The sequence below is a fragment of the Polynucleobacter sp. Fuers-14 genome (assembly GCF_018882045.1).
Classification (GTDB): domain Bacteria; phylum Pseudomonadota; class Gammaproteobacteria; order Burkholderiales; family Burkholderiaceae; genus Polynucleobacter.
Genome location: NZ_JACVPG010000003.1, coordinates 169,226 through 226,896 on the forward strand (window position 1 = coordinate 169,226; position 57,671 = coordinate 226,896).

General features: G+C 45.7%; 50 protein-coding genes and 5 tRNA genes (1 of these 55 cut by a window edge). 41 read left to right on the forward strand and 14 right to left on the reverse strand.

Annotated features, from left to right (window positions below; all coding sequences use genetic code 11):
- Position 1: 1 nt before the first annotated feature.
- Genes ICN40_RS01590 through ICN40_RS01600 form a run of 3 tightly spaced genes read right to left on the reverse strand, consistent with a single transcriptional unit; the run spans position 2 to position 2,565 of the window.
- Positions 2-460: a RidA family protein gene (locus ICN40_RS01590; protein WP_216241613.1), complete on the reverse strand. Its 459-nt coding sequence runs from the start codon at positions 458-460 to the stop codon at positions 2-4.
- Positions 461-495: 35 nt separating this feature from the next.
- Positions 496-1,671: a VWA domain-containing protein gene (locus ICN40_RS01595; protein ID WP_215360208.1), complete on the reverse strand. Its 1,176-nt coding sequence runs from the start codon at positions 1,669-1,671 to the stop codon at positions 496-498.
- A gap of 24 nt (positions 1,672-1,695) precedes the next feature.
- Complete coding sequence (locus tag ICN40_RS01600; protein WP_374222773.1) at positions 1,696-2,565, reverse strand: AAA family ATPase; 870 nt, start codon at positions 2,563-2,565, stop codon at positions 1,696-1,698.
- 163 nt (positions 2,566-2,728) lie between these two features.
- Between ICN40_RS01600 and ICN40_RS01605 the strand changes: the two genes are divergently transcribed.
- On the forward strand, positions 2,729-3,091 hold the full coding sequence (locus ICN40_RS01605; RefSeq protein WP_216241616.1) for a cytochrome c: 363 nt from the start codon (positions 2,729-2,731) through the stop codon (positions 3,089-3,091).
- A 31-nt stretch (positions 3,092-3,122) separates the two neighbouring features.
- Positions 3,123-3,476, forward strand: a complete 354-nt coding sequence (locus ICN40_RS01610) for a cytochrome c (protein WP_216241619.1) — start codon at positions 3,123-3,125, stop codon at positions 3,474-3,476.
- A 70-nt stretch (positions 3,477-3,546) separates the two neighbouring features.
- On the opposite strand, the gene ICN40_RS01615 is transcribed toward ICN40_RS01610, so the two are convergent.
- A complete protein-coding gene (locus ICN40_RS01615) occupies positions 3,547-4,185 on the reverse strand; it encodes a GntR family transcriptional regulator (protein ID WP_216241623.1) in 639 nt (212 codons plus the stop codon).
- Between the two features lie 96 nt (positions 4,186-4,281).
- Here ICN40_RS01615 and scpA point away from each other — a divergent pair, with 96 nt between their 5' ends.
- Genes scpA through ICN40_RS01655 form a run of 8 tightly spaced genes read left to right on the forward strand, consistent with a single transcriptional unit; the run spans position 4,282 to position 13,361 of the window.
- On the forward strand, positions 4,282-6,456 hold the full coding sequence (gene scpA, locus ICN40_RS01620) for a methylmalonyl-CoA mutase (RefSeq protein ID WP_216241625.1): 2,175 nt from the start codon (positions 4,282-4,284) through the stop codon (positions 6,454-6,456).
- A gap of 14 nt (positions 6,457-6,470) precedes the next feature.
- Positions 6,471-7,496, forward strand: coding sequence for a methylmalonyl Co-A mutase-associated GTPase MeaB (meaB, locus tag ICN40_RS01625; RefSeq protein ID WP_216241628.1), 1,026 nt, complete (start codon positions 6,471-6,473; stop codon positions 7,494-7,496).
- Between the two features lie 10 nt (positions 7,497-7,506).
- Positions 7,507-9,039, forward strand: a complete 1,533-nt coding sequence (locus ICN40_RS01630) for an acyl-CoA carboxylase subunit beta (protein WP_216241630.1) — start codon at positions 7,507-7,509, stop codon at positions 9,037-9,039.
- A gap of 27 nt (positions 9,040-9,066) precedes the next feature.
- On the forward strand, positions 9,067-11,091 hold the full coding sequence (gene accC, locus ICN40_RS01635; protein ID WP_216242029.1) for an acetyl-CoA carboxylase biotin carboxylase subunit: 2,025 nt from the start codon (positions 9,067-9,069) through the stop codon (positions 11,089-11,091).
- A 14-nt stretch (positions 11,092-11,105) separates the two neighbouring features.
- Complete coding sequence (locus ICN40_RS01640; protein ID WP_215322123.1) at positions 11,106-11,573, forward strand: VOC family protein; 468 nt, start codon at positions 11,106-11,108, stop codon at positions 11,571-11,573.
- A gap of 32 nt (positions 11,574-11,605) precedes the next feature.
- Entirely contained in the window at positions 11,606-12,310 is a 705-nt protein-coding gene (gene tsaB / locus ICN40_RS01645) for a tRNA (adenosine(37)-N6)-threonylcarbamoyltransferase complex dimerization subunit type 1 TsaB (protein ID WP_215322125.1), read from the forward strand.
- Positions 12,310-12,840, forward strand: a complete 531-nt coding sequence (gene rimI / locus ICN40_RS01650) for a ribosomal protein S18-alanine N-acetyltransferase (RefSeq protein WP_215322127.1) — start codon at positions 12,310-12,312, stop codon at positions 12,838-12,840. The genes tsaB and rimI overlap by 1 nt, the downstream gene beginning before the upstream one ends.
- Positions 12,837-13,361, forward strand: a complete 525-nt coding sequence (locus ICN40_RS01655; RefSeq protein ID WP_216241632.1) for a hypothetical protein — start codon at positions 12,837-12,839, stop codon at positions 13,359-13,361. The genes rimI and ICN40_RS01655 overlap by 4 nt, the downstream gene beginning before the upstream one ends.
- Positions 13,362-13,378: 17 nt before the next feature.
- Here ICN40_RS01655 and lplT read toward each other — a convergent pair whose 3' ends face one another.
- Entirely contained in the window at positions 13,379-14,698 is a 1,320-nt protein-coding gene (gene lplT / locus ICN40_RS01660; RefSeq protein WP_216241635.1) for a lysophospholipid transporter LplT, read from the reverse strand.
- Positions 14,699-14,771: 73 nt separating this feature from the next.
- On the opposite strand from lplT, the gene alr reads away from it, so the two are divergent.
- Positions 14,772-15,863, forward strand: coding sequence for an alanine racemase (alr, locus tag ICN40_RS01665; protein ID WP_216242031.1), 1,092 nt, complete (start codon positions 14,772-14,774; stop codon positions 15,861-15,863).
- A 71-nt stretch (positions 15,864-15,934) separates the two neighbouring features.
- Here the strand turns inward: alr and ICN40_RS01670 are convergent, their stop codons facing one another.
- Complete coding sequence (locus ICN40_RS01670; protein ID WP_216241637.1) at positions 15,935-16,822, reverse strand: outer membrane protein assembly factor BamD; 888 nt, start codon at positions 16,820-16,822, stop codon at positions 15,935-15,937.
- 20 nt (positions 16,823-16,842) lie between these two features.
- On the opposite strand from ICN40_RS01670, the gene ICN40_RS01675 reads away from it, so the two are divergent.
- The 7 genes from ICN40_RS01675 to ICN40_RS01705 all read left to right on the forward strand — a co-directional run bounded on the left by ICN40_RS01675 (position 16,843) and on the right by ICN40_RS01705 (position 24,481).
- Complete coding sequence (locus ICN40_RS01675) at positions 16,843-17,883, forward strand: RluA family pseudouridine synthase (RefSeq protein ID WP_216241639.1); 1,041 nt, start codon at positions 16,843-16,845, stop codon at positions 17,881-17,883.
- Positions 17,884-17,918: 35 nt separating this feature from the next.
- Entirely contained in the window at positions 17,919-18,641 is a 723-nt protein-coding gene (gene pgeF, locus ICN40_RS01680) for a peptidoglycan editing factor PgeF (protein WP_308281758.1), read from the forward strand.
- Between the two features lie 116 nt (positions 18,642-18,757).
- Positions 18,758-20,392, forward strand: a complete 1,635-nt coding sequence (phaC, locus tag ICN40_RS01685; RefSeq protein WP_216241644.1) for a class I poly(R)-hydroxyalkanoic acid synthase — start codon at positions 18,758-18,760, stop codon at positions 20,390-20,392.
- Positions 20,393-20,424: 32 nt separating this feature from the next.
- Positions 20,425-21,165 (forward strand): 3-ketoacyl-ACP reductase, encoded by a 741-nt coding sequence (locus ICN40_RS01690; protein WP_072582397.1) that lies wholly within the window; start codon positions 20,425-20,427, stop codon positions 21,163-21,165.
- A gap of 128 nt (positions 21,166-21,293) precedes the next feature.
- Positions 21,294-21,854, forward strand: a complete 561-nt coding sequence (phaR, locus tag ICN40_RS01695) for a polyhydroxyalkanoate synthesis repressor PhaR (RefSeq protein ID WP_215322134.1) — start codon at positions 21,294-21,296, stop codon at positions 21,852-21,854.
- Between the two features lie 2 nt (positions 21,855-21,856).
- Positions 21,857-23,215 carry a 30S ribosomal protein S12 methylthiotransferase RimO gene (gene rimO, locus ICN40_RS01700; protein WP_216241647.1) on the forward strand — a complete coding sequence of 453 codons (1,359 nt, stop codon included), beginning with the start codon at positions 21,857-21,859 and terminating at the stop codon, positions 23,213-23,215.
- 81 nt (positions 23,216-23,296) lie between these two features.
- Positions 23,297-24,481 carry an acetyl-CoA C-acyltransferase family protein gene (locus ICN40_RS01705; protein WP_216241650.1) on the forward strand — a complete coding sequence of 395 codons (1,185 nt, stop codon included), beginning with the start codon at positions 23,297-23,299 and terminating at the stop codon, positions 24,479-24,481.
- 42 nt (positions 24,482-24,523) lie between these two features.
- Here the strand turns inward: ICN40_RS01705 and serB are convergent, their stop codons facing one another.
- Together serB and mfd are read right to left on the reverse strand one after the other, a co-directional pair.
- On the reverse strand, positions 24,524-25,414 hold the full coding sequence (gene serB, locus ICN40_RS01710; RefSeq protein WP_216241652.1) for a phosphoserine phosphatase SerB: 891 nt from the start codon (positions 25,412-25,414) through the stop codon (positions 24,524-24,526).
- 20 nt (positions 25,415-25,434) lie between these two features.
- A complete protein-coding gene (mfd, locus tag ICN40_RS01715) occupies positions 25,435-28,977 on the reverse strand; it encodes a transcription-repair coupling factor (RefSeq protein WP_216241655.1) in 3,543 nt (1,180 codons plus the stop codon).
- 23 nt (positions 28,978-29,000) lie between these two features.
- Here mfd and ispD point away from each other — a divergent pair, with 23 nt between their 5' ends.
- The 9 genes from ispD to ICN40_RS01760 all read left to right on the forward strand — a co-directional run bounded on the left by ispD (position 29,001) and on the right by ICN40_RS01760 (position 38,263).
- Positions 29,001-29,753 (forward strand): 2-C-methyl-D-erythritol 4-phosphate cytidylyltransferase, encoded by a 753-nt coding sequence (gene ispD / locus ICN40_RS01720; protein WP_216241657.1) that lies wholly within the window; start codon positions 29,001-29,003, stop codon positions 29,751-29,753.
- A gap of 10 nt (positions 29,754-29,763) precedes the next feature.
- Entirely contained in the window at positions 29,764-30,267 is a 504-nt protein-coding gene (ispF, locus tag ICN40_RS01725; RefSeq protein ID WP_072582403.1) for a 2-C-methyl-D-erythritol 2,4-cyclodiphosphate synthase, read from the forward strand.
- Positions 30,268-30,344: 77 nt separating this feature from the next.
- A tRNA-Leu gene (locus tag ICN40_RS01730) sits at positions 30,345-30,431 on the forward strand.
- Positions 30,432-30,487: 56 nt separating this feature from the next.
- Positions 30,488-31,825 (forward strand): trigger factor, encoded by a 1,338-nt coding sequence (gene tig, locus ICN40_RS01735; RefSeq protein ID WP_216241660.1) that lies wholly within the window; start codon positions 30,488-30,490, stop codon positions 31,823-31,825.
- Between the two features lie 42 nt (positions 31,826-31,867).
- On the forward strand, positions 31,868-32,497 hold the full coding sequence (clpP, locus tag ICN40_RS01740; RefSeq protein ID WP_216241662.1) for an ATP-dependent Clp endopeptidase proteolytic subunit ClpP: 630 nt from the start codon (positions 31,868-31,870) through the stop codon (positions 32,495-32,497).
- Positions 32,498-32,525: 28 nt separating this feature from the next.
- Positions 32,526-33,887 carry an ATP-dependent Clp protease ATP-binding subunit ClpX gene (gene clpX / locus ICN40_RS01745; protein WP_216241664.1) on the forward strand — a complete coding sequence of 454 codons (1,362 nt, stop codon included), beginning with the start codon at positions 32,526-32,528 and terminating at the stop codon, positions 33,885-33,887.
- Positions 33,888-34,076: 189 nt separating this feature from the next.
- The gene (gene lon / locus ICN40_RS01750; RefSeq protein WP_216241668.1) at positions 34,077-36,509 is read left to right on the forward strand and encodes an endopeptidase La; all 2,433 of its coding nucleotides are present in this window, start codon (positions 34,077-34,079) and stop codon (positions 36,507-36,509) included.
- Between the two features lie 106 nt (positions 36,510-36,615).
- Positions 36,616-36,691, forward strand: a tRNA-Val gene (locus ICN40_RS01755).
- A 108-nt stretch (positions 36,692-36,799) separates the two neighbouring features.
- Positions 36,800-38,263: a peptidylprolyl isomerase gene (locus ICN40_RS01760; protein WP_216241671.1), complete on the forward strand. Its 1,464-nt coding sequence runs from the start codon at positions 36,800-36,802 to the stop codon at positions 38,261-38,263.
- Between the two features lie 18 nt (positions 38,264-38,281).
- Here the strand turns inward: ICN40_RS01760 and ICN40_RS01765 are convergent, their stop codons facing one another.
- Positions 38,282-38,953, reverse strand: a complete 672-nt coding sequence (locus tag ICN40_RS01765) for an arylesterase (protein WP_216241675.1) — start codon at positions 38,951-38,953, stop codon at positions 38,282-38,284.
- A 2-nt stretch (positions 38,954-38,955) separates the two neighbouring features.
- On the opposite strand from ICN40_RS01765, the gene ICN40_RS01770 reads away from it, so the two are divergent.
- From ICN40_RS01770 to ICN40_RS01780, 3 genes are read left to right on the forward strand one after another with little or no spacing between them, the layout of a single operon-like run.
- Positions 38,956-39,630 carry an ABC transporter ATP-binding protein gene (locus tag ICN40_RS01770; protein ID WP_083564203.1) on the forward strand — a complete coding sequence of 225 codons (675 nt, stop codon included), beginning with the start codon at positions 38,956-38,958 and terminating at the stop codon, positions 39,628-39,630.
- Positions 39,631-39,651: 21 nt separating this feature from the next.
- On the forward strand, positions 39,652-43,689 hold the full coding sequence (gene purL, locus ICN40_RS01775; RefSeq protein ID WP_216241677.1) for a phosphoribosylformylglycinamidine synthase: 4,038 nt from the start codon (positions 39,652-39,654) through the stop codon (positions 43,687-43,689).
- Complete coding sequence (locus ICN40_RS01780) at positions 43,634-44,464, forward strand: spermidine synthase (RefSeq protein WP_255561088.1); 831 nt, start codon at positions 43,634-43,636, stop codon at positions 44,462-44,464. Before purL ends, ICN40_RS01780 begins: the two co-directional genes overlap by 56 nt.
- Positions 44,465-44,546: 82 nt before the next feature.
- Here the strand turns inward: ICN40_RS01780 and ICN40_RS01785 are convergent, their stop codons facing one another.
- Both ICN40_RS01785 and ICN40_RS01790 read right to left on the reverse strand, forming a co-directional pair.
- A complete protein-coding gene (locus tag ICN40_RS01785) occupies positions 44,547-47,132 on the reverse strand; it encodes a bifunctional aconitate hydratase 2/2-methylisocitrate dehydratase (protein WP_216241680.1) in 2,586 nt (861 codons plus the stop codon).
- Positions 47,133-47,307: 175 nt separating this feature from the next.
- On the reverse strand, positions 47,308-47,496 hold the full coding sequence (locus tag ICN40_RS01790; RefSeq protein WP_215322167.1) for a superinfection immunity protein: 189 nt from the start codon (positions 47,494-47,496) through the stop codon (positions 47,308-47,310).
- 111 nt (positions 47,497-47,607) lie between these two features.
- Between ICN40_RS01790 and ICN40_RS01795 the strand changes: the two genes are divergently transcribed.
- Genes ICN40_RS01795 through ftsB form a run of 4 tightly spaced genes read left to right on the forward strand, consistent with a single transcriptional unit; the run spans position 47,608 to position 51,796 of the window.
- The gene (locus ICN40_RS01795; protein WP_216241683.1) at positions 47,608-49,269 is read left to right on the forward strand and encodes a CTP synthase; all 1,662 of its coding nucleotides are present in this window, start codon (positions 47,608-47,610) and stop codon (positions 49,267-49,269) included.
- Between the two features lie 9 nt (positions 49,270-49,278).
- Positions 49,279-50,142, forward strand: a complete 864-nt coding sequence (gene kdsA / locus ICN40_RS01800) for a 3-deoxy-8-phosphooctulonate synthase (RefSeq protein ID WP_216241686.1) — start codon at positions 49,279-49,281, stop codon at positions 50,140-50,142.
- A 41-nt stretch (positions 50,143-50,183) separates the two neighbouring features.
- Entirely contained in the window at positions 50,184-51,470 is a 1,287-nt protein-coding gene (eno, locus tag ICN40_RS01805; protein WP_072582415.1) for a phosphopyruvate hydratase, read from the forward strand.
- 20 nt (positions 51,471-51,490) lie between these two features.
- Positions 51,491-51,796: a cell division protein FtsB gene (ftsB, locus tag ICN40_RS01810; RefSeq protein ID WP_216241690.1), complete on the forward strand. Its 306-nt coding sequence runs from the start codon at positions 51,491-51,493 to the stop codon at positions 51,794-51,796.
- A 4-nt stretch (positions 51,797-51,800) separates the two neighbouring features.
- On the opposite strand, the gene ICN40_RS01815 is transcribed toward ftsB, so the two are convergent.
- Positions 51,801-52,766, reverse strand: coding sequence for an Hsp33 family molecular chaperone HslO (locus tag ICN40_RS01815; RefSeq protein ID WP_216241692.1), 966 nt, complete (start codon positions 52,764-52,766; stop codon positions 51,801-51,803).
- Between the two features lie 56 nt (positions 52,767-52,822).
- On the opposite strand from ICN40_RS01815, the gene gltX reads away from it, so the two are divergent.
- The 4 genes from gltX (at position 52,823) to ICN40_RS01835 (ending at position 54,620) form a co-directional block, all read left to right on the forward strand.
- Positions 52,823-54,229: a glutamate--tRNA ligase gene (gltX, locus tag ICN40_RS01820; protein ID WP_216241696.1), complete on the forward strand. Its 1,407-nt coding sequence runs from the start codon at positions 52,823-52,825 to the stop codon at positions 54,227-54,229.
- Positions 54,230-54,307: 78 nt separating this feature from the next.
- Positions 54,308-54,383: transfer RNA gene (locus ICN40_RS01825), tRNA-Ala, on the forward strand.
- 31 nt (positions 54,384-54,414) lie between these two features.
- Positions 54,415-54,490, forward strand: a tRNA-Glu gene (locus ICN40_RS01830).
- Positions 54,491-54,543: 53 nt separating this feature from the next.
- Positions 54,544-54,620 (forward strand) — tRNA-Asp (locus ICN40_RS01835).
- A gap of 36 nt (positions 54,621-54,656) precedes the next feature.
- On the opposite strand, the gene ICN40_RS01840 is transcribed toward ICN40_RS01835, so the two are convergent.
- Both ICN40_RS01840 and ICN40_RS01845 read right to left on the reverse strand, forming a co-directional pair.
- Positions 54,657-55,247 carry a sterol desaturase family protein gene (locus ICN40_RS01840; RefSeq protein WP_216241698.1) on the reverse strand — a complete coding sequence of 197 codons (591 nt, stop codon included), beginning with the start codon at positions 55,245-55,247 and terminating at the stop codon, positions 54,657-54,659.
- A gap of 176 nt (positions 55,248-55,423) precedes the next feature.
- Entirely contained in the window at positions 55,424-56,308 is an 885-nt protein-coding gene (locus ICN40_RS01845; RefSeq protein ID WP_216241701.1) for a carboxylesterase, read from the reverse strand.
- A gap of 34 nt (positions 56,309-56,342) precedes the next feature.
- Here ICN40_RS01845 and ICN40_RS11885 point away from each other — a divergent pair, with 34 nt between their 5' ends.
- The 3 genes in view from ICN40_RS11885 to ICN40_RS01860 are tightly spaced (at most 1 nt apart) and all read left to right on the forward strand, a layout consistent with a single transcriptional unit that may run on beyond the window.
- Positions 56,343-56,795 (forward strand): DUF4118 domain-containing protein, encoded by a 453-nt coding sequence (locus tag ICN40_RS11885; protein WP_216241704.1) that lies wholly within the window; start codon positions 56,343-56,345, stop codon positions 56,793-56,795.
- Positions 56,792-57,016, forward strand: a complete 225-nt coding sequence (locus tag ICN40_RS01855; protein ID WP_216241706.1) for an acyl carrier protein — start codon at positions 56,792-56,794, stop codon at positions 57,014-57,016. Before ICN40_RS11885 ends, ICN40_RS01855 begins: the two co-directional genes overlap by 4 nt.
- A 1-nt stretch (position 57,017) precedes the next feature.
- On the forward strand, positions 57,018-57,671 hold the 5' portion of the coding sequence (locus ICN40_RS01860) for a beta-ketoacyl synthase (protein ID WP_216860701.1). The gene runs 597 nt beyond the window's last position; 654 of the gene's 1,251 nt are visible here — the first part of the coding sequence; its start codon is at positions 57,018-57,020; its stop codon lies off the right edge, out of view.

A 57,671-nucleotide genomic window follows, 5' to 3' on the forward strand; every position in this document is an offset into this window, starting at 1 on the left:
ATTAAATCTCCGCAATGAGTTCAATTTCTACACAAGCACCAAGCGGGATTTGAGCAACACCAAAGGCGCTACGCGCATGTTTGCCGCTATCACCGAAGACTTCAAACAACAATTCTGAGCAGCCATTCACTACCAAATGTTGTTCTGTGTAGCTGTCAGTGGAGTTCACTAAGCCCATGACTTTAACGATGCGCTTTACTTTATCCAAAGAGCCTAAGTGGTTTTGTAAGGTAGAAATCAGGTCAATCGCAATAGCGCGGGCAGCGACTTTACCAGTTTCTGTATCCATGTCTTTACCGAGCTTACCAACCCAAGGTTTGCCATCTTGCTTAGCAATGTGACCAGAAAGAAATACGGTATTACCAGTGGTGGCAGCCATGACATAGGCAGCAGCAGGAGGTCCTGGTGGCGGTAAATCGATGCCGAGGGTCTTAAGACGTTCGCTAATGGTTGTGCTCATATTGGGTTTCTGTAATTAAATTGAAAAAAAGAATCTTACTTGGAAAGTTGACGCATGGCGCTTTCAAGACCATTCAGAGTGACTGGGTACATACGATCTTTCATGAGGTTTTGCATGATGTCGATCGATTGACGGTATTGCCAGATGGATTCGGGCTCAGGATTAAGCCACGCAAAATGTGGGAAGTGGTCAATGAGCCTATTAATCCAAACAGCACCCGCTTCTTTATTGTTGTATTCAACGGAGCCGTTAGGGCTCAATATTTCATAAGGAGACATCGTCGCATCTCCAACAAAGATGAGCTTGTAGTCGGGCCCATATTTATTAATGATGTCTTGCGTTGCAGTCACTTGATCACGTCTGCGGCGATTGCTTTGCCATAAGTTTTCATAAACACAGTTATGGAAATAGTAATGTTCTAAGTGCTTAAATTCAGCTTTGGCAGCAGAAAATAACTCAGCAATGCGTTGGATATGATCATCCATCGAACCGCCGACATCCATGAGTAGCAGAACCTTAACCTGGTTGTGTCGCTCGGGTCGCATTTGAATATCGAGCATGCCGGCATTGGCAGCTGTTGAATGAATGGTTTTATCTAAATCTAACTCTAAAGTAGATCCCTCTCGCGCAAAGCGGCGTAAGCGCCGTAAAGCGACTTTAATATTGCGTGTGCCTAATGCTAGATCGCTGTCGTAATCCTTAAATTCTCTAGCTTCCCAGACTTTGATGGCCGTTCTGTTGCCGGCACTCTCACCACCAATACGGATGCCTTCGGGGTGATAGCCGCTGTGACCAAATGGTGAAGAGCCACCTGCGCCAATCCATTTATTACCACCGCCATGCCATTCTTTTTGCTCTTTTAAAAGCTCCTCAAGCCGCTTCTTTAAGGCATCCGGACCACCTAGTTTTTGCAACGCAGCTTTTTCTTCATCCGTTAGTACGCGTTGAAGTTTTTTCTCTAACCATTCCAGTGGAATATCTGGCGATAGCGCAATGATTTGTTCAATCCCGTTGAAGTAGCTACCAAACACTTGATCAAAGCGATCAAAGTGTTGCTCATCCTTAACCAAGGTTAAGCGCGAGAACTGATAAAACTCATCAATAGAGGGGTTAATGACGCCCGATTTCAAACCCTCCAAAAGAGTTAAAAACTCTCGCACTGAAACAGGCACCTTGGCCTCTTTCAGATTTAGGAAGAATTGAATCAACATGTCAGAAGTCTTGTGGCTAACAAGTTAGCGATGATTGCGATTCATCATGACCAAGCGCTCAAATAGATGAATATCTTGTTCATTCTTAAGTAAAGCCCCATGCAATGGTGGTACGACAATCTTTTCATCGCTGCTGTGCAGCGCTTCAGGTGGGATATCTTCCGCCAATAAGAGCTTGAGCCAGTCGATTAATTCAGATGTAGAGGGCTTCTTTTTTAAGCCCGGCAACGAGCGTATCTGGTAGAAGGCCTTGAGGGCAGCATCCAAAAGATCCTGTTTGATATTGGGGTGGTGCACATCCACGATGCTTTGCATCGTATTGGCGTCCGGGAAGGTGATGTAATGAAAGAAGCAACGACGTAAGAAGGCATCGGGCAATTCTTTTTCATTATTTGAGGTAATGATGACGAGCGGGCGATGTTTAGCCTTAATCAATTCACGAGTTTCATAGACATAAAACTCCATGCGATCAATTTCACGTAATAAGTCATTCGGAAACTCAATATCCGCTTTATCGATTTCATCGATTAGCAATACTGTCGGCTCATCTGCTTCAAAAGCTTGCCAAAGAACACCTTTGACAATGTAGTTGCGAATATCGTTTACTTTTTCATCACCCAATTGGGAGTCGCGCAAACGGCTTACAGCATCGTATTCATATAGACCCTGCTGAGCCTTAGTGGTTGATTTGATATGCCATTGCAACAGCGGCATGTTGAGGGCAGCAGCGACTTCTTCAGCGAGCATGGTTTTTCCAGTGCCGGGCTCACCTTTAATCAGAAGAGGGCGCTGCAGAGCAATGGCCGCATTTACTGCCAATTTCAGATCATCGGTAGCGACATAGCTTTGGCTGCCTGCAAAGCGATTTTGAGAGAGTGGGGAGGATTTGCTCATAGACATACCTAAATAAGTACTGGATTAAGCATTCAAGTATAGGTAAATGAGGGGAATTTTTCAGTGTTTCTACTGATTTTGGCCTCTGAAATGACGGGGAAGGCATCTGTCCGCTATACTCTTCCAAAATTGATCCAAATCAAACTCATTAATAATGATTTCTATGAAAAAACTCACATTTCTTCCTTATTTGGCCGTTGCTGCAACTTTAGCTTTTGCAGGCGTTGCTCAGGCTGATGAAGTTAAAGGCAATGCCGCTGCTGGTAATGCTAAGGTTTGGCTTTGTGTTGGTTGCCACTCCATTCCTGATTACCGCGCTGATTACCCATTGGTATACAAAGTGCCTATGTTGGGCGGTCAAAATGGTGCCTATATTGCTACTGCTTTGTCAGAGTACAAAAAGGGTGAGCGCAAGCATCCAACGATGCGCGCTATTGCTGCCAGCTTGTCTGACCAAGATATGGCCGATATTGGCGAATACTATGCTGCGCAAACTGCTAGCACACCGAACAACCCATTGAAGTGATTCATTGATAAAGATACATAGAGATACTTTTATGAAATTTGTACTAATTACAGCAGTTTTGCTCTCCAGCATTGGTTTGGTAAACGTAGCAAATGCTGCTAGCGTAGATAAAGGTCAGGCATTGGTAGAGAAGGGTAATTGCGCCTCTTGCCATGGTGCTGGACTCAATGCCCCAATCTTGCCCGCCTATCCAAGGTTAGCTGGTCAGTATTCTGACTACTTGTATTACGCCTTGAAGGCTTACAAAGTAGGCAACGGCAATCCTCAGTATGGTCGTAATAACGCCATCATGGGCTCCCAAGTTCAGGCCTTTAGCGATGCTGATATGCAAGATATTGCCGCTTATATTTCAAGTTTGCCAGGAAATTTTGTTATTAAAAAGTAAACTCTGCTAGCTCAGGCTGCTTAGATTAAAGGCTTAGAATATCTTTCTAAGCCTTTATTTTTTATAGGTTTTATCTTAACGCTTCTAGCCCATGGGCAAGGTGTTTACGCATCACCGCTTCAGCAGCTTGCTCATCTCGCTTGAGCAGTGCTCGAAGGATTTCTCGGTGCTCAACTAAAGAGTTTTGCAGTCTACCAGTGCTAGTTAATGAGTCCCTACGATGTAATTTGAGCACTTTACGAAGATCAGCAATGACACCATTCATCCATTTATTACCTGCAATTTCTTGAATTAGCTCATGAAATTTGCCATTTATCTCAAAAAACTGCTCAATATCACGGTCGGCAGCTGCTTTTTCTAAGCGGTGGTGTAGGTGATCCAGCATATTTAATTCAGCTTCAGTCGCTTTGATTGCTGTTTCCTTGGCTGCTTGACCCTCTAAAAGGGAGAGAATCGTGAAGATTTGCTCTAGATCTTTTCTGGCCACCTCAGTTACATAGGCGCCACGACGCATCTTGATGGTTACAAGACCCTCAGATGCTAAAACTTTAATTGCTTCGCGCATAGGGGTGCGACTAATCCCAAACTGATCTGCGAGAGATTGCTCATCCAGCCAGCTTCCTGGGGCCAATTGCTTGCTAAATATCTGCTCCCGCAGGCGGTCAGCAACGTCTTCGTATAAGGGCCTATTATTCAGTTTTGTATTCATAATTATGAATACATCATAGCTAGACAAATGAGAAATAGTCAAGCAGAATGTAAGGATATTTCGATGCAATGCAGCAAAAATTAACCGGGAGTTTTTGTGAGTTCTAAAGAAAACAATTCATGGCCATCATTTCCAGACGCCAATCTAGAGGCCTGGAAAAAGTCAGCGCAAAAATCTGCACCTAATGGTGATGTTGATTCCTTGGGTTGGAAAACTCCGGATGGAATTCATCTAAAAGCCTTATACACATCATCGGATGTTGAGGGTCTTAACTACACCGATACATTGCCTGGATTCGAGCCATTTGTACGCGGCCCTCAAGCAACGATGTACTCGGTTCGTCCTTGGACAATTCGTCAGTACGCTGGTTTTTCAACTGCAGAAGAATCAAATGCTTTTTATCGCAAGGCGCTTGATGCAGGTGGTCAAGGTGTATCCGTTGCTTTTGACTTAGCTACTCATCGCGGTTACGACTCCGATCATCCACGTGTTACCGGTGACGTTGGTAAGGCCGGTGTTGCTATTGACTCTGTAGAGGATATGAAAATCTTGTTCGATGGCATTCCATTGGACAAGGTATCTGTTTCGATGACGATGAACGGTGCTGTATTGCCGGTTTTGGCTGGATACATCGTTGCTGGTGAAGAGCAAGGCGTAAAGCAGGAGCAATTATCCGGAACGATTCAGAATGACATTCTGAAAGAGTTTATGGTGCGCAACACCTACATTTATCCACCAGAGCCTTCGATTCGTATTATTGGCGACATTATTGAATACACCGCTAAGCACATGCCGAAGTTCAACTCGATTTCTATTTCGGGTTACCACATGCAAGAGGCTGGAGCCAATCAAGTTTTGGAGTTGGCATTCACCTTGGCCGATGGTAAAGAGTATGTAAAAACAGCACTCGCTAAAGGGTTAGACGTGGATGGTTTTGCAGGTCGCCTTTCTTTCTTCTTTGCGATTGGTATGAATTTCTACCTTGAAGTGGCAAAGTTGCGCGCCGCCCGCTTGTTGTGGTGGCGCATTATGAAATCCTTCGAACCAAAGAATCCGAAGTCCTTAATGTTGCGTACGCACTGTCAAACATCGGGCTGGTCCTTAACCGAGCAAGATCCGTACAACAACGTAGTAAGAACTACGGTAGAGGCGATGGCTGCAATATTTGGTGGCACACAGTCATTGCATACCAACTCTTTGGATGAGGCGATTGCCTTGCCTTCCGAGTTCTCGAGCCGTATTGCGCGTAATACTCAGTTGATCCTTCAAGAAGAAACTCACATTCCTAGCGTGATCGATCCATGGGCAGGCTCCTACATGATGGAAAACCTAACTCAAGAAATGGCTGACAAAGCCTGGGAAATTATTCAAGAAGTTGAGGCCATGGGTGGTATGACCAAGGCGGTTGAAAGTGGTTGGGCCAAACTCAAAATTGAAGCTGCTGCTGCTGAAAAACAGGCCAAGATAGATTCAGGCTCCGACGTAATTGTGGGTGTAAATAAATACAAGCTTGGCAAAGAAGATCTTGTTGATGTATTAATGATCGACAACGATAAAGTCCGTGAAGGTCAGGTTGCACGTCTTAAGGAAATTAAGGCTAAGCGTGACTCCAAAAAAGTAGAAGCTGCATTAGAGGCATTAACTAAGGCTGCTGAAGATAACTCTGGAAACTTGTTGGAGTTATCTGTCAATGCAATTCGATTACGAGCAACTGTTGGTGAAGTTTCTGATGCATTAGAAAAAGTTTACGGGCGCCATCGCGCCGATACTCAAAAGGTGACCGGTGTGTATGCAGCTGCTTATGACTCAGCCGAAGGCTGGGCAAAACTCCAAACTGAAATTTCTGACTTTGCAAAAGACTTTGGTCGTCGTCCACGCGTGATGATTGCTAAGTTGGGGCAAGATGGCCACGACCGTGGTGCAAAGGTGGTTGCTACAGCTTATGCTGACTTGGGTTTTGACGTGGATATCGGGCCTTTATTTCAAACTCCAGAAGAATGTGCACGCCAAGCGATCGAGAATGACGTACATGCATTGGGTGTCTCCACTTTAGCGGCCGGCCATAAGACCTTGGTGCCAGCCATCATTGCTGAATTAAAAAGACAGGGATCAGACGACATCATCGTATTTGTTGGTGGTGTGATTCCAAGACAAGATTACGAGTTCCTCTATGAGGCGGGTGTTAAAGGTATTTACGGTCCAGGCACTCCAATTCCGGCTTCGGCTAAGGATGTGCTCGAGCAAATCCGCAAGTCTGTTAAACCAGCATAGTACGGGCTATAGGCATGCTCGAAGCCGCTGATCAAGCTCTAGTGAATGATCTCACTGGTGCGCCATCGCTTAAACAGCGACGTGCATTAGCGAAGATCATTACGCTGCTTGAATCAACTCGCCTAGATCACCGTCATCGCGCCGATGATGTACTGAATTATCTATTGCCAAAAACAGGTAAATCATTTCGTCTGGGAATTTCAGGTGTTCCAGGTGTTGGCAAGTCAACCCTGATTGAGACTTTAGGTCTTTACCTTATTGAAAAAGGTCATCGAGTTGCTGTTTTGGCGATTGATCCTTCTTCCAGCATCTCTGGAGGTTCTATTTTGGGTGATAAGACTCGTATGGAGCGTCTATCCGTTCTGGAGCACGCCTTTATTCGCCCAAGCCCATCATCTTGTACGCTGGGTGGTGTTGCAGAGAAGACGCGTGAAGCCATGTTGGTTGCTGAAGCGGCAGGTTTTGATGTAATTATTGTTGAAACCGTTGGCGTAGGGCAGAGTGAGATTGCAGTTGCGGGTATGACAGACATGTTCCTGCTAATGCAACTCCCCAATGCCGGCGATGATCTACAAGCGATTAAAAAGGGTGTGATGGAAATCGCCGATCTGATCGTCATCAACAAAGTAGATATTGATCCTGATGCTGCAATGCGCGCTCAGTCATTTATTACAAGTTCATTGCGACTGCTAGGCTTTCAAGGCAATCCGGATCACGCATCCCATGACAAAGAATTTTGGCACTCACAAGTCATGACCTTAAGTGCTTTAGAAGGTAAAGGCGTTCCGGAGTTATGGGAAAAGGTCTCTCATTTTGAATCTCTCCAAAAGGCCAATGGGAAATTTGACTCTCGTCGTAAAGAGCAATCAGGTGCATGGATGTGGGATCGCATCGATGTAGGATTAAAAAATGCATTTCGTAGTAATGAAGCCGTTCAAGCGCTTCTACCAAGCTTGGCGGCACAGGTAAACCAAGGAACTATGGCAGCTTCAGTAGCGGCAAGACGACTACTGGAAGCCATGGGGCATGAATTTTTCTAAGGAGCAGGAAATGAAGGAAATCATTCAACAACTCGAAGCTAAGCGTGAGCTTGCTCGATTGGGTGGAGGGCAAAAGCGCATACAGGCTCAACATGCGAAGGGTAAATTAACTGCTCGTGAGCGTATTGAGCTTTTGCTTGATGCTGGCACATTCGAAGAGTGGGATATGTTCGTTGAGCACCGTTGTCATGATTTTGGCATGGCTGATCAAACTGTTCCTGGCGATGGGGTTGTCACTGGTTATGGAATGATTAATGGCCGTCTGGTGTTTGTTTTCTCTCAAGACTTCACCGTTTTAGGCGGCTCCTTATCAGAGGCCCATGCAGAAAAGATTTGCAAGATCATGGATCAAGCCCTCAAGGTAGGCGCTCCTGTAATCGGCCTGAATGACTCTGGCGGTGCGCGTATTCAAGAGGGTGTTGCCTCGCTTGGCGGCTATGCAGAGATTTTTCAGCGCAATGTAACCGCATCCGGCGTAATCCCGCAAATATCCCTGATCATGGGGCCTTCGGCTGGTGGCGCTGTATATTCCCCGGCCTTGACCGACTTCATTTTCATGGTCAAAGATAGTTCTTACATGTTTGTGACGGGCCCTGAAGTAGTGAAGACCGTTACTCATGAAGATGTTACTGCTGAAGAATTAGGTGGTGCTGTAACTCACTCAACAGTATCAGGTGTTTGCGATTTGGCTTTCGATAACGATGTTGATGCGATCATGATGCTGCGTCGTTTCTTTAACTACTTACCGCTCTCAAACCGTGAAAAACCCCCTTTGATCAAAGGTGCAAACCGTACAGAAGAGCCTGATTTTTCATTGGATACCTTGGTGCCATCCAATCCCAATCTACCATACGATATGAAAGAGTTGATTGAGAAGATTGTGGACGACGGTGAATTCTTTGAATTACAGCCTGACTACGCAAAAAACATCGTGATTGGCTTTGCTCGTATCGAAGGCCGTTCGATAGGTATTGTTGCTAATCAACCACTGATTTTGGCCGGTTGTTTGGATATCAAGGCATCCATCAAGGCTGCGAGATTCGTGCGCTTCTGCGATGCCTTCAATATTCCGGTAGTGACTTTGGTTGACGTTCCTGGCTTTATGCCTGGCACTGCACAGGAATACGGCGGCATTATTAAGCATGGTGCGAAATTGCTCTATGCGTACGCTGATTGCACCGTGCCCAAGGTGACCTTAATTACTAGAAAAGCATACGGTGGCGCCTATGATGTGATGGCTTCTAAGCATTTACGTGGTGACGTAAACTTTGCCTGGCCTTCAGCAGAAATTGCCGTGATGGGCCCTAAGGGCGCTGTTGAGATTATTTTCCGTGAAGAGAAATCGGATCCAGAAAAAATCACTGCACGTGAAGCTGAGTACAAGTCGAAGTTTGCCAACCCCTTTGTAGCAGGTCGTCGCGGTTACATCGATGACGTCATTCTCCCGCATGAGACCCGTAAACGGATTGCTCGTTCACTAGCGATGCTCAAAGACAAAGACTTGAAGAATCCTGCGCGTAAACACGGCAATATTCCTCTGTAAAGGCGCTGACAAATTATGACTACGAAAATGTTTAAGAAAATACTGATTGCTAACCGCGGCGAGATTGCTTGCCGTGTGATGATGACCGCTAAAAAAATGGGCATCAAGACTGTTGCTGTTTATTCTGAGGCAGATAAAGAGGCGCGTCACGTACAACTGGCAGATGAGGCTGTTTGCATTGGACCAGCACCTTCGCGTGAATCCTACTTAGTAATGGACCGAATTATCCAGGCCTGCAAAGATACAGGCGCTGAAGCGGTTCATCCTGGCTACGGCTTCTTATCGGAGAACGAGCAGTTTGCTAAGCGTTGCGAAGAAGAAGGCATTGTCTTTATTGGCCCTAAGCATCAATCGATCGCTGCTATGGGTGACAAGATTGCCTCCAAGAAGCTTGCGTTAGAAGCTAAGGTGAATACGATTCCTGGTTATAACGAGGCCATTGATACCACTGAAGAAGCGGTCAAAATTGCTCAAGGCATTGGCTATCCTGTCATGATTAAAGCTTCGGCAGGCGGTGGTGGTAAGGGCTTGCGCGTTGCATTTAACGACAAAGAAGCTGCCGAAGGTTTTGCAGCTTGCAAAACGGAAGCGATGAACAGCTTCGGTGACGATCGTATTTTTATTGAGAAGTTTGTTGAAGGCCCGCGTCATATTGAGATTCAGGTTTTAGGCGACTCATTTGGCAATGTGGTTTATCTCAATGAGCGCGATTGCTCCATTCAGCGCCGTCATCAAAAAGTCATTGAAGAAGCGCCTTCACCTTTTATCGATCCGGCGACTCGTAAAGCGATGGGCGAACAAGCGGTTGCATTGGCAAAAGCTGTGAACTACCAATCCGCCGGCACAGTGGAGTTTGTGGTTGGTAAAGATAAGTCTTTCTATTTCCTTGAAATGAATACCCGTTTGCAGGTTGAGCATCCAGTGACCGAAAGTATTACTGGCCTTGACTTGGTCGAGCAGATGATTCGGGTAGCTGCAGGCGAGAAGTTGGCATTCAAGCAAGAAGATGTGAAGTTGGATGGTTGGTCGATGGAGTGCCGTATCAACGCTGATGATCCATTCCGCAACTTCCTACCTTCAACTGGCCGTCTAGTGAAGTACCGTCCACCAGAGGCTATTAACGGAGTGCGTGTAGATACTGGCGTGTATGAGGGCGGTGAAATTCCGATGTACTACGACTCAATGATTGCTAAATTGATTGTTCACGGCAAGGATCGTACGGAAGCAATTGAAAAGATGCGTGCAGCATTGAATGATTTTGTGATTCGCGGTATTCATTCCAACATCCCATTCCAGGCAGCACTACTTCAGCACCCTCGCTTTGTAAATGGCGACTTTACAACTGGCTTTATCGCTGAAGAATATCCAGAGGGCTTTAAAAAGGATTCTGTACAGCCTGCTGATCCGAAGCGTTTGGCAGCATTAGCCGCGTTTATGCGCTATCGCTATCTAGAGCATATCAAGATGATTGATGGTCAATTAGCTGGCCATGAAATGATCATTGCCAAGAAATTCGTAGTGGTTACTGGTAAAAAAACCGGTTCCATGAATGATCCGTATGAAGTGCCTATTCGCGTTGAATTGAAAGACGGCATCTATTCTGTATACATCGATGATGCTGATGGTGTGAGCCGTTATGACATTGTGAGTGACTGGCGTCCTGGGCAGATTTGTCTGCACGCAACCATTAACGGTACACATAAGATTACTGCACAAGTAGAGCGTCGTGGCGTTAAGTATCTGTTAATTCTGGATGGCGCCCATTTCGAATGTATGGTTCTGAGCCCTTTGGGAGCAGAGTTACAACGTCGCATGCCTGTCAAGTTACCGCCAGATACTTCTAAATTAGTAATGTCTCCAATGCCAGGCCTATTAACGAAAATTGCTGTCAAGGCAGGTGAAGCGGTTACCGCAGGTCAGAAACTAGCCTCAATTGAAGCGATGAAGATGGAAAATACGCTATCCGCTATGCAAGATGGTGTGGTTGCTGAAATTTGCGCTAAAGAGGGTGATAGCTTGGCGGTGGATCAATTAATTATCCGCTTTGAGTAACCAGGTTAATGACTATGAGCACTAAGCCATTTAAGATTTTAGGTATTCAGCAAATCGCAATAGGCGGCGAAAATAAAGATCGACTCAAGAAGTTGTGGGTTGATATGCTCGGATTTGAATACAAAAGTACTTTTGTCTCTGAGCGTGAAAACGTAGATGAAGATATTTGTGCGATTGGTTCAGGTGCCTATGAGATAGAGGTTGATCTGATGCAGCCATTTGACATCGAAAAGAAACCAGCTGTACATCAGACACCCCTGAACCATATTGGTTTGTGGGTGGATGACCTCCCTAAAGCGGTTGAGTGGCTCTCAGCCAATGGCCTGCGCTTTGCTCCAGGGGGCATCCGCAAGGGTGCTGCAGGCTATGACATTACTTTTGTGCACCCCAAGGGGAATGACGAGTTCCCGATTAGCGGTGAAGGGGTGCTCATTGAGCTGGTTCAAGCGCCTCCTGAGGTGATTGCAGGATTAAGTTCATAATTTGGTTTTGTAATTAGCAAACAGGATTCAAATTGGCAAATATATTGGCCATCGACACCTCTTCAGCGTGGTGTTCGGTGGCTTTATCTTTAGGTGATAAAGCACCAGAGTTCAGGCATGAAGCTGTTTCAGCTGGTGCCAGCCAACTTCTATTGCCCTGGGTTGAGTCGCTGCTAGCTAATGCAAAACTGTCTTTAAAAGATCTTGATGCTATTGCTGTTGGTATTGGTCCCGGCGCATTCACGGGGGTTAGATTGGGTGTGGCTGCAGTTCAAGGCCTGGCAATTTCAAATAATCTTCCGGTCATATCCGTATGTAGCTTAGATGCAATAGCCGCGCAAATTACCAGCGCCGAGATTTATAAAAAGACCAAGCCTCAACGCTTCATGATAGCCATTGATGCACGCATGGAAGAAATTTATTGGGCGAACTATGAGTCTCAAGCTACTCAATTACCAAAACGCGTGAGTGATATTCACCTCACAAAGCCTGAAGTGCTTAACTTTGATGGCTTGCAACTCATAGCTGGTAGCGCTTTAAATGCCTACAGCAATCGTATGCCCCTATTTGATGGTCCAAAGGATGTCGAGATCTCAATCTCTGCATTGGGTGTCTTAGAGTGCGCCAAACAATCGTTTAAAGAAGGGCTGCAGGAAGATGTTCGACTGCTTGAGCCAATGTATGTGCGAAATAAAGTGGCATTTACCACTGCAGAGCGTGAAGGGGGGATGAAATAATGTCTGATATTTCCCCGGCAGGAGGTATTGCAGAGCTCTCGTTCATGCCAATGCAAGTTGTAGACTTAGATGAAGTTCTCAAGATAGAGTCCGTCTCGCACATTCACCCTTGGACAAAAGGTAATTTTTCCGATTCTTTGGCTGCTGGACATTGGGCTTATTGCATTCGTCCGCAAGTAGACCAAATGGTGAAGGGTAGTTATTTGGATCCAGCAGTGCTTTGGGCTTACTGCATCCTTTTTCCCGCGGTAGATGAATTGCACCTTCTCAATATTACGGTGTCGCCCCATTTGCGTAAACTTGGTTTGGGCCAAAGAATGATGGCTGCGATTGAGGGTGTAGCAGCCCAACAAAAAATGCCCCGAATTATCTTAGAGGTAAGACCAAGCAATACAGCTGCGATAACGCTCTATCAAAAATTGGGTTACGAGCAAATCGGCGTGCGCAAGAATTACTATCCAGCGAATCTGGAGACTGGATCTCGTGAAGATGCGCTCGTTATGGCCAAATCGATTAAGCTAGAGCCATGACCAATACACATTCAGCCTTCCTAAAAGAGATGGGCATCACCGAATGGGCTTCCCGGGATGTTGTACAAGCGACAGCTTTAGTAGCCGAGCAGACCAACGCTCAAGCCTCCCCTGAGGTTGCACAGTCAACTCCAAGAACCAGTCATGGAATGTGGTGGTTTTTTGGTAGCGAACCACAGGGCGATGCTCAAATCTTGTTCCAAAATATGATTCGTGTATTGGGGCTGGCTAAAAATGAGTGGGCTTGGAAAAATCCAAGTCAGAGTCTGAGTCAGTTGAGCGCCCCTGAAATGCCTGTTGTAGCAGTTGCCTTCGGTGGACCTACTGCTCAAAAAATTACTGGTGAAAGAGATCCATTGCCGCAGTTGCGCGAAACGGTTTTAGCTTTAAATACTGGCAATGAGGAAGAGATTCCTGTGATTGCTTCTTTTGAGCTCAATCAAGTACTTACAAAACCAAGTGATAAAGCGTTGCTCTGGCAGGATATGTTGTTAGCGAGATCTGTGCTGCAAAACAGTTGATGTAATTGTAAGCAAACCTATTGCTTGTGTTCGCCGATCAGGTGCATGGAGTCATACTCCGCTTGATTTCTGGCGTGGCGTTTAATCACTAGCCACATAATTAGGCTAACAATCAAACCGAATCCGATAATTACAAATTGAACTGGTATATCCAGCCAGATCAGCAGAGAATAAACTAACAACATCACCAAAACAGAAATGTTTTCGTTAAAGTTTTGTACTGCAATGGAGTGGCCTGCAGACATTAGGACGTGACCGCGATGTTGCAACAAGGCATTCATTGGCACTACAAAATAACCCGCTAACCAACCTACTAAAATTAATAAAAAATAAGCAGGCAATAAGTTTAGGGATATCTGAAACTTACCCACTGTAAGGATGCTTGTATTGGGAAGCATATCTGAGTTATAGACTGCCATGATGCAGACCACCAGGCCCATAGCAATGCCATAGGGCAATACCTTTAAGGATTTGCGAAGCGGAATACGCCAAGCTGCATAAACAGCGCCACCAGCAACACCTACAGCGGAAATGGCTTGCAAAATGGCCCCCTGGGATAGGTTCATATGCAAAGCCACTTGCGCCCACTTAATGACAATGAATTGCAGGGTTGCACCAGCACCCCAAAACAAGGTTGTTACCGCTAGGGAGATTTGACCTAAGCGATCATTCCAGAGCGTCTTAAAGCAAATGGCAAAGTCTTTGACCAACTCAATTGGATTGGTTTTCTGAGAAACGTAACGCGCGCCAGTATCGGGAATCTTTAAGTTAATGAGTGCGGCAACGACATAAATCATCATGATGATCAGAATTGCCGACTCGGCTGGCGTATCAATGCCAGTATCAAATGTAGGTATGTCTAGTGCTAAAAGGCTTTGAGATACCGTGCTACTAATCAGTACGCCACCTAAAACGGTGCCTAAAATGATTGAGCTTACCGTTAATCCCTCGATCCAACCATTGGCTGCAACTAATTTTTCAGGAGGTAGAAGTTCGGTCAGAATCCCGTATTTAGCTGGCGAGTAAGCAGCGGCACCTAGGCCGACGATGGCATAGGCCATTAGAGGATGGCTACCGAACAACATGGTCACGCAGCCAACAAACTTAATGGTATTGGTGATAAACATGACATTACCCTTGGGTCGGGAGTCTGCAAGGGCTCCAACAAAGGCTGCTAGAAGAACGTAGGACAATACAAAGAACAATTTGAGCAACGGCGTCATCCAGGCCGGAGCTTGAAGCTGGGCCAAAAGCGCAATAGCGGCAATTAGGAGAGCATTATCGGCAAGCGACGAAAAAAATTGCGCCGCCATAATGATGTAAAAGCTACGGTTCATTCGTACAATCTAGTCATTACTGCAATTAAAGCATGAAAGGGGGGTGAAAATGGGTGATTCAGCTAACGGCCTGATTAATAGGCCAATTTTGGCATCTATTAATAGTGCCGCCTTTCAGCATAATTTAAACCGAGTTCGGGAATTGGCGCCAGAATCCAAAATCTGGTCTGTCATCAAGGCTCGAGCCTATGGTCATTGTTTTGAAGCGGCATTAAAGGGGCTGTCCTCTACGGATGGCTTTGCCTTGTTAGACATACAGGACGCCGCCTGGCTAAGGGAGCATGGCTGGCAGGGGCGAATCCTCCTTTTAGAAGGTTTATTTCATGAAAATGAGCTAAGCCGAGCGGAAGATTTAGCGTGTGACCTTGTGGTCCACTGTGATGCTCAAGTAGATTGGCTGGAGCGATTTAAAGGAAAAAACCATAAGCCTTTAAGTGTCTTTCTAAAGATGAATACCGGCATGAATCGCCTGGGATTTAAGCCTGAAATTTATCGAACTATTTTTCATCGCTTGCACGCGGCTGGTTATCACATGCATCACATGACCCATTTTGCCAATGCTGATCAAGTGGATCAGTTACCCTCAGTTGGCGGTCAACAAGAATTATTTAATGAAGCGATTGCTGGTCTAGAAGGTGCAACATCGCTAGCTAACTCTGCAGCTATTTTGTGGCATCGCAACGCCTTAGGCGATTGGGTGCGCCCAGGTATCATGCTCTATGGCGCATCACCAACAGGACTGCATGCTGATATTGAGCATGCCAATCTCAGAGCGGTCATGCAACTTCATAGTGAAATTATTGATGTTCAAGAACTTCAAAAAGGCGATCGCATTGGTTACGGCGGTCGTTATGAGGCGCTTAATGCCATGCGAATTGGTATTGTGGCTTGTGGCTATGCTGATGGGTATCCACGTCATGCTCAAGATGGCACGCCAGTTTGGGTTGGCAATAGTGATCATGGAATCATTTGCCCTCTAGTTGGAAGAGTTTCTATGGACATGCTGACAATTGATTTAAGCAAAGTACCAAATGCAGGAATTGGGAGTGTTGTGCAGCTTTGGGGTAATAAAGTTCCAGTTGATGATGTGGCACAAATGAGTGGAACCATTGGTTATGAGTTGCTTTGTGCTGTGGCGCCTAGGGTTCCTGTAGAGATTCAGTAGATAAAGAAAATGCCAAGCCGGAAAATAAAAAATCCTCCACAGCGGAGGATTTTTTTGAGAATGAAGCAATCTTACTTATTCCAGAACTGCCACCATCTGCGCTCTTTTTTAACACGTTGACCGGTGATCATCATTTGGCTGTCTGGGAAGTTTAATTTGAAGACGCGGGCTGAATCATTGCTTAGTTCAACCATGCCGAGCTTCTCATAAGACTTGGTGAGAATGTAGAGCGCCTCTTCAACGGCAGGTGCGCGATCGTAATCACGTATAACTAGCTGAGCGCGATTGGCTGCGGCCAGATAGGCGCCACGTTGATAATAAAAGCGCGCAACAATCACATCCGCCTCAGCAAGAGAATTCACTATATAGCGCATGCGATCTAATGCATCTGGAGCGTACTTGCTGTCTGGGAAACGATCTACTACTACTTTGAAGGACTCAAAAGCTTCTTTAGCAGCTTTAGGGTCGCGCTCACTGAGGTCCTGGCCAGTAAACTTGCCAAGCCATCCTAAGTCATCATTAAAGGTAATGAGGCCTTTTAAGTAATAAGCGTAATCTAGACTCTCGCTACCTTGATGTAATTTAATAAAGCGATCAATCGCAACCAGTGCTTGAGCTTGTTCTTGCGCTTTCCAGTAGCAATAAGCAGAGTTAATTTGTGCTTGTTGTGAATAGGGTCCGAAAGGAAAGCGCGCCTCTAATTTTTCAAAGTACTTGCCGCACTTAGCAAAGTCAGCATCATTGAGTTTGTCAGTGGCTTCAGAGTAGAGCTTTGCCTCTGACCAAATATCGGTGTCATCTTTGCTGCTATCGCTACCTGCGCATCCACTCAAAAGCATTAATGCGAACATGAAGGCTAAAAGCAGGGCAAAAGGAGAGCCACTTACATGGAAGCTCTTTTTTTGTGAGGGTGAATTCCCAGCAAGCCTTAAACTGGCGTCTGATATTACGTCGGACATAACTGAAAGGCTCTCTAAGCGTGGCATTGCCGGAAACTCCTGAATCGAATCCCATTGATTATATCGATGATGAGGATTTCATCTCCCTAGATATCCCTTTAGAGATGGCTGGCGAGCGTTTGGACAAGGTACTAGCAGGGTCTTTGCCTGATTATTCACGCAATCGCCTTAAGGCTTGGGTTGAAGCTGGCGCCGTTATGGTCGATGGAAAGGTTACCAAAGCCCGTTATTTGCTCCATGGCGGTGAGAGCATTAAGGTTTTTCCACAGGAAATGCCTGAGCAATTTGCTTTCAACCCTGAAAATATTCCCCTAGATGTGGTCTACGAGGATGAGGACATCATTGTGGTCAATAAGACGCCTGGCCTCGTAGTACATCCAGCGGCGGGAAATTGGACCGGAACCCTGTTGAATGGGCTCTTATTTCATTATCCTGAGCTCAAGTTACTCCCCAGGGCGGGAATAGTGCATCGCCTGGATAAGGACACTTCAGGCCTGATGGTCGTGGCGAGAACATCCCAAGCCCAAACCTCCCTAGTACGTCAACTTCAAGAAAGAACGGTGGGACGTCGCTATTTGGCTTGGGTGTGGGGTGATGCCCCAAGTCAAGGCAAAGTCCTGGCTTCGGTTGGGCGTGATCAGCGAGATCGCCTCAAGATGGCTGCAGGCAGTCCACAAGGAAAACCGGCAGCTACTTTATTTCGACGCTTAGCCAAGGGTTTGGTTGGAGAGGCTGCTGTCACATTGTTAGAGTGTCGCCTGGAAACAGGGCGTACGCATCAGATTCGTGTACATCTTGAATCACTCGGTTTTCCATTGGTGGGCGACCCGGTCTACCGCAAAAAGGTTCCGGGTGCAGCTAAAAATCTTTCATTTAATCGCCAGGCTTTACATGCCTTTGCTTTAAGTCTTCAACATCCGGTGAAACATGAATTAATGACTTGGTTCCGCTTGCCACCACAGGATTTATTGGACTTATTACCGCAACTGGGAATGAGTGGCGAAGTTCTTCCGAAAGAATCTGTCGTGTTGGCCTCTATTGAAAATGAGTCACTCCGTTGAGTTTGGTTGAGCCTCAATGGCCCACCCCAAACTCGGTGCGCACAGCAGTCAGCACAAGGTTAGGCGGGGTAAGTCAATCCCCATATGATTCCCTAAATCTGGGCGATCATGTGGGAGACCGGGCTGAGGCTGTTTTAGTTAATAGAGCTATTTTTACTAAAGAGATGCCAGGTGAGCCTATCTGGTTAAAGCAGACTCACCAAACAACAGTAAGCACTCCGAAAAGTCGAGACTTAAACCGGGGGCTAGCAATTGAGGCTGATGCCTCAGTTACCAATGCTCCTGAAGAGGTTTTGGTCATCATGACGGCAGATTGCTTGCCAGTGTTATTTACTAACTCTAAAGGGACTGCGGTTGGTACCGCACATGCTGGCTGGAGGGGGCTGTGCGCTGGAATTTTGGAAAATACCATTGCTGAGTTGCTCAAGATTTCTGATGGATCCACTGCGGCAGACTTCATGGCTTGGCTAGGACCAGCAATTGGACCTGAATCATTTGAGGTTGGAGAGGATGTTATGAAGTCATTTCAAGACTCCGGCTTTGTTGTTCCAAAGAATGCATTCACAGAAATACCTCATAAACCTGGAAAGTTTCTGGCAGATATCTACCTGTTGGCACGAGCACGTTTAGAGGCTTGTGGCGTAAAAATGATTTTCGGTGGCGAATACTGCACTGTTCGAGATCAGCAGCAGTTTTTTTCTTATCGTCGCGATGGCGAGACTGGAAGATTTGCCTCAGCCATCTGGATTGAAAAATAGCTTGTGCACAAAAGCATGCGGGTTAGTACTAGCCCGTGCACCAAGCTAGGGTTATTGCGTATAACTCTATAGTGCTTAAGGGCGGAGAATGTCTCTAACTAATTGAAGAGACTACTATGTTTGCAGGCATGAATACCGGTGTAACACCATCTTTGGCACCGCATCATATGGCGCTCATTCCGCCAGAGCGTTTATCTGAAATCCAAAAAGAATATTTCACTGAATTAGCGCACATTGCAACCAATCCTGAAGCGATTGAGGTTAAAGATCGTCGTTTTGCAGGTAAGGCCTGGCACTCATCCTGGAGCAAAGTCATTGCTGCTACTTATTTACTTAATTCCAAGCATCTCATGGAGTTAGCAAAAGCAGTTGAGACGGACGAAAAGTCAAAGCAGAAAATATTATTTACTACTGAGCAAATGATTGATGCTTTGTCACCATCTAACTTTATTGCCACCAATCCAGAGGTATTAGAAAGCATTATTAGCTCCCAAGGACAATCAATTCAAAAAGGGATTGTGAATTTGTTGGGAGATATGAAAAAAGGTAAGGTCTCTCAAACAGATGAATCTGCTTTTGAAGTGGGCAAAAATATTGCCACTACAGAAGGTCATGTGGTATTTCGTAATGAGTTATTCGAGCTAATTCAATACACGCCATTAACAGAGCAAGTATTTGAACGCCCTTATTTAATGGTGCCACCATGCATCAATAAGTATTACATTCTCGATTTACAACCTGACAACTCTGTCGTTCGTCATATGGTGAGTCAAGGGCATACCGTGTTCTTGGTTTCCTGGAAGAACCCAGATGCTTCCATGGCTCAAGTGAGCTGGGATGATTACGTAGGTAAGGGTGTTATCAAAGCAATTGAAGTCGTAAAAGAAATTGGCGATACCAAGCAAATTAATATCTTAGGGTTCTGCGTTGGCGGGACCTTAACCAGCTCTGCATTGGCTGTGCTGGCAGCCCGAGACGAGCATCCAGCAGCAAGCTTGACACTCCTAACCACCTTATTGGATTTCACGGATACCGGAATTCTGGATGTCTTTATCGATGAAGGCATGGTGGAGATGCGCGAGAACTCTATTGGCGGTAAGGGCGGTAAGTACGGCATGATGTCAGGCCTCGATTTAGGCAATACCTTTTCATTCTTGCGTCCGAATGATTTGGTATGGAACTACGTAGTGGAGAACTACCTCAAAGGTAATTCACCCCCACCATTTGATTTGTTGTATTGGAATGGCGACTCCACTAATCTTCCTGGCGCAATGTACTGCTGGTACCTTCGACATACCTACTTGCAGAATGATTTAGTGAAGCCCGGCAAAGTAAAAATTTGCGGTGAAAAAGTGGATCTCGGAAAAATCAATTGCCCCGCATATTTATATGCATCCCAAGAAGATCACATTGTTCCTTGGAGGTCTGCTTACGAATCGACTCATCTTCTGAAAGGTAAAAATCGTTTCGTATTAGGCGCTTCTGGACATATTGCGGGTGTGATCAATCCTCCGGCTAAAAATAAGCGTTATTACTTTGAAAATAACAAGATTGCTCCAACAGCCCAGGAGTGGCTAGAGGGGGCAAAACAAATTCCAGGAAGTTGGTGGCCTGATTACACCAAATGGCTTGCGCAATTTGGCGGTGAAATGAAACCAGCAGGTACTACTTTTGGAAATGCTAAGTACAAAAAAATGGAAGCGGCACCTGGCGTGTATGTAAAAGAAAAAGCAACGCCAGAACTCAATTAATAATTAACGAAGGTTTTAAAAAGGGGAAAGTAATGTCTCAAAAAGTCGCATATGTAACTGGTGGTATGGGTGGTATTGGTACCGCTATCTGCCAACGTTTAGCTAAAGATGGCTTTAAAGTGATCGCAGGCTGTGGTCCAAATTCTCCGCGTAAAGATCGCTGGATTGGCGAGCAAAAAGCCTTGGGCTATGATTTTATTGCTTCCGAAGGTAATGTTTCCGATTGGGATAGTACGGTCGCTGCCTTTGAGAAGGTTAAGGCTGAAGTAGGTCGTGTAGACGTATTGGTAAATAACGCCGGCATTACCCGTGACAGCGTTTTCCGCAAAATGACCCCAGACGCATGGAAAGCTGTGATTGATACCAACCTGAATTCCTTGTTTAACGTTACCAAACAAGTGATTGATGGCATGGTTGAAAATAACTGGGGCCGGATTATTAATATTTCCTCTGTCAATGGTCAAAAGGGCCAGTTTGGTCAGGCGAACTATTCCACTGCAAAGGCAGGTCTGCACGGCTTTACTATGGCTTTAGCTCAAGAAGTTGCCACTAAGGGCGTTACTGTAAATACGGTGTCCCCTGGTTATATCGGCACTGATATGGTTAAAGCTATCCGCGAAGATGTCCTTGAGAAGATTGTTTCTGGCATTCCAGTCAAGCGTTTGGGCACTCCTGAAGAGATTGCCTCTATCTGCTGCTGGATAGCTTCTGAAGATGGTGGCTATGCTACTGGTGCAGACTTCTCCCTAAACGGCGGTATCCACACTGGTTAATATTGCACTGCAACAATTAATTCAGTATTTGTAGTACGTGCAGTACGCAACACAGCATATTTACCTTTTGGTCAACTTAAGGCTAAACTACGCTGATGTTGCGATGCAGTAAATAGTAAGGAAAATACATGGTTACCCGCGCTAAACGAGCTGGCGAAGATCGGCTCATTAAGAAGTATCCGAATCGTCGTCTCTACGACACCCAGACAAGTACATACGTCACGCTATCTGACATCAAAAACTTGGTTATGGCTAATGAAGTATTTAAAGTAGTTGATGCCAAAACTGAAGAAGATTTAACGCGCAATATATTGCTGCAAATTATTCTTGAGGAAGAGGCTGGTGGCGCACCAGTATTTTCATCACAAATGCTTTCGCAAATCATTCGCTTTTATGGAAACTCCATGCAGGGTTTGATGGGTAACTATCTTGAGAAGACCATGCAATCATTTGTGGACATTCACAATAAGCTTGGCGATCAAACGAAGGGCCTCGGTGCTGGCAGTACACCAGAGGCATGGTCACAAATGATGAATCTCCAAAACCCGCTGATGCAAGGCTTGATGGGTAACTACATGGAGCAAAGTAAAGATCTCTTTATCAAAATGCAAGAACAGGTGCAGGGTTCTCAAAATATTTTTGGAAACTTTCCATTTACCCCTCAGCCCAATAAAACTGAAAAAGAATAGTTGTGGCTGGGAAAATTGGATTTGTATCCTTAGGGTGCCCTAAGGCACTTGTAGACTCTGAACTTATCCTGACGCAATTGAGCGCTGAGGGATATGAGACCGCCAAGGATTACTCTGGCGCCGATCTTGTAGTTGTGAATACCTGTGGCTTCATTGACTCAGCCGTAGAGGAGAGTCTTTCGGCTATTGGCGAGGCTCTCGCTGAAAATGGCAAAGTCATTGTGACTGGTTGTCTGGGTGCGAGAAAAAATGCTGACGGTAGCGACCTCATTTCAAGCATTCACCCCAAAGTCCTCGCCGTTACAGGCCCTCATGCTACCGACGAGGTAATGCAAGCCATTCATTTGCATCTACCTAAACCGCATGATCCATTCACTGATTTAGTTCCCCCGGCTGGCGTCAAACTGACGCCAAAGCATTACGCCTACCTCAAAATTAGTGAAGGCTGTAACCATCGTTGTACTTTCTGCATTATTCCCAATATGCGTGGTGATTTAGTTTCACGGCCGATTGGTGAAGTGTTACTTGAAGCTAAAAGATTGTTTGAGTCTGGCGTAAAAGAGTTACTAGTTGTCTCACAAGACACTAGTGCTTATGGTGTTGATATTCAATATCGCACTGGCTTTTGGGATGGCAAACCAGTCAAAACGAAAATGTTTGATTTGGTAAATGCTTTAAATCAAATTGCTCGCGAGCATCAGGCTTGGGTGCGATTGCATTATGTTTACCCATACCCACATGTGGACAATGTCTTGCCATTGATGGCCGAGTTTTCAGAATATGGTTATGGCGTTCTACCTTACTTGGATATTCCATTGCAGCATTCTCACCCAGATGTCCTCAAGCGTATGAAGCGTCCTGCGAGTGGTGAGAAGAACTTGGAGCGTATCTTGGCGTGGCGCGAAGCTTGTCCTGATTTGGTTATTCGCAGTACCTTTATTGCAGGCTTCCCTGGAGAGACCGAAGAGGAGTTTGAACACCTTCTTAATTTCTTGGATGAGGCGCAAATTGATCGCGCTGGTTGTTTTGCCTACTCACCCGTTGAGGGGGCTACAGCGAACCAATTGGATAACCCAATTCCTTCTGAGATTAGAGAAGAGCGGCGCGCTAGATTTATGGCTAAAGCCGAAGATATTTCCATAAAACGGCTTGCAAAAAAAATAGGCAAGCGTGTTCAGGTCATCATTGATCGAGTAGATGAATCTGGCGGAATTGGCAGAACGATTGGCGATGCCCCAGAAATTGATGGTCTAGTTAGGGTTTTGCCTCCTAGCAAGCCCTCTAAGCGCTATCGTGCCGGTGAAATCATCAAGGCTACTGTGATTAGCTCCCAAGGGCATGACCTAATAGCCGAAACTTGACGAATGCAATAAAACTGATAGTTGGATTACTTATTTAGTACAAAGTCAGCCTAATAATTGGGCTTAGCAAAGGGGATTGATATGAGTCGTGATGTCGTTGTCTTAAGTGCAGTTCGTTCCGCAATTGGCACCTTTAATGGCGCTCTCAGTAGTTTTGAGCCTTCCGAGCTCGGCGGTATCGTGATGAAAGAGGCGGTAGCACGTTCAGGCGTAGATCCTGCTTTGATTAATTACATTACTGTGGGCAACACCATTCCTACAGATAGCCGCTATGGTTATGTAGCACGGGTTGCATCTATCCAGGCTGGCCTGCCAATGGAATCAGTGGCAATGGCATTAAATCGTTTGTGTAGCTCTGGCTTGCAAGCAATCGTTACAACTGCACAGCAAATTATGTTGGGAGATTGTGACTATGGTATTGGCGGTGGCGTTGAAGTTATGTCCCGCGGCATGTATGGCTCTCCAGCGATGCGCAGTGGTGCACGCATGGGCGATACCAAAATGATCGACTTGATGGTTGGTATTTTGACTGACCCATTTGGTGTTGGTCATATGGGCGTTACAGCAGAAAATCTCGTTGAAAAATGGAAGTTAACACGTGATGAGCAAGATGCTCTAGCCATGGAATCTCATCGTCGTGCTGCTAATGCAATTAAAGAAGGTCGCTTTAAATCTCAGATCGTGCCAATCACTATTAAAACTCGTAAGGGTGATGTAGTGTTTGATACCGATGAGCATGTGAAGCCTGAAACTACGATGGAAACGCTTGCCAAGATGAAGGCAGTGTTCAAAAAAGAGGGTGGTTCTGTAACGGCTGGTAATGCATCGGGTATTAATGATGGTGCCGCATTCTTTGTATTGGCTGATGCTGAAACTGCAAAGAAAGCTGGTCATAAGCCTATCGCTCGTTTGGTATCTTATGCAGTAGCTGGAGTTCCAAACCACATCATGGGTGAAGGCCCAATTCCCGCAACCAAATTAGCTCTTGAGCGCGCCGGTCTGAAATTAGATCAAATGGACGTCATTGAGTCTAACGAGGCTTTTGCTGCTCAAGCGTTGGCGGTTACTAAAGGTTTGGGCTTAGATCCGGCCAAGACTAACGTCAACGGTGGTGCAATCGCTTTGGGCCACCCAATTGGCTGTTCTGGCGCAGCGATTGCTACTAAGGCAATCCATGAGTTACACCGCGTTCAAGGTAAATATGCTTTGGTAACAATGTGTATTGGTGGTGGTCAAGGTATCGCTACTATTTTTGAGCGTCTATAAACATAGAAACATAACTATTACCCCGATCTCTTGGGTACAAGCCTAAGAGATCAGTAGTAAAGCAGCATCTAAGCCGACGCGGTCAAAAGCCGCATCGGCTTTTTCTTTGACGACCGGCTTTGCTTGGTATGCAACACTGATGCCAGAGCCATTCATCATTATCAGATCATTGGCACCATCACCCATGGTGATGGCATTCGCTTTTGTGCAGCCAAGGCGAGCACAAGCTTCGTCTAGATGGGCGGCCTTCGCTGCGCCATCGACAATGTCGCCAAGAACCTTGCCGGTAAGATTGCCATCGATGATTTCTAGCGTATTCGCCTGAGTTTGCTTGAAGCCAAGCTCTTGACGTAATTTTTCAGTAAAGAAAGTAAAGCCGCCTGAGACAAGCAGGGTGTACAAACCACGTTCATGAGCCCCGGCTAAAAGTTCTGCTGCTCCTAGGTTGGGTCGTAAGCGCTCTCGATAAACAGATTCGAGTGCATCAGCATGTACGCCTTCTAAAAGAGCAACTCGCCTTCTTAAACTTTCTTTAAAGTCTTTGATTTCACCACGCATAGTAGCTTCGGTAATTTCAGCTACAGCGGACTTCTTGCCTGTGAAATCAGCAATCTCATCAATGCATTCAATATTAATCAACGTTGAATCCATATCCATTGCTAGTACACGAATGTCTTGTGGCAATAGATTTGGCTTTAGAAAGCACAGATCGGCATTAAAGCTTGCTGCAATAGTTCGCAGTTGCTCACGTTGAGTTGTATCCAGATGTGCACTTGCTTCAAAACGCTCGGAGTAATAGCTCCCGTTGCTGGTTTGGCCGCCGGTAGAGTGCAGTGAAATGCCAAACTTTAAGGCCTGATCTTTTAATGAAAATACGAGCTTATCGGCAATAGGCTCTCTAGACAGGGCAACAAGAACTTGGTAATTGGGCATGTCTTAATAATATCGGATTGTTAGGTTACTTTTGCAGAGCTCAATACTGCAGAATCGTTGAGGCGTCGCAAGATATTGCGTATAGCGTCAAGGCGTTGCTCTAGCTTCTCGAATTCACGATCTTTTTGAGGAAGCACCTTAAGCTTATCTTGGCCATTAAGTTGAATATGCTTAGAGGACTGGATAAGCTGAATAATCTTCATCGGGTCAATCGGTGGATTTGGGATGAATTGAATCTGAATAGATGCAGGTGTGGCATCAATCTTTTTAATTCCAAAGCCGGTCATCTCTAAACGTAGACGATGGGTCTCATAAAACGATTTAGCTTGATCGGGAAGGTCGCCGAAACGATCAACCAATTCTTCACGCAACCCCATGAGCTCAGAAAAATCATTTGTACCAGCAAACCGCTTGTATAAGGATAGACGCTCGTGAACGTCAGGGCAGTAGTCCTCTGGAAATAGGGCGGGAACGCCAAGATTGACATCGGTGGTTGCTTGCAATGGTGAAAGTAAATCAGGCTCCTTCCCACTGCGCAGGGACTTAACAGCACGATTGAGCATCTCGGTATATAACTGGAAGCCAATCTCATGAATTTCACCGGATTGTTTGTCGCCTAGAACCTCACCAGCACCCCGAATTTCTAGATCATGCATAGCTAAATAGAAGCCAGAGCCCAGCTCTTCCATGGCTTGAATGGCATTAAGACGCAACTGCGCTTGCTTGCTGAGTGCCTCAGGATCTGGCACTAGTAAATAAGCATAAGCTTGGTGATGTGAGCGACCTACACGGCCACGCAGTTGGTGTAATTGAGCTAAACCAAACTTATCGGCGCGGTGCATGATGATGGTGTTAGCTGTGGGTACGTCAATGCCAGTCTCAATAATCGTGGTACACAGCAAAATATTGGTACGCTGGGTAACAAATTCACGCATGACAGATTCCAGCTCGCGTTCATGCATCTGTCCGTGCGCAACACTAATACGTGCCTCCGGAATCAGCTCTTGTAAAGCATGCTTACGATTCTGAATCGTTTCAACTTCGTTATGCAGGAAGTAGACCTGGCCGCCACGTTTAATTTCACGAAGCACGGCCTCACGAATAACGCCATCTCCCTCTCGACGAACAAAGGTCTTAATTGCCAAACGTTTCTGAGGGGCAGTGGCAATAATAGAGAACTCACGTAATCCTTCCATAGCCATGCCCAAGGTTCTTGGGATGGGCGTAGCAGTTAGCGTCAGAATATCGACTTCAGCACGCAATGCCTTAAGAGCATCTTTTTGCCGTACTCCAAAGCGATGTTCCTCGTCCACAATCACTAGGCCAAGATTGGCAAATTGCGTCTCCTTTGAAAGTAACTTATGTGTGCCAATAATGATGTCTGCATCACCTTTGGCAATGGCCTCTAGGGCTGTATTAATTTCCTTGGTTGTTTTAAAGCGTGACAACTCCACAATGCGGACCGGCCAATCGGCAAAGCGATCTTTCCAGGTAGCCACATGTTGCTCAGCTAGTAGGGTGGTTGGCGCCAAAATGGCGACTTGTTTGCCGCCCATGACTGCAACAAAGCTTGCTCGGAGCGCTACTTCGGTCTTCCCAAAGCCAACATCTCCGCAGACTAAGCGGTCCATTGGCGTGCCGCTCGTCATATCACCAATAACGGCTGCAATAGCATTGGCTTGGTCTGGAGTTTCTTCAAAGCCAAAGCTTTCTGCAAAAGCAGCATAGTCATGGGCTGAGAATTCAAAAGCATGACCCTTGCGTATCGCTCTAGCCGCATATAGACCTAATAGCTCTGCTGCGGTATCTCGAATTTGTTGGGCGGCCTTGCGTTTGGCCTTATCCCATTGGCCCGAACCTAATTGATGCAGTGGTGCTGAATCAGGGTCAGAACCTGCATAACGTGTGACCATCTGTAATTGCTGAACAGGAACATACAAAGTTGCCTGTCCTGAATATTGCAAATGCAAGAACTCTTCAAAAATTGGCGCCTCTTTCGGCGGAGCTAAATTCAGAAGTACTAAACCCTGATAGCGACCAATGCCATGTTCAGCATGAACTACGGGATCGCCGATCTTTAGTTCAGACAGATCCTTAAAGAGCATGTCAGGATCAGCATTCTCATTGCTTTTACCTTTACGCCTCTGTCGTGCTGTTGTAGTAAATAACTCTGCCTCGGTAATAACCAGGAGATTTTCAGCTGGCCATGAAAATCCATTAAAGAGCGGTGCAGTGACCAATCCAAATAATGATTCGCTTTTAATAAACTCGGCAATACTTTCAAAGCTCTCTGGCTTTAGCGGATAGAGCGGTTTGCCGTCGAATCCGGCAATCGAATTACTCTCATCAAAGAGTTGTCGAATTGATTCTTTACGTCCTGCACTGTCGCTACAAACTAATACCCGAATCTTTTCAGATGACACTACTTTGCGTAGAAGGTTGATCGGATCAGTATCGCGACGATGCACGGCAATATCCGGTACCGCTAGGAATTGACTTTTCTCAGCGCCGTCCTTCTCAAGCGTTAGTCGTGCATACGATTTAGAGGTAGTGAAAAATTCATCGACATCCAGGAATAATTCTTTTGGAGGAAGAATGGGGCGATCAAGATCATGTTTGAGGAACTCATAACGAGATAGCGTGTCCTTCCAAAATCCTTTGATGGTTTCTTCAACATCACCAATGCTGACAAGCCATACAGGATCACCTGAGCGTGGAAAGTAATCAAAAAGGTTGGATTTCTCTTCAAAGAAGAGGGGTAGGTAGGATTCAATACCTGCACTAGGTATGCCTAGGTTGGCATCTTTGTAAATAGAGCAGCGACTCGGATCACCCTCAAATACTTCTCTCCAGCGGCCTCTAAAAGCGGTTCGTGAAGCATCATCAAATGGAAATTCATGGCCAGGAAGTAGACGGACTTCCTTGACGGGGTAAAGGCTTCGTTGCGTATCCGGATCAAATGCCCGAATCTGTTCAATTTCATCACCAAAGAGATCCAATCGGTAGGGCAGATTCGATCCCATTGGAAATAAATCAAACAAGCCACCTCGAATACTATATTCACCGGGACGCATTACAGCACTCACTGGATCATAGCCAGCTTGTTGCAGTTGCAGCCTTAGTGCAGCTTCATTCAGTTTGTCACCTTGCCGAAAGAAAAAAGTATGGCCAGATAAAAAGTTCGGCGGCCCCAATCTTTGCAAAGCAGTTGTCACTGGAACTAAAACAATATCGCAACTACCATTCAGTAATTCATACAGAGTGGCAAGCCGTTCAGAAACCAAATCTTGATGTGGTGAAAAATGGTCATAAGGAAGAATTTCCCAATCAGGCAAAAGCCGGGTTTTTAGCTGCGGAGCAAAAGCAGGGATTTCTTCCAGAAGCCTTTGGGCTTCCTGGGCTTGAGCGCAAAAAATGACCATCACTGAAAACTGATCACGGTAGCGCAGGGCGGTTTGAACGATTAAAGCGGCATCTGCCGAGCCCACCAGCCCTGAAAAGGTAAAGCGCTGCCCAGCCCGCGGAGCAGGTATAGGGGGTGCTAGATTTAATGCATCAGACATCTGCGCTCATTATAGAATCAGGTATGCACCCTGGAAATCATTCCATTAAGAAATGCCATGCCCTTTTGCCAACAGCAGGTACTGGCTCGCGCCTAGGTGGTGAGTTACCTAAGCAGTTTCAGCAGCTAGCCGGCAAGCCCATGGTCTCTTATGCTCTAGAAGCCTTTAAGGGATCTCCGCTGATCCAGTCTATTTGGATTGGTGTCAGCCCTGGCTTTATCGAGAACCCCATCTTAGGAACTATCGCTAACACTGGGGCCGATATACATGTTGTAGCAACCGGTGGACCAACTCGACAAGAAACAGTCCGAAATACTCTAGCTGCAATGCTAAAGGCAGGCATTCCTGAGGATGACTGGATACTGGTTCATGATGCAGCTAGACCAGGTATAACCCCGGCATTAATTGAGAAACTCATTCACTCAGTACAGACATCTAATAGTGGTGGCATCCTAGCTGTTCCCTTGGCTGATACCTTAAAACAGGCTGATCTAGATTCGGTGATTGCTGGAAACATCCCGCACTCAGAGAGAACTATTCCACGCGAGCATCTCTGGCAAGCACAAACGCCACAGATGTTCGGTTTGAAACAATTGCATGATGCTCTTCAGGATGCTATCCGCCTTGAGGCTGACATTACTGATGAGGCTAGCGCAATCGAGTTAACTGGAGCTAAACCTTTATTGATTGAAGGTGCCGCTCGTAACTTTAAGGTCACACATCTAGCCGATTGGGAGTTAATGCAATTGCTGTTAAGTTCCCGCGCCAAACAATGAGAAATCCAATATGACTCAAAGCAATCCTCATATTCCGCAATTTCGCATTGGCCAGGGTTACGACGTACATGCATTGGTAGCGGACCGAAAATTGATTCTGGGTGGTGTTCATGTGCCCTTTGAAAAGGGTTTATTGGGTCACTCGGATGCAGATGCCCTATTGCACGCCTTAACAGATGCATTATTGGGCGCTGCAGGTTTAAATGATATTGGGCAGTTATTTCCGGATACAGATCCTCAATTTAAGGATATGGACAGTCGAATCTTGCTCAGAGCGGCCTTGCAAAAGATCCAGGCAGCGGGATTTCAGATTGGTAACGTTGATGCCACCATTATTTGCCAAAAGCCGAAATTGGCGGATTTTTTGCCAGAAATGGTCCGCAATATTGCTTCAGATTTGGCTGTGACCCCTAGTCACGTCAATCTTAAGGCTAAGACAAATGAATCCCTGGGCCATTTAGGCAGAGGCGAGGGCATTGCCGTCCATGCCGTTGCTTTGCTCTACAAGGCCTAAAAGATCCTCTAAAACCCTAGGCATTGTAGAATTACGGTCTTTAGAGTGAAGTCTAGGCTTGGCAGTTTGCGGATATCGCGAGGATGGCGAAATTGGTAGACGCACCAGGTTTAGGTCCTGACGCCAGAAATGGTGTGGGGGTTCGAGTCCCCCTCCTCGCACCACAAGATTGCTACTTGGCTTGGACTTCACATTTCCAGATTTAAATTAAGAGACGAGAATGGCTGTGCAGATAGAAAATTTAGGTTCACTAGACCGCAAAATGACTTTGGAATTCGCTCGTGCCGATTTGGCAAAAGCGCGTGAAGCCCGTTTGGCTAAAGTTGGTAAGACCATGAAAATGGCTGGCTTCCGCCCAGGCAAGGTACCAAAGAACCTCGTTGAAAAACAACATGGCATGCAAGTGGATTTCGAACTCCAATTTGATAAAGCTGCTGAACTCTTTTATGACCAAGCTCAAAAAGAAGGTGTTGCTTTAGCTGGTCAACCACGCCTTGAGCCAAAGAGCGAAATTGATGCTGACAAGATTGTGTTTGATGCTTTCTTTGAAGTGTTGCCAGAAGTAAAAATTGGCGACTTTAGCAAGGCAGAAGTTACCAAACACACAACCGATATTGGCGAGGTAGAAATTGACCGCGCCTTAGATGTGCTGCGTAAACAACAGGTTCATTACCACCCACGCGGTGAAGCTGGTGCTCATGGTGATGGCGGCGCTAATCTTGCAGCTCAAAGCGGTGACCAAGTAGTGATTGATTTTGTTGGCAAGATTGACGGTGTTGAATTTTCCGGTGGTAAAGCGGAAAACTTTGAATACGTACTGGGCGAAGGGCGCATGCTGCCTGAGTTCGAAGCTGCAACATTGGGGCTTAAAGCGGGCGAGAGCAAATCTTTCCCATTGAATTTTCCTGCTGATTACCACGGTAAAGACGTTGCAGGCAAAACTGCCGAGTTCACTATTACTGTGAAGTCGGTAAATTGGCCACATCTACCAGCTGTTGATGATTCATTTGCATTGTCTTTAGGCGTTACCGAGGGCGGTGTTGCGAAAATGCGCGCTGAAGTAAAAGAGAATTTAGATCGCGAAGTAAAACGTCGTATTACCTCTTTGCTCAAGAATGAAGTGATGGACAAGCTCAATAGCTTGTGCGAACTCGACGTTCCTAAGTCTTTAGTTGCCTCCGAGCAAGAGCGCTTAGTTGAAGGCGCCCGTCAAGACTTAATGCAACGCGGTGTTCCGAATGCTAAAGATGCTCCTATCCCTGCTGAAATTTTTGCAGAGCAAGCTACCAAGCGTGTTCGTCTTGGCTTGATCCTCAGCGAGTTGGTTAAAATCCAAAACTTGGCTGCTACCGCAGACCAAATCAAAGCTGAAATTGACGAGCAGGCTGCTACATACGAAGATCCAAAAGAAGTGGTGCGTTGGTTCTACAGCAATCCAAGTCGCTTGAAGGATATCGAAAACCTCGTGCTTGAAGATAACGTGATTAAGTATTTCACATCCCAAGCCAAGGTAATTGATAAAGCGGTTACCTTCGAAGAACTCAGCAAGCTAAACTAAGTTAACTACTAAGTCATCCATTTACCCATAAGAGGTTTCCAAATGATCTACAACCATTCTCAGTCTGAAAATTTAGAACCAAGAGGCTTGGGCTTGGTTCCAATGGTGATTGAAACCTCTGGTAGAGGTGAGCGTGCTTACGATATCTACTCTAGATTACTGCGTGAGCGCGTAGTCTTTTTGGTTGGCGAAGTAAACGACCAAACTGCTAATTTGGTAATCGCGCAATTACTGTTCCTTGAGAGTGAAAATCCAGATAAAGAAATTTCTCTGTATATCAACTCTCCAGGCGGTTCAGTTTCTGCAGGATTGGCTATCTACGACACAATGCAATTCATCAAGCCGCATGTCAGCACATTGTGTATGGGCATGGCAGCAAGTATGGGCGCATTCTTATTGTGTGCTGGTGAAAAAGGTAAGCGCTATGCTTTGCCAAATTCACGCGTCATGATTCATCAGCCCTTAGGTGGTGCACGTGGCCAAGCCTCTGACATTGAGATTCAAGCTCGTGAGATTTTGTATTTGCGTGAGCGCTTGAACAAGATTTTGGCCGACCGTACTGGTCAATCAATCGATACGATTGCCAAGGATACTGATCGCGACAACTTTATGTCTGCAGAGCAAGCTCGTGATTATGGCTTGATCGACAAAGTTATCGAGAAGCGTCCTTAACCCTTCATAGATATATACAGAGCCTATTTTGAGCGATACCAACACTACGAATTCAGCAGACAAAGTTCTGTATTGCTCCTTTTGCGGCAAGAGCCAGCATGAAGTTAAAAAACTCATTGCTGGCCCATCTGTTTTTATTTGCGATGAGTGCATTGATCTTTGCACAGACATTATTCAAGAAGAAATTGCCAAGCTACCTAAGGAAGAGGGCGATGACTCTCTACCAACACCACATCAGATTCGTGAAAACTTAGACCAATATGTTATTGGTCAAGATCATGCCAAGAAAACATTGGCAGTTGCCGTATACAACCACTACAAGCGCCTACAGTATTTGCCTAAGCCTAAAAAAGAGAAACTGGATAAGGATGGCAAGCCGGTAGAGGGAGCGGAGAAGAAAGAGTCTAAGCTCCCTGCTAAGGCGATGGTTGATGGCGTAGAACTGGCCAAGAGCAATATTTTGTTGATTGGGCCAACTGGTTCAGGTAAAACATTGCTAGCGCAGACATTGGCTCGCATGCTCGATGTGCCATTCGTAATGGCTGATGCAACAACCCTAACTGAAGCAGGATATGTTGGTGAAGACGTTGAAAACATCATCCAAAAATTATTACAAGCTTGCGACTATAACGTAGAAAAAGCACAACGCGGTATTGTCTATATTGATGAGATTGATAAGATTTCACGAAAGTCAGATAACCCATCTATTACCCGCGATGTATCTGGTGAAGGTGTTCAGCAGGCTCTGTTAAAGCTGGTTGAAGGCACGATGGCTTCTGTGCCACCGCAAGGTGGACGCAAGCATCCTAATCAAGATTTCTTGCAAGTAGATACAACGAATATTTTGTTTATTTGTGGTGGTGCGTTTGATGGGCTTGAAAAAGTCATTCAGCAGCGTACTGCTAAAACTGGTATTGGATTCAATGCAACTGTTCCTGGTAAGGATGACCGCGGTGTAAGTGATCTCTTGATTGAAGTTGAGCCAGAAGATCTCATTAAGTTTGGCTTGATTCCGGAGTTGATTGGACGCTTGCCCGTTGTTGCGACTTTGGCTCAATTGGATGAAGAGGCTTTAATTCAGATTCTGACCGAACCTAAAAATGCCTTAGTTAAACAATATCAGGCACTTTTGACTATGGAGGGCTCTGAGCTCGAAGTACGTCGCGAGGCTCTATCAGCTATTGCCAAGAAGGCAATCGCCCGCAAAACTGGTGCTCGTGGTCTGAGATCTATTCTTGAAGGCTCATTGATGGATGTCATGTATGACCTGCCATCCCTGAAGAATGTCCAAAAAGTGGTTATCGACGAAACCAGTATCGCTGAGGGCGGAAAACCACTTTTAGTCTATAAACAGGATGCTGAACAAGCAGATTTAAGCAAAAAAGCTTAAATTCCTAGGGTTTTTGCTATTTTTGGGGCTTTTTTGCCCCCTTTTTGTCTTTTTACCCCTTGTTTTTCTCTAAAGCCTACCCATATAGGTAGTATGCTACTCATGAATAATGTCTCTATTTAGTGGTTGTTCATTCAATTGCTACTAAACAAGACTTTTGAGGTTTGATTACTTTGGAGGATTTGCCCCATGCCTGGCCACTTATTGTTACCCTCTGAACCAATTCAACTACCTTTGCTCCCATTGCGGGACGTAGTTGTGTTTCCTCATATGGTGATCCCGTTGTTTGTGGGTCGCCCAAAATCGATTAAAGCCCTCGAGGCTGCCATGGAAACTGGCAAAAATGTTCTTTTGGTAGCTCAAAAAACAGCTGCTAAAGACGAGCCCGTTATTGAGGATCTCTATGAGGTGGGCTGTATCGCCAATATTTTGCAGATGCTCAAATTGCCTGATGGCACTGTGAAAGTACTCGTTGAAGGTGTGCAGCGCGCAGAAGTCAGTCAAATTGAAGATGGTCTGGGTTACTTCAATTGCGAAGCAACGCCAACTGCTATCAATGCAATTGATGCGCATGAAACCGAAGCCTTGCGCCGCGCAATCATGGCGCAGTTCGATCAATACGTAAAACTCAATAAAAAAGTACCTCAAGAGATACTGTCTTCTCTGGGTGGCATAGATGATCCAAGTCGTTTGGCTGACACCATCTGTGCGCATCTTCCCGTGAAGCTAGAGCAAAAACAGCGCTTACTTGAAATGATGGATGTTGTACAGCGTCTGGAAAGCTTGTTGGCTGATCTGGAGAGTGAGATTGATATTCTGCAGGTTGAGAAGCGTATTCGTGGACGTGTTAAGCGTCAGATGGAAAAGAGTCAGCGCGAGTACTACCTCAATGAACAGGTAAAAGCGATTCAGAAAGAGTTAGGCGAAGGCGAGGAGGGCGCTGATCTTGAAGAACTCGAGAAGCGCATCAAGGCTGCGCGCATGCCTAAAGAAGCATTGAAAAAGGCGGAATCAGAGCTTAAGAAGCTCAAGTTGATGTCGCCTATGTCTGCAGAAGCAACGGTCATTCGTAACTTTATCGATACCCTGGTAAATCTGCCTTGGAAGAAAAAAACCAAGATCAATAACGACCTTACTAATGCTGAGAAAGTATTGGACGAAGATCACTATGGTTTAGATAAGGTCAAAGAGCGTATTTTGGAGTACCTCGCAGTTCAACAGCGCGTTGATCGTGTCAAGGCTCCGATTCTTTGTTTAGTCGGTCCTCCTGGGGTTGGTAAAACTTCTTTAGGTCAATCTATCGCGCGTGCGACCAATCGAAAATTTGTCCGCATGGCCTTAGGTGGTGTGCGTGATGAATCTGAGATTCGTGGTCACCGTCGTACCTACATTGGATCGATGCCTGGCAAGATTCTGAGTAGCCTCACCAAGGTAGGTGTTCGTAATCCTTTATTCCTTCTTGATGAAGTAGACAAGATGGGTATGGATTTCCGCGGAGATCCAGCCAGTGCTTTGTTAGAGGTTTTAGATCCTGAGCAAAACCACACCTTCCAAGATCACTATGTAGAAGTTGATTTTGATCTATCAGATGTGATGTTCGTGGCTACCTCGAACTCCTTGAATATTCCTGGACCATTGTTAGATCGTCTTGAGATTATTCGCCTAGCTGGCTATACCGAGGATGAGAAAACTAGCATTGCTGTAAATTATTTGATTCCTAAACAAATCAAAAATAATGGCTTAAAGAAGGACGAGCTCAAGATTGAAGATAGCGCAGTTCGTAACATGATTCGTTATTACACGCGTGAGGCTGGCGTACGTTCTTTAGAGCGTGAAATTAGCAAGATTTGTCGTAAGGTTGTAAAACTATTGCTCTTGAAAAAAGAAGCGGCTCCAGTCGTTGTGAATGCTGACAACTTGGAGAAGTTCTTATCGGTACGCATGTATGACTTTGGTTTGGCTGGTAAAGAAAATCAAGTTGGTCAGGTGACCGGTTTGGCTTGGACTGAAGTGGGTGGCGATTTGCTCACCATCGAAGCTGCTGTGATGCCAGGTAAGGGCGTTATTACCCGAACTGGTTCCATTGGCGACGTGATGAAAGAATCCGTTGAGGCAGCTAGAACAGTAGTTCGCTCCAGATCTAAACGACTTGGTATCACGGATGAAGCCTTTGAGAAGAAGGATATTCATATTCACTTCCCTGATGGCGCAACACCAAAGGATGGCCCATCTGCCGGTATTGCGATTACGACAGCCTTGGTATCTGTATTTACTGGGATTCCGATTCGTTCAGATGTTGCGATGACAGGTGAAATTACGCTTCGTGGTGAAGTATTGCCTATTGGCGGATTAAAAGAGAAACTTTTGGCTGCTCATCGCGGTGGCATTAAATTAGCCTTAATTCCCGAAGAGAACGTCAAGGACCTGATTGATATTCCCGACAACGTCAAAAATGCAATCGAAATTATTCCGGTTCGCTGGATCGATAAAGTGTTGGAGCTGGCTTTAGAGCGTATGCCTGAAGCACTGCCAGATCCTACGCCCGAAGAGTTGGCTAAAAAGGCTTCAGAAGCTAGTAAAGCAAATGAAAAGGGTGCGGCCTCAGACGTTCTTAAGCACTGAAAATAGGGCGATTTTTCGTTAAATTCTCCTCGTGGTTAGAGGTCGGTTTAGCGAAAAATCCACCCAAAACCCACGCTTAGGTTACAATCTCAGCTGTAATAATTTGGGGCGCTTAGCTCAGTTGGTAGAGCGTCTGCCTTACACGCAGAATGTCGGGAGTTCGAGCCTCTCAGCGCCCACCAAACTATTACCTCTTTTCTTTTTCTTAGCCTACTCAGGCATTTCAATACCCATCAGCCCAGCGCCTAGTACACTCGTGGTATTCATCTTTTTTACTAGCGAACTTTTACATGTTTGATACCGTCCGTAAGCACCAGCGAATTCTTCAGTTTGTTTTAATGCTTTTGATTGTTCCATCCTTTGCGTTCTTTGGAATTTCTAGCTATTCCAGCTTCCTGGACAAAGAGACTGACATTATCAAAGTTAACGGCAAACCTATTACTGCTCAAGAAGTGGATTCAGCTGCGAAACGTCAAGCTGAGCGCGTTGGTGGAAATGCGCAGATTGCTCAAAGCCTCCAATTTAGACAAGCAATTTTGAATGAGTTACTGCAACAACGCATCCTTGGGTTTGCAGTCAGCAATTTGCGTTTACAAGTCGGGAAAGAAGCCCTCGTGAAGAGCTTGCAAAATATTCCGCAGATTCGCGCACTATACAAACAAGATGGTAGTTTCGATGATGCGCGCTTTAAACAGCTCTTGGCTAGCAATGGCTTAAATGAAGAGCAGTTTTATGCGAGCCAGGCTTTTGACTTAAAAATTAGCCAATTGGTGAACTCTGTAGCCCGTACGGAAATCGCCAGTCCAAAATTATCTGAAATTGTTTCAACCCTGTATGAGACTGAGCGTCAAGTTCAGGCGCTATCCTTTGATGCAAAAGATTATTTAAGCAAGGTAAATCCCTCCCAAGAAGACCTTCAGGCCTTCTACATCGCCAACACGAAGTTATTTGAGAGTCCGGAGTATGTGGATGTCGAGTACATCGTTCTCAAGGCTGATCCAAAAGAAGATGCGAAAGTATTTAGCGAGAAAGCGGATCAATTTGCCAATATGACTTATGACCAGTCAGATAGCCTTAAGCCAGCTGCAGATAAATTAAAGCTGAGCGTTCAAACACAGAAGGGCGTAACGCGTTCCGGCGCATCTGGCGTTGCAAAAGATCATCCGCTGGCCAATCCTAAAGTAGTTCAATCCCTGTTTGGTGATGATGCCGTTAAGAACAAACGCAATATTGAAGCCGTACAAATCTCTCCAGGCGTTTTTGTTTCGGCAAGAGTACTTGTTTTCCATCCTGCTCAAACTTTGCCTTACAAAGATGTTGCCGCTGAAGTGAAGCGTCAAGTAAGTCAACGCATGGCTGAAAAACTTGCCGTAAGCGCTGCCGCAGATCGCTATGCGGCATTAGAAAAAGACCCAAAGAATAACGCTGGCTTTGCTAGCCCGGTTTGGGTTTCTCGGAATATGCCTGCAAATTTAGTAGGTAGCGCATTGGATGATGTGATGTCCGTCAATCCCGATAAATTCCCTGCGCTGGTTTCTGTTCAAAATCCAGGGGTTGGCACCATTCTGTATCGTGTTGATCAGCTAAGGCAACCCGCAGGTGTTGATGCCAAGGTCCACAAGGCACAAGCGCAACAAATCCAAGCGTTGGCAGCTCAGTCTGAATTTGCTGGCTTTATGGCTTATTGGCGTGGTGTTGCTGGCGTTAAGGTAATTAATCCTCTTAAGCCGCCATCATCTGGTTCGGGTAGCTAAGCTTTATCGCTAAATTACTTATTTACTCTTAAGCAGTGCTTGATATGGGGCCATAGCGCCCCATACGTTTTTAAAGAGTATTGCTTGCGCCTTTTCGTTTGGATGCATGCGATCTGCCTGAAATAAATTGATGTCAGAGGAAACGTTCTTCAAAAAAAACGGCACAAGTTCAACTTGTTCCTGGCGAGCAAGTTTAGGATACAGATCCTGAAATTGCTTGGTGTACTCTTGTCCATAATTGGGCGGAATTTGCATTCCAAACAATAGAACTTTTGCTCCTGAGCTTTTACTTAATTGAATCATCTTGCGTAAATTTCTATCTGACTCTTGGATTGATAGTCCGCGTAATGCATCATTTGCCCCAAGCTCTAAAAGGACAATTCCCGGTTTCTTTTGTTCCAATAGTTTTGGTAATCTAGATATGCCACCGGAACTGGTTTCCCCACTAATGCTGGCGTTAAAAATAGTCCAAGGACTAGCTTCTTTATGAAGTTGGTCCTCCAGGAGCTTTACCCACCCAGTGCCGCGTGTCAATCCATATTCTGCCGAGAGACTATCTCCCATAACCAAAATAACGGGATTGGTCTGAGCCTTTGTGCCAAAGGGAATAAACAGGCAAAATAGGGAGCTTGCCATCAATATGGCTTGCAATTTTTTACTCAAGAAGTTCAACCAAATATATTGATTCATTTATGAGTATTCCAGTCAAGGTCCTTAGCGCAATACATCTAGGTAAAGAAGTTTTATCTAGCGATGGATCATTAACTATTTTGCACGACATTAGCTTTGATGTCTTTGATGGCGAAAGTGTTGCCATTACTGGCGCGTCGGGTTCTGGGAAAAGTACTTTACTTGGTCTTCTAGCTGGCTTAGATACTCCCTCTAGTGGGCATGTTGAATTGGTCGCCCAAAATCTCAATCAGCTTGACGAAGATGGGCGGGCGAAATTACGAGGGCAAAAGGTAGGCTTTGTATTTCAATCCTTTCAATTGCTACCTCATTTGACAGCCCTTGAAAACGTCATGCTGCCGGCCGATCTAAATGGGATGGGGATGGCTAAGGAAAATGCATTAGCCTGCCTAGAACAGGTGGGTTTAAGCGAACGAGCCAACCATTTCCCAAGGACCTTGTCAGGCGGAGAGCAGCAACGGGTAGCGCTAGCTAGGGCCTTCATCATGAAGCCAGAGATTTTATTTGCCGACGAGCCCACGGGAAGTTTGGATGAGGTTAGCGGAAATCGGGTTATTGAGCTGCTTTTTGAGCTAAATCGAGCCAATCATTCCACCCTGATTTTGGTCACCCATGACCAAGCCCTAGCTGATCGGTGCCAGCGGCAATTGCACCTTCAAGGTGGTCGATTGCTGTAGGCAAAACCTTATAATCTAGGGATGTCTTTTTTCCACTTTTTGCCCGGCGCTGATGCGCTTTCCCCCTTTCGCCAGCAGCGACTTTTGGCTGCTTTGGCCGCTCAAGGGGTTGATCTTGAGTCCATTGAAGCTCAATACCTTCATTTCATATGGTCAGAGGCTGAGCTAAACGCCGAAGATCAAGAAGTCATGGCCAGTTTATTGACCTATGGCGAGCCATTTCATTCCAAAATACATCCAGGAAAATCTTGGTTCGGAAGTAGTAAGACCGAGAATCAAGGTGCCATTGTTATTCCGAGGTTTGGAACACTTTCTCCTTGGGCCAGTAAGGCTACAGACATCGCCCGTCAATGTGGCTTGGACGTATTGCGTATTGAGCGTGGTGCTCAATTTTCATGGAAGAGCAAAAATGCCCTGACACCAGAGCAAAAGCAATTGGTACTTGCTGCGGTCCACGACAGAATGACTGAAGCAGTGATTGATTCAACTGACGCCGCTAATGCTTTATACCAATCACTGGAAGACAAGCCGTTAACACGTATACCGGTAATGACTGAAGGTCGGGTCGCCCTCGATAAAGCAAATCAAGAATTAGGTCTTGCCTTATCCGATGATGAGGTGACATACCTAGTTGAAAACTTTACTAGACTCAAGCGCAACCCATCAGACGTTGAGCTAATAATGTTCGCTCAAGCAAACAGTGAACACTGTCGCCATAAGATTTTTAATTCCAGTTGGACAATTGATGGGGATGATCAAGAGCGATCTTTATTTGCCATGATCCGCAATACTCACCAATTGAAACCAGAGGGAACGATTGTTGCGTATTCCGATAACTCTGCAGTCATGGTTGGCTGCGAAGCGGAAACCTGGGTTCCCCAAGGCAAAGATCAACGCTATGAAAAAGATACGCGCTTGGTCCATACCCTTATGAAGGTGGAGACTCATAATCACCCGACTGCGATCGCTCCTTTTCCTGGCGCATCTACAGGTGCGGGCGGTGAAATTCGTGATGAGGGTGCCACTGGTATAGGCGGACGTCCTAAAGCTGGCCTTACCGGTTTCTCAGTATCTAATTTAAATATTCCTGGCACAGATCTTCCTTGGGAGAATCTGAAATACGGTAAGCCTGAGCGCATTGCTACACCTTTACAAATCATGATTGAGGGGCCACTAGGCGGCGCTGCATTTAATAATGAGTTTGGCCGACCAATCTTGGGTGGTTACTTCAGAGTCTTTGAGCAAACATTAGATGGCATACGCCGCGGCTATCACAAGCCCATCATGATTGCTGGTGGCATTGGAAGTATTGATTCTATTCATACTGAAAAAAAAGCAATTAAAGCAGGGCACCTATTCATTCAATTGGGCGGTCCAGGTATGCGAATCGGCATGGGCGGTGCTACGGGTAGCTCTGTTGCAACCGGGACTAATACTGCCGATCTTGATTTTGATTCTGTACAGCGAGGCAACCCAGAAATGGAGCGTCGCGCGCAAGAAGTGATTAATGCATGCCGCGCTCTGGGTGACCGCAATCCAATTGTTTCTATTCATGATGTAGGCGCGGGTGGCATATCAAATGCATTCCCGGAGCTTGCAGATGGAGCTGGATTGGGGGCTTCATTTAAACTTCGGAGCGTTCCACTCGAAGAAAGTGGCATGAGTCCTGCGGAGATTTGGTGCAATGAATCTCAGGAACGTTATGTTTTGGCTATTGATGCCAAGGACTTGGATCTATTTAAATCATTTTGCGAACGTGAGCGTTGTCCTTTTGCGGTAGTTGGCGAAGCAACCGCAGAACGTCAGCTGAAATTAAGGGACTCAAAGCAACCATCATCTGATGATGCGGCGCTGCCAATTGATATGCCGATGGAAGTTTTGCTTGGTAAGCCTCCAAAGATGCATCGCAACGTTACAAGAGTTGCCCAGGAGTTCAAAGAATTGGATGTAACTGATGCTGATCTTGCGGAATCAATAGCCTGGGTCATGCAACAACCTACCGTAGCTAGCAAATCATTCTTAATTACGATTGGCGACCGAACTGTTGGCGGTCTTAATGCTAGAGACCAGTTTGTTGGTCCATGGCAAGTTCCTGTAGCTGATTGCGCCGTTACTCTGATGGATTACAAGGGTTATCGTGGTGAAGCAATGTCTATGGGTGAAAGAACCCCATTGGCGGTTATAGACGCACCAGCTGCTGCACGCATGGCAGTGGGTGAGGCGATTACCAATCTCTTGGCTGCAGATATTGCCAGCCTCGAAAGCGTAAAACTTTCTGCAAACTGGATGGCGGCATGCGGTTCTCCTGGCGAGGATGCCAAGCTCTATGACTCCGTTAAAGCGATTGGCATGGAACTGTGTCCTGCGCTTGGAATATCAATTCCAGTTGGCAAGGATTCTCTATCTATGTCTACCGCATGGCAAGATGGTGATGAGGCCAAGAAAGTAGTCGCACCCGTATCTTTAATTATCTCTGCTTTTGCATCTGTGCTAGATGCCCGTAAAACATTGACGCCTCTGCTGCAGTTGAAGGGTAAAGACGGATCTCCACAAGAGACTGAGCTGATCTTGATTGATTTAGGGCGTGGCAAGAATCGCATGGCGGGAAGTATCTTGGCTCAAGTGCTTGATCAGTCCGGAAAATCAGCGCCTGATATTGATCACCCAGAAGATCTTAAGTCTTTGGCTGCCGCCATTATTGAACTGCGTAAAGAGGATAAGCTTTTGGCCTATCACGATCGTTCTGATGGTGGGTTATTTGCCTCTGTTGCAGAAATGGCTTTTGCCTCCCACTGCGGCATCTCACTTAACGTAGATATGATCGCTATGGACGCTGGACAAGAGCCTGATTATGGTGACGCCAAGAATTGGGCGCAACAGGTATCTGGTCGTCGCCATGAGCAAACCATGCGCGCGTTATTTAATGAAGAGTTAGGCGCAGTAATTCAGGTTCGTAAAGAAGATCGTGATGCGGTGTTTGCTGTATTGAGAAGGTTGGGCTTAAGCGCTCACAGTCATGTGATTGGCAAACCCAATACCAACGGCCGTATTGAAATCTGGCGTGATGCTAAAAATATTTTTGCTGAGCCGCGTGAAGTGCTTCAAAAGATCTGGACTAATACTAGCTATCAAATAGCGCGTTTACGTGATAATCCTGCCTGTGCTGATAGTGAATTCTCGCTCTTGGACAATGTTGCTGATGCAGGCATAAATCCTAAACTCACATTCAATCCTTCTGAAGATATTGCAGCGCCCTTTATCGCTAAGAATGCGCGCCCTAAAGTAGCCATTTTGCGAGAGCAGGGTGTTAATTCTCATGTTGAAATGGCTTATTCCGTTAATTGGGCTGGATTTGATAGCTATGACGTCCATATGTCAGATTTGCTCAGTGGCAGGACTAAATTAGAAGACTTTAGAGGGCTTATTGCTTGTGGTGGCTTTAGTTACGGAGATGTTTTGGGAGCTGGAGAGGGCTGGGCAAAAACAATTCTGTTCAACCAACAGCTTCGCGATCAGTTCTCTAAGTTCTTTGAGCGTCAAGACAGCTTTGCGTTAGGTGTTTGTAATGGCTGTCAAATGATGAGCAATCTCTCAGGAATTATTCCGGGTGCAGAAGCTTGGCCTAAATTTACACGCAATCAATCAGAGCAATATGAAGCGCGCTTAGTGATGGCTGAAGTAATGGCTTCGCCTTCCATATTCACCCAAGGCATGGAAGGCAGTCAAATACCCATTGCGATTGCTCACGGTGAAGGGTTTGCCAACTTTAGTCAACAGGGCAATTTAGAACAGATTCAAAAGCAAGGCTTGGCCTCATTCCGATTTGTGGATCATCAAGGCAACCCAACAGAAATTTATCCAATGAATCCGAACGGATCTCCCAATGGTTTAACTGGAGTGACGACACCCGATGGTCGCTTTATGGTCATGATGCCCCATCCTGAGCGTGTATTTAGAGCTGTACAGATGAGCTGGTGTCCGCCTGAATGGTTGGATACCCCGGATGGCGCTAGCCCTTGGCTACGCTTATTCCGCAATGCCCGTCGCTGGGCGAATTAAGTTGTCTGCTGACGGATTAATGGAGCCAGTCACTTTTTCTGAAAGTGGCGGTGTTCGTTATCTTCACTTTGGAACGGATTCTATTCAGGGTGCGATGCGTATTCGTGATCCTGATGAGATTTATTTAGAGTACAACCAGCAGATGATGGCCTGGCTATTATTTTTGGAAACTAAGCCCGGCATGCGAATAGCCCAGCTAGGTTTAGGCACTGGCGCATTAACTAAATTTCAACATCGATATTGCCCAGCTGTGAAAACTACCGTAGTAGAGTTCAATCCCGCTGTAATTGTTTCTGCAAGATCTATGTTTTTTACACCTGACGATGATCGCCGCTTAGAAACTCTACAGGCTGATGCAAAACTATTCGTCAAGAATAAAAAGTATCAAGACTGCTTTGATGCTGTTCAGGTTGATTTGCATGATGCGATATGCGATGGCCCTGCGGCAAGCTCTTTGGATTTTTATAAAGGTTGCTACGATATTCTCAAAGGACCCGGCGTCATGACGGTGAATTTATTCTCGCGACACAAAAGCTTTGATATAAACCTTAAGAATATCTGCGAAGCCTTTAATAATAGAGTGCTCTTATTTCCAGAGTCTCATGATTGCAACGTCGTGGCGATTGGATTCAAAGGGCCTAAGCTCGAGGCGGAATGGAGGGATGTCTCAAAACGAGCAAAACTGATTCTTGAAAAAACCGGGCTTCCTACCAATAAATGGGTCTCAGGCATTAGTCGGGAGAATGTCCGACAAGAAAATAAGCTCTCGATCTAATACTTCGAAGCAAAAGAAAAAGGCGATCGTTTGATCGCCTTTTTTGCTGTTCAACCTATTGCTAGGTTGAGCGTATTGCGTATTACACAGTCACAGTATCTGCAACATCGCTAAATGACTTGAGCTTATCAAAACTCATATATTTATAAACATCACCAGCTTTAGCATCAAGTGCCTTCACTTGCTCCAAATACTCAGCAGGAGTAGGTAGGCGACCCAAGAGGGCGGCAACAGAAGCCAATTCAGCAGAAGCCAAATACACGCGAGTGTCGATACCAAGGCGGTTAGGGAAGTTACGAGTAGAGGTCGATACAGCTGTTGAGCCCTTGCGGATCTGTGCTTGGTTGCCCATACAAAGTGAGCAGCCCGGGCTTTCCATACGGGCACCAGCTGCGCCTAACATGCCGTAGTAGCCTTCTTCCATCAAGACCATGGCATCCATCTTGGTTGGAGGTGCTACCCATAAACGGGTTGGCATATCCTTCTTGCCTTGTAGCACCTGACCAGCTGCGCGGAAGTGGCCAATATTGGTCATGCATGAACCAATAAACACTTCATCAATCTTATCGCCAGCTACTTCAGACAATACTTTCACATCATCCGGATCGTTAGGGCATGCAAGGATAGGCTCTTTGATTTCATCGATATTAATTTCAATGATCTCTGCATAGTCAGCATCCGCATCAGCTTTGAGAAGTTGTGGATTAGCAATCCAAGCTTCCATGGCTTTGATACGGCGACCAAGCGTACGCTTATCTTCATAACCATTAGCAATCATCCACTTCATCAAGGTGATATTTGATGTCATGTATTCAATGATTGGCTCTTTGTTCAAGTGAACTGTACAACCGCCAGCAGAGCGCTCAGCAGAAGCGTCAGACAATTCAAATGCTTGCTCAACTTTCAGTTCAGGTAGACCTTCAATTTCAAGAATGCGGCCAGAGAAAATATTCTTCTTGCCTTGTTTCTCGACGGTCAATAAACCTTTTTTGATTGCATATAAAGGGATGGCATTTACTAGATCACGTAAAGTGATGCCAGGCTGCATCTTGCCTTTAAAGCGCACCAATACAGACTCGGGCATATCCAATGGCATCACACCTGTAGCTGCGGCAAAGGCAACTAAACCTGAACCAGCCGGGAAAGAAATGCCGATTGGGAAACGAGTATGGCTATCGCCACCTGTTCCACAGGTATCCGGGAGGAGTAAGCGGTTCAACCAGCTATGGATCACACCATCACCTGGTCGCAAGGCAACACCACCACGATTTGTCATGAATGGCGGCAACTCATGCTGAGTGCGAATATCTACAGGTTTTGGATAAGCTGAGGTATGACAGAACGACTGCATTACGAGATCAGAAGAGAAACCAAGGCAAGCCAAGTCTTTCAATTCATCGCGCGTCATTGGGCCTGTGGTGTCTTGTGAGCCAACAGTAGTCATATGCGGCTCGCAGTAAGTACCGGGACGAACGCCTTGGCCTTCTGGTAAGCCACATGCTCTACCAACCATCTTTTGAGCCAAGCTGAAGCCCTTCTTGTTATCAACAGGATTAACCGGAAGGCGGAATTCAGTAGAAGCAGGCAAGCCCAAGGCAGCACGTGCTTTAGCGGTTAAGCCACGACCAACGATTAAAGGGATACGTCCGCCAGCGCGTACTTCATCCAGAATGACGGGCGACTTCAATGCAAAAGTAGTGATTTCCTTACCGTTTTTAAATACTTTTCCTTCGTACGGGCGAAGTTCAATCTCATCACCCATATTCATTTGAGAAACATCTAATTCGATTGGCAATGCTCCAGAATCTTCCATTGTGTTGAAGAAGATCGGGGCAATATTGGTGCCTAAGCACACACCACCAAAACGCTTGTTTGGTACGAATGGAATATCTTGACCTGTCCACCAGAGAACAGAGTTCGTTGCAGATTTACGTGATGAGCCTGTACCAACAACGTCTCCAACGTAGGCAATTTGATTGCCTTTTTTCTGGAGAGCGGCGATTTGCTTCATCGGCCCACGAACACCACTCTCATCTGGCTCAATGCCAGGACGGGGGTTCTTGAGCATGATGGTTGCGTGCAGCGGAATATCGGGGCGGCTCCATGCGTCAGGCGCAGGAGAAAGGTCATCGGTATTAGTTTCACCTGTTACCTTGAAAACAGTTAACTTCATGCTCTCTGGAACTGCAGGACGGCTAGTAAACCAGTCTGCATTGGCCCAGCTTTGCATTACCGCTTTAGCATTTGCATTGCCTTTTTCAGCAAGCTCTTGAACGTCGTTGAAATAATCAAACATCAAGAGTGTTTTCTTGAGCGCTTCGGCAGCAGCAACACCACACTCAGAGTCAGATAAAAGCTCTACTAAAGGTTTGATGTTGTAACCACCCAGCATCGTGCCCAAAAGTTCAGTAGCACGTACGCGGGAAATTAATGGGGATTTTTCTGTACCTTTGGCAACAGCATCTAAGAACTCAGCTTTAACTTTAGCTGCATCGTCAACACCAGCAGGAACGCGGTTTGTGATTAATTCAAGTAGCTCAGCTTCCTTACCAGCGGGTGGGTTTTTCAGCAACTTCACCAGTTCAGAGGTTTGATCCTTTGTTAAGGGTAGGGCTGGAATACCGAGGGCTGCGCGTTCAGCGGCGAGGGCGTTATAGGCTTCTAACATTATGTTTCCTATGAGGTAAAGGTGATCAATAGAAAGGCCAAAAGGGAATTCTCTCCCGTTTTGCCAAATTATAGTTGCTAAATCAAGTCTTATATAAGAGTTTAAACCCTAAAAAATCGGCAAATTAACCGAAATTAGGGCTTTATTGAGACCCATGACCTGAAAAATGGGTCAATTACACAACTTGCTCTTCTTTGAGGGCCCAAACCAGTGCAACTACCCAGCCAATCAGGGACCATCCTAAAAACAGGTTTAAGGCAAAAATAGCCCCTGTATTTGCCCTTTTTTTGTGAAATGCAATAGCAAAAGGGAGGAAATAAAAGAGGGAGAGAATACTGATTAATATCGCAAATAAAAGGCGCATAGGTATTAAATCATTAGATTTGGGTAGACGAGATCCTATATTAACGATTTTGAAATTCCCCCGCCCCTGATGGCTATCGTTATAATTACTTTTTCCAACAGAGCTTAAGCGATGACCAAATACGTTTTTGTCACTGGTGGTGTGGTTTCTTCTTTAGGGAAAGGAATCGCAGCTGCCTCGCTTGCCGCGATTCTTGAATCCCGCGGCCTGAAAGTCACCCTCCTAAAATTAGACCCTTATATCAACGTTGACCCGGGCACTATGAGCCCACTCCAGCACGGAGAGGTTTTTGTAACCGAAGATGGTGCTGAGACCGACTTGGACTTGGGTCACTATGAGCGCTTTGTTTCTGCAAAGATGCGCAAAAGTAATAACTTCACCACTGGCCAGATTTATGAGTCAGTCATCAGCAAAGAGCGTCGCGGCGAGTATCTTGGAAAAACAGTACAAGTTATTCCGCACATTACAAATGAAATCCAAGCTTTTATAGAGCGTGGCGCTAAAGCTAGTCATGATGGCAAAGCAGATGTTGCTATTTGCGAAATCGGCGGTACCGTTGGTGATATCGAATCACTACCGTTCTTAGAGGCCGCAAGACAGATGAGCTTGCGACTACCTTTGCATGATTGCGCTTTTGTTCATTTGACTCTCGTCCCTTATATCCATAGCGCCGGCGAGTTAAAAACTAAACCAACGCAACACTCTGTTCAGAAGCTTCGTGAAATTGGCATCATGCCGACAGTATTGCTCTGCCGTGCTGATCGACCAATCCCAGAAGATGAGCGTGCAAAGATTTCTTTATTCTCAAACGTACGTGAAGAAGCGGTGATTTCAGTTTGGGATGTAGATACGATTTATAAGATTCCTGAGATGCTCCAAGCTCAAGGCATGGATGATTTAATTTGCCGTCAACTAGACCTCAAAGCGAAGCCAGCAGATCTTTCTGTATGGGCCAAACTAGTTTATGAAATGGCAAACCCACAACACGAAGTGACCATTGGTATGGTTGGTAAGTATGTGGAACTAACGGAGTCATACAAATCACTGATTGAAGCCTTGCGTCACGCAGGCATTCATACGCATACTCGCGTCAATATTAATTACATCGATTCCGAAGTCATTGAAAAAGATGGTATCGGCTGCCTACAAAATCTCGACGCTATCTTGGTTCCCGGTGGCTTTGGTAAACGTGGCACTGAAGGCAAAATTGCTGCCATTCGTTATGCACGTGAAAATAACGTTCCTTATTTGGGTATTTGCCTGGGTATGCAATTGGCTGTGATTGAATTTGCACGCCATGTAGCGAACCTCACAAAAGCTAATAGCACCGAATTTGATCCTCAGTCTGAACAGCCTGTTGTTGCCCTGATAACCGAATGGTTAGACAGAGAAGGGCGAGTAGAGAAGCGTACTAACGACTCTGATTTGGGCGGTACTATGCGTCTTGGGTCTCAACGCTGTCCGGTTAAAGCTGGAACCTTAGCCCATCGCATTTACGGTCCGGAGGTGAATGAGCGTCATCGTCATCGTTATGAAGTAAACAACACCTACGTACCTCAGCTAGAGAAATCTGGTTTGATTATTTCAGCTAGAACCCCTAATGAAGAGTTGCCGGAGATGATGGAATTACCAACATCTATGCATCCTTGGTTCTTCGGTGTGCAGTTTCACCCTGAATTTACTTCAACACCGCGGGATGGGCACCCATTGTTCTCAGCCTTTATTAGCGCTGCACTTGAGCACCAAACAGCCGCTGAAAAGCAGGCTGCCTAAAGGAAGAATATGAGCGCATTTAAGTTGTGTGGCTTTGATGTCGGTCTAAATCAGCGTTTCTTTTTAATTGCTGGCCCCTGTGTCATTGAGTCCGAGCAATCAGCTATTGATATTGCGGGTCAATTGAAAGAAGTTACTTCTGCTCTAAAGATCCCCTTTATCTACAAGTCGTCGTTTGATAAAGCCAATCGTTCATCAGGAACGTCTTTTCGAGGTTTAGGTATGGAAAAGGGCTTAGAGATTTTGGCTAAGGTTAAAAAGCAAGTTGATGTTCCTGTACTTACAGATGTTCATGACATCAGCGAAATTGCTGCCGTAGCTAGCGTTGTAGATGTATTGCAGACCCCAGCTTTTTTATGCAGACAAACCGACTTCATTCGCGCCTGCGCGCAAAGTGGCAAGCCGGTTAATTTTAAGAAGGGTCAGTTTCTTTCGCCGCACGAGATGTTGAATGTTATTGAGAAGGCTCGAGTGGCTGCAGGTGAAAAAAATCTTCCAGACCAATTTATGGTGTGCGAACGTGGAGCTTCCTTTGGCTACAACAACCTGGTTTCAGATATGCGTAGCTTGGCAATTTTGCGTGAATCCAATGCACCAGTAGTATTTGATGCTACTCATTCAGTTCAATTGCCTGGAGGTCAAGGCAACTCTAGCGGCGGTCAACGTGAATTCGTACCCGTTTTGGCGCGTGCTGCTGTAGCAGTCGGCATTAGCGGCCTATTTATGGAAACCCATCCTGATCCAGCAAAAGCATTATCCGATGGACCGAATGCTGTTCCTTTAGATCGCATGAGAGAGCTACTTGAGTCCTTGGTAGCGATCGATGGAGCCGTTAAATCATCCGGAAGTTTTTTAGAAGACAGCTTTAAGTAAATTATAAAAATCCACTTCATATTGTTTTAAGGAGAAGGTGCATGAGCGCCATTGTTGACATTATCGGTAGAGAAGTTCTAGATTCACGCGGCAACCCAACAGTTGAGTGCGATGTTTTGCTTGAGTCAGGCGTTATGGGTCGTGCGGCGGTACCTTCTGGAGCTTCCACAGGTTCTCGTGAGGCAATTGAGTTGCGCGATGGAGACAAGTCACGCTACTTGGGTAAAGGCGTTCTCAAGGCTGTTCAAAACATCAATATTGAGATTGCAGAATCCATTCTTGGTCTTGATGCAAGTGAACAAGCCTTTCTTGATCGCACCCTGATTGAATTAGATGGCACTCATAACAAAGCACGCTTAGGTGCAAATGCAACACTTGCAGTTTCTATGGCCGTTGCCAGAGCAGCAGCTGAAGAAGCGGGTCTGCCTTTATATCGTTATTTTGGCGGTTCTGGCGGTATGCAGTTACCAGTGCCTATGATGAACATCGTGAACGGTGGTGCTCACGCCAATAACAGTTTGGATATTCAAGAATTCATGGTGATGCCAGTTGGCGCCGAAAACTTCCGTGACGCACTTCGTTGTGGTGCAGAGATTTTCCATGAGCTAAAAAAGATCTTAGGCGCTCAAGGTATGCCAACTACTGTTGGTGATGAGGGTGGTTTTGCGCCAAACTTTAAGAGTAATCACGAATGTTTGCAGACCATCATGAAGGCAATTGAGGGTGCAGGCTATACGGCAGGTGAAGATGTTCTATTGGCCCTAGATTGCGCTGCTAGTGAGTTCTACAAAGATGGCAAATATCACTTGTCAGGAGAAGGTCTCCAATTAAGCTCAAGCGAGTTCTCTGATTACCTTGGTAACTTAACAGACCAGTTCCCAATCGTTTCGATTGAGGATGGCATGCATGAGGGTGACTGGGATGGTTGGGCTGACATTACCAAAAAGCTTGGTAAGAAAATTCAATTGGTTGGTGATGATTTGTTTGTTACAAACACCCGCATCCTCCAAGAAGGAATAGACAAAGGCATTGCCAACTCTATTTTGATTAAGATTAATCAAATTGGCACATTGACAGAAACATTTGCTGCTATTGAGATGGCTAAGCGCGCAAACTACACTGCTGTGATTTCCCATCGCTCTGGAGAGACCGAAGACAGCACCATTGCAGATATTGCCGTTGGCACTAACGCAGGTCAAATTAAAACCGGTTCTTTATCTCGCTCCGATCGCATTGCTAAATATAATCAGCTGTTGCGTATTGAAGAGGATTTGGGTGATGTTGCAACCTATCCAGGTAAATCTGTTTTCTATAACCTCAAACGCTAACTCAGAGTTCTTAATAGCTTATGCGGATCGTCATCTACTCCATGCTGGTATTGCTAATAGCAATCCAGTACCCACTTTGGCTGGGTAAGGGTGGATGGCTAAAGGTTTACGAGATGGAGCGACAGGTAGAGCTTCAAGAGGCTAAAAATAGTCTCTTGGCTCTTCGCAATGCCAAGCTATCTGGCGATGTTAAAGATCTGAAAGACGGCACTCGAGCTATCGAAGAGCGGGCTCGTGTTGAGCATGGTCTAATTAAAGAGGGTGAGTTTTTCGTGCAAATCTTGCCAGCGGATAAGACATCAACTTCCCAAGCCACAAAACAGTAACTTTTTAGTGACCGCTAGATGGCGGCCTTGTAGCATCACTCAATAAATCAGTTTTAAATACCTGCAGGCAATCAACCGCATCAAAGCGGTATGGTTTTGCACAGAAATCACAGATAGTTTCCACGGATCCTTGCTCCGCAAGAATGCTTTGAACCTCTTCTTCACCAAGCATCCGCAAAATATCCGCAACCTTAGTGCGAGAACATCTGCAGGCAAAACGAATGGGGCGAGCAGGGAAGCTGCGTACACCATTTTCGGCGGACTCTTCTAAAAATAAACGCCTCAAAATAGTTTCCGGTGGAAGCGTTAATAATTCTTCGTTAGTGATTGTTTCCCCAAGGGTTTGAATGCGTGACCAGCCTTCAGTAGCAACCTGCGGATCTATATGTGCATGACCCCCAGAATTTGGTAAGCGCTGTAGCAATAAGCCGCCAACATGGGTATCGCTGGAAGCAAGCCAAATGCGCGTGTCTAATTGTTCGGAGTTTTGCATATACAGGGCTATAGCCTCTGCAGCGCTGCTGACCGGCTTAATGACTGCGCCTTGATGATCTTGTAGCGCTACGATGCCCTGGTAGGGGGCTTGCCCCGGCTCACGGTCGGCTGGATCTAAGGTGATCACCAATCTTCCGCTCCCCCTCACATCCAGAAGATCGGCTAATGTTGCGTCGGGTATTATTTCAGAGGGGTCAACTGAGAGTTTGACTGTAGCCCTCATGGATAAATCAGACTTACATTCCACAACCAGAAGCTGAATAGGGCCCTTGCTTTGCGCTTGAATAACGAGGGTTCCATCAAATTTAAGGCTAGCACTTAGAAGGGTGGCTGCACCAACAAAGTCGCCCAGAATCCGACGGACGGCAGGAGGGTCATTACGACGCTCTAAAACGGCCTGCCAGGCGCTCCCAATGGACACAATTTCCCCACGAACTGGGGCGCCATCGCACATAAAGACTAGTAATTCATTCATAGGGCAAAGTATCCACTTTTTTTCGGTTTTAGTCTCAGCAAGCCCGACCTGAGATAATGCGATTTATGCATATTCGTACACGTTTCGCCCCAAGTCCCACGGGCTTCATTCATCTGGGAAATCTTCGCAGCGCTCTGTATCCATGGGCCTTTGCACGCCACAATAAAGGCGACTTCATTCTTCGTATTGAGGATACTGACCTTGAGCGTTCATCACAGGAAGCGGTAGACGTCATCATCGAAGGAATGGCGTGGCTCGGCCTCGATTTGGATGAAGGTCCGATCTATCAGATGCAGCGTATTGATCGATATCGTGAAGTAGTAAAACAAATGCTGGATTCTGGATTGGCCTATCCGTGCTACATGAGCGAAGAAGAGCTCAATAAACTCCGTGATCAGCAAATGGCAAATAAAGAAAAGCCACGCTATAACGGACTTTGGAGGCCTGAGCTTGGCAAAACATTGCCGCCCGTTCCTGAGGGTGTAAGCCCAGTAATCCGCTTTAAGAATCCAATTGGTGGGTCCGTTATTTGGAATGATGCTGTCAAAGGTCAAATTGAAATCAGCAATGACGAGTTAGATGACTTAGTTATTGCCAGACCAGATGGCACGCCAACGTATAACTTTTGCGTCGTGGTAGATGACTTAGATATGAATATTACCCATGTCATTCGGGGTGATGACCATGTAAACAATACTCCAAGGCAGATCAATATCATGAAGGCGCTTGGCGGAGTGCCACCTATTTACGCTCACTTACCTACCGTCCTTAATGGCGCAGGTGAAAAGATGAGCAAGCGCAATGGTGCAATGAGTGTGCGCGATTATCAGAAAGCAGGATACCTTCCTGAGGCAATCCTCAATTACTTAGCACGCCTAGGCTGGTCTCATGGCGATGCTGAAGTATTTACCAAAGAACAGTTTGTCGATTGGTTTGATTTGGAAAGTTTGGGGCGCTCACCGGCACAACATAATCCAGAAAAATTGCTTTGGCTCAATCACCAATATATTCAAAATGCTGATTCATCTGCATTGGCTGCCGCAACAAAACCATTCGCCCTTGAGATCGGAATTGATACGGAATCCGGTCCGGATTTTATTCAAGTTGTAAGCCTATTAAAAGATCGCGCAAATACTTTGATTGAAATAGCAGAGGGCGCAAAATTATTTTACTCGCCGGCCCCTTCTTTAACTCTAGAGCAGATTAAAGAAAACATCCCTGAGGCAGTCATCCCTGCATTAAAAGATTTGGTTGAGGCACTTGAGTTAGCAGAGTCTACTAAGGAAGCTTACGCTGCTTCTTTTAAGCAGATTTTGTCTAAGCATCAAATAAAAATGCCCGCATTAGCAATGCCGGTTAGGTATGCATTATTTGCCACTACACAAACCCCTGCAATCGATTCAGTGCTAGTGGTATTAGGCAAAGAAGCGGCTATCCAAAGGCTTTCTAAGGTAATCCACTAGAGAATTTGCGCACTTGTACAAAAATAGGATAAAATCTTGGATTGTTTTGAGTGTCTTGTAGTTTTATCGTGAGATTTCGGGGGTATAGCTCAGCTGGGAGAGCGCTTGCATGGCATGCAAGAGGTCAGCGGTTCGATCCCGCTTATCTCCACCAAGCATTTAAAATAGTAGTTGTTGTAGTCCAGGTCCCCATCGTCTAGAGGCCTAGGACATCACCCTTTCACGGTGAGTACGGGGGTTCGAATCCCCCTGGGGACGCCAGATTCTTCTGGTTGCAGTAAAGAAGTATGATGTAGTGTTTCTCGATGCATTTTGGAGCGGTAGTTCAGTTGGTTAGAATATCGGCCTGTCACGCCGAGGGTCGCGGGTTCGAGTCCCGTCCGTTCCGCCAAGACAATTAAAAGCCCCCTGCATAAGGGGGCTTTTTCTATTCTAATTGCTTGCAGGCAAGCATTTGGTTTAACAATTCTTCCCGCTGTTCTTCAAATCCGCATTCCACTTGACGTAGAGTATTTTCGTAGGTACCAAACAACATGTCCCAAATAGGTAGGCCGTAATTATTGGTGTGTCGATTTCGCTCGTGATGAATGCGGTGCATTTCAGGGCGGGCAATAAAGTAGCCAAGCCAGTGTGGTGTGCGGATATTGGTATGTTCCCAGTACTCAAAAAAAGCAACCCACAATGTCGCCCAAGAGGCTGACTCAATATTCAGTCCCAGAAGAGCGTAACTAACAAGGCTAATGATCAATAAATTTGCTATGAAGTCGGATGGATGGGCGTAAAACGCTGTAATAGCCTGTAGTCGGTGAGTGCTGTGATGAATTTGATGGAAGATCCTCCAGGCTAAATTATTATGATGGCGGAGACGATGCCACCAGTAAACCAAAAAGGTAATGCAAAAATAAGAGATCAGACCATTGAGCCAATTTGGCTTGGATTGGAAAAAGTGACTTAAAACAGGAAAGAGGGTCAGCCTGATTAAATAGGGTTCAACCAAAAAGCCAATCAGAGCTGTCATGGAGATACCCAAAATAGCCAGTATCAGTAGCCGTTTAAACCATGGGCGATCTAACTCATAAAGGTACAGTGGGTAACGTCTCTCCCAATAGCTCAGGAGAAACAATAGCAGCAGGGAAATGGCAAAAGCTAGAGCACTATTCACTTGAAAAAGGTAGGCGTTGATTACTTAAACTTTTAGTCATTAGTAGAGCGTATATCTCGCTCTTGATTACGTAAAAAACGCTGTAACTCAGGAGAAACAATTTTTTCATTGAAATGCTCCCCATTGGGATTGCTGTAGATCCGATCAAGAAAGCTAATCATTTCTGCCGCTACGGTCTCACGTTCATTGTCAACCGTAATCATGTGATAACTATTGCCAAGATAAATCTGTCGCTTCAATGGGGGATTGGTGAGCTCACCAACCATCCTCGCATTAAAAGTATTGGCAATCTCATCATCAATTGCATGAATGGTCAGGATGGATGAGACAACCTTTGGAAGGTTTTTGATGGTGTATCGACACAATTTATTACCTTCATACATATGACGCAAGCTCATATAGGAGCCACCAACAGCGGATATCTCATCACTAGACATGATTTTTTTTATGTAGGCCCGAATTTGCTTATTTTTAATACCGAAAGGATCTCGCTCTCGGTATTTGTAGAGATCACCAAGCCCGAGCATCATTCCAAAGGGTATTAATGGGCGATACCAGGGCATAGACCAACCGTTATATTTTAGGGTCGTAGAAAGAGCAACAACACCATGTATGCCATGCAATTGAGATGCAACTGCCAGAGCTAGGGTCGACCCTAGTGAGATACCGCCAAGACAGACAGGTTGGGCCTCTTCGGACTGTAATTTTTTAACTTGTTCTACAGCATTTTCAAGCCAATATTTCCACTTAGAGGAGGTCCCTCCAAAGCTATAACCCGGAATAGTCGGCGTAAAGACTCGGTAACCGCTGGCCTTGAGTTGGGAGCTTAAGAAATTGAACTCAAGCGGCGATGAGGATAGTCCGTGAAATAGTATAATTAGGGGGGAGGGATTTATATTCATTTCCAGGTCATTCATAACTATATTCTAGACCTTTTGAGACAAATTCAATATGCAGATTCGTAACGCAAAAAACTGGTCAATATATAGCCCTTTGGATGCACTTTTATACTGCATTCTCATTTTTCTTGTTATTTCATCCATTCTCAATACTCTTGGGTTGAATTTTTCTACCAATCACCCCTATAAATTTTATTTCCTTGCGGCAACGTTCATTGCGTATTACTTTGGATATAAACCTGCCTCTATTTTTATTCTCATTTCAAGTCTATACGCCAATTTCTACTTCGTACCTCCTTTTGGAGTATTCACTTTGACATTGGATGAGCTAGAGCGTTATTTGATTAATCTTTTTTTTGGTAGTGCCGCCATTTTCTTAATTGAAATCTTGCAACGAGAGCGATTTAAATCCAAATTACTACTGTTGGTATCCGAGTCTAGATATCTCATCTTGCTTCATCGTGACAACCGAATATTGAATCAATTAAAGAGGAAAACACAATGACTACCATTTCAGCCCTACTTGAGTTAGTGGCAGAAAAGTTCGACAAAAATCTTGACGAATTAACTCCAGAAACTACCCTGGAGAGTTTAGGGATAGATTCACTTGGCAAGATTGAATTGATTTTTGACTTAGAAGATCACTTCCGAGTTCGCGTCCTCAATGAAGATGCCAAAGTAGACACCTTGGCCGACGTCGCTGCCTTAATAGATTCGGCACAGTAAATTGAATATAGGGCAGCACCGAGTCGTTATTACTGGCCTAGGTGCAATTTCAGCGCTGGGCATAGGTGCTGTTGCCCAATTTCAAAAAGCGACTGCCTGCACTTCTGGTATCGCTGCATTTAATAGAGCAACTGCCATTCCTGTCGATCTTGCATGCGCCGCCCTTATATCAGAACCCTATATGCTTAACCTAGAAGCCTCCACCTTGGGGATGTTTGATAGAGTTGCTCATCTATCATGGCTTGTGGCAAACGAGGCTCTTGAGCACGCTGGCATTAATGGTTTATCTCAAGAGGATTTAGAGCGCTCATGTATTTACTGGGGAACGGGTTTTGGTGGGTCTGGCGCCCTAGACAATACTTACCAAGATCTTTTCCTGAAGGGTAAGGATCGCGCCAGACCCTTTACAGTGATTGGCGCAATGGCAAATGGCGCTACTGGTTTGCTATCCATGCAGTCCGGCTTTAAAGGCCCGTCTCTCACCTACTCAACAGCTTGCGCTTCTTCTGCGCATGCCATTGGAGAGGCCTATCGAAGCATCAAGCATGGTTATTGCAGGCGTGCGATTGCAGGCGGTGCTGAGAGTCTATTTAATGCAGGCCCTCTCAAGGCGTGGGAGGCATTGCGAACATTGGCCAACCCAGACCAGGAAAAT

Excerpts from the sequence above, each read along its gene's own strand:
- ICN40_RS01630 (WP_216241630.1), top strand. The coding sequence starts at position 7,507 with ATGAAGGAAATCATTCAACAACTCGAAGCTAAGCGTGAGCTTGCTCGA.
- meaB (WP_216241628.1), top strand. The coding sequence starts at position 6,471 with ATGCTCGAAGCCGCTGATCAAGCTCTAGTGAATGATCTCACTGGTGCG.
- phaR (WP_215322134.1), top strand. The coding sequence starts at position 21,294 with ATGGTTACCCGCGCTAAACGAGCTGGCGAAGATCGGCTCATTAAGAAG.
- clpP (WP_216241662.1), top strand. The coding sequence starts at position 31,868 with ATGATCTACAACCATTCTCAGTCTGAAAATTTAGAACCAAGAGGCTTG.
- serB (WP_216241652.1), bottom strand. The coding sequence starts at position 25,414 with ATGCCCAATTACCAAGTTCTTGTTGCCCTGTCTAGAGAGCCTATTGCC.
- lplT (WP_216241635.1), bottom strand. The coding sequence starts at position 14,698 with ATGAACCGTAGCTTTTACATCATTATGGCGGCGCAATTTTTTTCGTCG.
- kdsA (WP_216241686.1), top strand. The coding sequence starts at position 49,279 with ATGAGCGCATTTAAGTTGTGTGGCTTTGATGTCGGTCTAAATCAGCGT.
- ICN40_RS01705 (WP_216241650.1), top strand. The coding sequence starts at position 23,297 with ATGAGTCGTGATGTCGTTGTCTTAAGTGCAGTTCGTTCCGCAATTGGC.
- ICN40_RS01760 (WP_216241671.1), top strand. The coding sequence starts at position 36,800 with ATGTTTGATACCGTCCGTAAGCACCAGCGAATTCTTCAGTTTGTTTTA.
- ICN40_RS01670 (WP_216241637.1), bottom strand. The coding sequence starts at position 16,822 with ATGTCCGACGTAATATCAGACGCCAGTTTAAGGCTTGCTGGGAATTCA.
- ICN40_RS01690 (WP_072582397.1), top strand. The coding sequence starts at position 20,425 with ATGTCTCAAAAAGTCGCATATGTAACTGGTGGTATGGGTGGTATTGGT.
- ICN40_RS01655 (WP_216241632.1), top strand. The coding sequence starts at position 12,837 with ATGACCAATACACATTCAGCCTTCCTAAAAGAGATGGGCATCACCGAA.
- ICN40_RS01765 (WP_216241675.1), bottom strand. The coding sequence starts at position 38,953 with ATGAATCAATATATTTGGTTGAACTTCTTGAGTAAAAAATTGCAAGCC.
- phaC (WP_216241644.1), top strand. The coding sequence starts at position 18,758 with ATGTTTGCAGGCATGAATACCGGTGTAACACCATCTTTGGCACCGCAT.
- ICN40_RS01770 (WP_083564203.1), top strand. The coding sequence starts at position 38,956 with ATGAGTATTCCAGTCAAGGTCCTTAGCGCAATACATCTAGGTAAAGAA.
- eno (WP_072582415.1), top strand. The coding sequence starts at position 50,184 with ATGAGCGCCATTGTTGACATTATCGGTAGAGAAGTTCTAGATTCACGC.
- purL (WP_216241677.1), top strand. The coding sequence starts at position 39,652 with ATGTCTTTTTTCCACTTTTTGCCCGGCGCTGATGCGCTTTCCCCCTTT.
- ICN40_RS01785 (WP_216241680.1), bottom strand. The coding sequence starts at position 47,132 with ATGTTAGAAGCCTATAACGCCCTCGCCGCTGAACGCGCAGCCCTCGGT.
- lon (WP_216241668.1), top strand. The coding sequence starts at position 34,077 with ATGCCTGGCCACTTATTGTTACCCTCTGAACCAATTCAACTACCTTTG.
- gltX (WP_216241696.1), top strand. The coding sequence starts at position 52,823 with ATGCGATTTATGCATATTCGTACACGTTTCGCCCCAAGTCCCACGGGC.
- ICN40_RS01610 (WP_216241619.1), top strand. The coding sequence starts at position 3,123 with ATGAAATTTGTACTAATTACAGCAGTTTTGCTCTCCAGCATTGGTTTG.
- rimI (WP_215322127.1), top strand. The coding sequence starts at position 12,310 with ATGTCTGATATTTCCCCGGCAGGAGGTATTGCAGAGCTCTCGTTCATG.
- ICN40_RS11885 (WP_216241704.1), top strand. The coding sequence starts at position 56,343 with ATGCAGATTCGTAACGCAAAAAACTGGTCAATATATAGCCCTTTGGAT.
- ispD (WP_216241657.1), top strand. The coding sequence starts at position 29,001 with ATGCACCCTGGAAATCATTCCATTAAGAAATGCCATGCCCTTTTGCCA.
- ICN40_RS01790 (WP_215322167.1), bottom strand. The coding sequence starts at position 47,496 with ATGCGCCTTTTATTTGCGATATTAATCAGTATTCTCTCCCTCTTTTAT.
- ICN40_RS01640 (WP_215322123.1), top strand. The coding sequence starts at position 11,106 with ATGAGCACTAAGCCATTTAAGATTTTAGGTATTCAGCAAATCGCAATA.
- ICN40_RS01615 (WP_216241623.1), bottom strand. The coding sequence starts at position 4,185 with ATGAATACAAAACTGAATAATAGGCCCTTATACGAAGACGTTGCTGAC.
- tig (WP_216241660.1), top strand. The coding sequence starts at position 30,488 with ATGGCTGTGCAGATAGAAAATTTAGGTTCACTAGACCGCAAAATGACT.
- ftsB (WP_216241690.1), top strand. The coding sequence starts at position 51,491 with ATGCGGATCGTCATCTACTCCATGCTGGTATTGCTAATAGCAATCCAG.
- ICN40_RS01590 (WP_216241613.1), bottom strand. The coding sequence starts at position 460 with ATGAGCACAACCATTAGCGAACGTCTTAAGACCCTCGGCATCGATTTA.
- mfd (WP_216241655.1), bottom strand. The coding sequence starts at position 28,977 with ATGTCTGATGCATTAAATCTAGCACCCCCTATACCTGCTCCGCGGGCT.
- ICN40_RS01840 (WP_216241698.1), bottom strand. The coding sequence starts at position 55,247 with ATGACAGCTCTGATTGGCTTTTTGGTTGAACCCTATTTAATCAGGCTG.
- ispF (WP_072582403.1), top strand. The coding sequence starts at position 29,764 with ATGACTCAAAGCAATCCTCATATTCCGCAATTTCGCATTGGCCAGGGT.
- ICN40_RS01815 (WP_216241692.1), bottom strand. The coding sequence starts at position 52,766 with ATGAATGAATTACTAGTCTTTATGTGCGATGGCGCCCCAGTTCGTGGG.
- ICN40_RS01780 (WP_255561088.1), top strand. The coding sequence starts at position 43,634 with ATGGCGCTAGCCCTTGGCTACGCTTATTCCGCAATGCCCGTCGCTGGG.
- ICN40_RS01845 (WP_216241701.1), bottom strand. The coding sequence starts at position 56,308 with ATGAATGACCTGGAAATGAATATAAATCCCTCCCCCCTAATTATACTA.
- ICN40_RS01795 (WP_216241683.1), top strand. The coding sequence starts at position 47,608 with ATGACCAAATACGTTTTTGTCACTGGTGGTGTGGTTTCTTCTTTAGGG.
- ICN40_RS01595 (WP_215360208.1), bottom strand. The coding sequence starts at position 1,671 with ATGTTGATTCAATTCTTCCTAAATCTGAAAGAGGCCAAGGTGCCTGTT.
- accC (WP_216242029.1), top strand. The coding sequence starts at position 9,067 with ATGTTTAAGAAAATACTGATTGCTAACCGCGGCGAGATTGCTTGCCGT.
- ICN40_RS01855 (WP_216241706.1), top strand. The coding sequence starts at position 56,792 with ATGACTACCATTTCAGCCCTACTTGAGTTAGTGGCAGAAAAGTTCGAC.
- ICN40_RS01600 (WP_374222773.1), bottom strand. The coding sequence starts at position 2,565 with ATGAGCAAATCCTCCCCACTCTCTCAAAATCGCTTTGCAGGCAGCCAA.
- ICN40_RS01605 (WP_216241616.1), top strand. The coding sequence starts at position 2,729 with ATGAAAAAACTCACATTTCTTCCTTATTTGGCCGTTGCTGCAACTTTA.